This window comes from Nostoc cf. commune SO-36 (assembly GCF_023734775.1).
GTDB lineage: Bacteria > Cyanobacteriota > Cyanobacteriia > Cyanobacteriales > Nostocaceae > Nostoc > Nostoc commune_A.
The window spans coordinates 3,931,669-3,989,339 of record NZ_AP025732.1 but is presented as its reverse complement, the minus strand read 5'-3'; the positions used below and the strand labels follow the sequence as shown (position 1 = coordinate 3,989,339).

Here is a 57,671-nt window from a genome sequence, read left to right as displayed (position 1 = left end):
AGTTTATCATCAAGGCGATTTGGTGGGATTTTTTAAACCAGAATATGCAAGTGAAATTATTAAACTTTTAAAGGAAGAAGAAGTTTTAAAGAAAGCGCTAAAAATGGCTTGTACTGATTTAATTAAAAAAATCGGCGGCGATACCAGAAAAGTCAATTTTTTAATGGAAAAATCTGTAAAAACTAGTGAACTTCCCAAGCATGGAACTAGAGCGATCGCAGTTTTACTTCAAGATAGGCAAAAAGAGCTTGACTTGAGTAACCAGGAGTTTGCAAAATTCTGCGACACTTTTAAATTATCTCCCACTGAACTGAATAATATTTATGCCGGAGAAGCATTTGATGATAGTTTATTAGCACCCCTTTCACGTATATTAGGGATAGCAAAAGAGCAATTACTGAAAGTGCGAGATGGTTCTGAAGAATCAATTAATACATGAACAGCAAATCAAAATATTCAAATGATATAAAGTTGTGAAAACAGACATCATCTTTTATCGGCTGTTTCAAGAATTCCCTGATATCTTCTTTGAACTTATTGGTAATCCTCCAGAAGAAGCTAGCCTTTATCAATTTTCATCAGTTGAAATCAAACAAACAGCCTTCAGAATAGATGGTGTGTTTCTACCGACACAAGGAAGTGAGAACCCGATTTACTTTGTTGAAGTGCAATTTCAAGCTGATGGAGAAATTTATTCACGGCTAATTGCAGAAATATGTTTATACCTCCGTCAGAATCAACCATCAAATGACTGGGGTGCTGTGGTTTTATACCCCAACAGGAATGTAGATACAGGAGATATCAAACATTACCGTGAGTTTTTCACAAGTGGGCGCGTCAGGCGGATTTATTTGGATGAATTAGGTGAAGGTGCATCGCTTCCAATTGGCATTGCAACTGCTAAATTAGTAATTGCAACTGACGATATAGCGATCGCACAAGCAAGGGAGTTGATAGACAGAACCGAGTCAGAGATAAGCTCACCATCAAAACAGCAGCAGTTATTACAATTTATAGAGACTATTTTGGCTTACAAGTTTCCCACAATGACTAGGGAGGAGATGGAGCAAATGTTTGGCTTAAGCGAGTTAAAGCAAACCAAATTTTATCAGGAAGCCTTTCAGGAAGGCATTGAACAAGGTAGGGTTCAAGGCATTGAGCAAGGTAAACTCAGAGCAGTACCAGCAATGTTGGCAGCCGGGTTGACTGTAGAACAAGTAGCACAGGCGCTAGATTTGAGTGTCGAACAAGTCAGACAAGCCGCGCAGTAGGATTCTTCTGATCAAGGAGTAGAGGAATTGGTGGACTACAACATAGGAACTATGAGTTTCAAAGATACAAAAATTTATCAAGAAGCATTTGAAGAAGGGCGTTTGGAAGGTTTACGGCAATCAGTACCTCGTCTATTAAATTTAGCGTTAACTATTGAGCAAGTTGCCGAGGGATTAGGTTTAACTATAAACAAAGTTCAAAATGCGAAACTCTATCATGATGGCATCCAAATAGGGGAGCGTAGAGCCAAATTAAAATTAATACCCACCTTGTTGAAATTTGGGGTGACTGTGGAACAAGTGGCAGAGGCATTTGATTTCAGTGTCGAAGAAGTTAGACAAGTAACACAAAGCCAGCCTTGAGATATATGTGGTAAATTTTATCCGTGGCTCAAGCCAAATTTGGTTTGCGGCTTCCAAACTTAATCACGACGAATTTATAGTTAATTTTTGTTAATATTAGAGGCGGTGTTAGTACTTCGTCCTCAACCACCCACTCCCTACCTGAGAGAAACTTAATGCTGCGACTAGAACATATAAGTAAAATTTATCCCACAGGCGAAGTTCTCAAAGATATCAACTGGGAAGTTAAACCAGGCGATCGCATTGGCTTAGTCGGTGTCAACGGTGCTGGAAAATCCACCCAACTCAAAATCATCTCTGGGGAAATGGAACCCACCGCAGGCGAAATCATTCGTCCTAATAGCTTACATATAGCCTACCTTAACCAAGAGTTTGAAGTAGACCCCACCCGCACTGTTAGAGAAGAATTTTGGACTGTCTTCAAAGAAGCCAACGAAGTACAGCTGTCTCTGGCGCACATACCACAAGAGATGGAAACGGCTAGCCCAGAGGAACTGGATCGACTGATCGACAAGTTGGATCGCTTGCAGCGTAAATTTGAAGCCTTAGATGGCTACAATTTAGATGCACGCATCGGGAAAATTCTACCAGAGATGGGGTTTGGGCTAGAAGATGGCGATCGCCTCGTCAGTGCCTTCAGTGGTGGTTGGCAAATGCGGATGAGTTTAGGTAAAATTCTCCTGCAAAAACCCGACTTGTTGCTGCTGGATGAACCGACTAACCACCTAGATTTAGAAACCATTGAGTGGCTGGAAAACTACCTCAGAGGGCTGGTTACGCCGATGGTAATAGTCTCCCATGACCGGGAGTTCCTTGACCGCCTCTGCAACCAAATTGTGGAAACGGAACGTGGCGTTTCTGCTAGCTACCTTGGTAACTACTCGGCATATTTAGAACAAAAAGCCGAAAGTCAATCAGCACAACTTAGTGCTTACGAACGCCAGCAAAAAGAAATAGAGAAACAGCAAACCTTTGTTGATAGATTTCGTGCCAGTGCTACCCGCAGTACCCAGGCAAAAAGCCGGGAAAAGCAACTCGACAAAATTGAACGCATTGAAGCACCCATTGCTGGGGTAAGAACTCTACACTTCCGTTTTCCCCCCGCACCCCGCAGTGGACGCGAGGTAGTAGAAATTAAAGATTTAACCCATCTTTATGGTGAGAAAATCTTGTTTTTGGCAGCAAATCTCCTCATTGAAAGGGGCGATCGCATTGCTTTCCTTGGCCCCAACGGTGCTGGAAAATCTACCCTGCTGCGTGTAATTATGGGGATGGAACCACCCACTGAAGGTAGCGTTCAATTAGGGGATCACAACGTTATTCCCGGTTACTTTGAGCAAAATCAAGCTGAAGCTTTGGATTTGAAGAAAACTGTCATGGAAACTATCCATGATGAAGTTCCAGACTGGGATAATCAAGAAGTTCGCACGCTTTTAGGACGCTTCTTATTTACTGGTGATACTGTATTTAAAGCAGTTGGGGCATTAAGTGGAGGAGAAAAAGCTCGTCTGGCGTTGGCAAAAATGCTCTTACGTCCCGCGAACTTACTAATTTTGGATGAGCCGACAAACCACCTAGATATTCCAGCGAAAGAAATGCTGGAAGAAGCGCTCAAAAATTATGACGGTACGGCAATTGTAGTTTCCCACGATCGCTACTTTATTTCTGAAGTAGCTAACAAAATCGTCGAAATTCGTGATGGGGAATTCCGGGTTTACTTAGGAGACTATCATTACTATCTCCAGAAAATTGCCGAAGAAAAAGAACAAGCAAAATTAGCTGCGATCGCTGCTGAAAAAGCTGCTAAAAAAGCTGCAAAAGCTTCTACCAAAAAGAAATAAGAGATTGAATACCGACTTAGTAGTAGTGCTAAAATGCTACTACTAAGTAATCACTTATTATTGGCGCTCAACAAAATTACAAAAAAATTGCTAAAGTTTAAAAAATCATTCAAAAAACTGTTAAGTCTTTCATAAAATAAATTAATAAGCAAAAATTCACTTGCGGCGTGGATTAGCAGTGGTATCATTCGGGTATTACAAAAAGTAAAGGGCAATTTTACTATGACCAAAGCACCTGTTGCTCCTGTGGTGCTAGTCATTTTAGACGGATGGGGCTACTGCGAGGAAAAGCGAGGAAACGCTATTAATGCTGCTAAAACTCCCATTGTGGACAGTTTATGGACAGCTTACCCGCATACCCTCATCCGCACATCAGGAAAAGCCGTAGGGTTGCCAGAGGGTCAAATGGGCAACTCGGAAGTTGGTCATTTGAACATTGGCGCTGGGCGAGTAGTACCGCAAGAACTGGTACGCATCTCTGATGCGGTCGAAGACGGTTCTATTGCCTTAAACCCAGCACTCGTCAAAATTTGCCAGGAAGTTCGTTCTCGGAATAGCAAGCTGCATCTAGTCGGGCTTTGTTCTGAGGGAGGGGTACATTCGCATATTACTCATCTATTTGGGCTACTTGACTTAGCCAAAGACCAGCGAATTCCAGAAGTTTGTATTCACGCCATCACCGATGGTCGTGACACCGCCCCAACTGACGGTGTAAGAGCAATCACACTGCTGCAAGATTATATAGACCGTACAGGCATTGGGCGCATAGTCACCCTCAGCGGTCGCTACTACGCGATGGATCGCGATCATCGCTGGGATCGGGTAAAACGCGCCTACGACGTGATGACCCAAGATGGTACAGGTGATAATCGCACGGCTGTGGAAATCTTGCAAGAATCTTATGCCGAAGGGGTAAAAGATGAATTTATTAACCCCATCCGAATTGCACCCGGCGCAATAGAACCAGGGGATGGGGTGATATTTTTCAACTTCCGCCCCGATCGCTCCAGACAACTAACTCAAGCTTTGGTCAGTCCCACATTTAATGGTTTTGAAAGACAGCAAATCACACCACTGTCTTTTGTCACCTTTACACAGTATGATTCAGACTTAGCCGTGGCTGTAGCCTTTGAGCCGCAGAATCTCAGTAATATTCTGGGAGAAGTCATAGCCAATCATAGTCTGAATCAGTTCCGCACCGCCGAAACAGAAAAATACGCCCACGTCACCTATTTCTTTAATGGAGGACTGGAGGAACCTTTTGCTGGAGAAGATCGGGAACTGGTAAGCAGCCCGATGGTAGCGACTTACGATCACGCCCCAGCGATGTCAGCAGCAGCAGTTACAGATGTTGCGATCGCAGCGATTCAAAAGGGTATATATTCTCTAGTTGTGATTAACTATGCTAACCCAGACATGGTAGGGCATACTGGTCAAATCGACGCTACCATTACAGCAATTGAAACAGTTGATCGCTGTTTGGGACGCTTGTTAGAGAGCGTTATCAAAGCCGGTGGTACAACAATTATTACTGCTGATCACGGTAACGCTGAGTATATGCTAGATGAGGGGGGTAATCCCTGGACAGCTCATACTACTAACCCAGTCCCCTTGATCTTGGTAGAAGGCGAGAAAGTCAAAATTCCTGGATATGGTACAAATGTCGAACTGCGAAGCGATGGCAAGCTATCCGACATCGCCCCCACGATTCTAGAGATTTTACAGCTGCCTCAGCCACCAGAAATGACCGGGCGATCGCTGCTAAAAACAGCAGATTATGAGCTGCAACGCACTCGCACTCCCGTGCAATTAGGGCTGTAAAAAATTGCTGAGTCCTGAGTTAGGAGTTATTAATGAACTCCTGACTCCTGTTTTTTAAAACTTGTTATAAATGAGATTCCACCATGACAGTTGCTAATATCGTGCAAGGCATTTGGGCATTTTCCGCTACTGGTTTGATTATCTTGGTTTTACTGCATAGCCCCAAAGGTGATGGCATTGGAGCCATTGGTGGACAAGCCCAGCTATTTAGCAGCACCAAAAGTGCAGAAAATACCTTAAACCGAATTACTTGGGCATTGACAGTAATTTTTATGGGTTTAACAGTAGTTTTAAGTGCTGGTTGGCTGCCTAAATAAGGATAAGTCAATGGGGAAAAAAACCCAACACCCGATACTTAACACTCTAATAAATTTAATTTCACGGCGGTTAATTACAGCTCTTGCCTTCTTTCTTGGCACAGGGCTGTTAATCTTTTTTACTAATTTCCAGTCGATTCATGGGTTTACAATAATACCAAAATATGCATACTCAGATTTAATAATCTCTCTCCCTCCATCATCTTCCCCAAAACCACATCCCTTACCGCCCACACTCGCAGAGTGGCAAGATAGCACTAACAGTGGTGACTACTTTTCCCAAGTCACAATAACCCAAGTAGGTTATTTAGTTTGGTCGCAATTTCCCATTCGAGTTTATGTAGAACCGTCTAAAGCTATCAGCGAAAAACAAGCTCAAGCATGGGTTAATGATGTCTTGAAGGGTGTACAGGAGTGGAGTAGTTATTTACCTTTAAAAATAGTCGAACAGCCAGAAGTTGCTGATATTGCGATCGCACGAAAAGTTCCACCTCTACAAATTTCTCCAGGTAGTAATATAACCCGTGCGCGATCGGCACAAACTACTTACGAGTTATACACCAGCAACAAAGTTTTATCTCACCGCTTCACCATCTTGTTAAGCCCCAGTCAAACAGGTGAGTATCTCATTGCAGCAGCCCGCCACGAATTCGGTCATGCGCTGGGAATTTGGGGTCATAGTCCGCTACAAACTGATGCGCTATATTTTTCTCAAGTTCGTAACCCGTCGTCTATTTCTCCTAGAGATGTAAATACTCTAAAACGGGTTTATGAACAGCCGACTACTTTGGGATGGTCTTTGGTAGATAATTCAGCGACTTAATTTTATGATGTTTCTTAGTTAAAATATGAATATGTTTAGCGCAAAGAATAAAAACTTAAGATTAAGGCAACCAATTTTTATCTAAAATTTGCTCTAAGGTATAAAGACATAATTCGGGTAAATTGGTTAAATTTGTTTTAGCCCTAACATAATCTAAAGCATTGCTATAAATTATGCTTAAATTCTCTTCTAAATGATTGCGTAAATTGGCACTTAAGTCTTCATTTAGTTGGTTCCGAAAACTAATAATTTCCGCAGCCCAATGATTAGCATTTCTTGGCTTTTCTAAATCCCAATATTGAGAAAGTAATAAATGTCTAATAATCTGTTCCAATAAACTTCTTACTCGCCTTTTTTCCTTTTTAGCCAAATCTTCCAATTCTTCTATTAAGTTTTCATAGTCAACATCTGCTAATTGTCGATTTTTGAGACATTTAATAGTCTCCTCTAACCATTGCAGGTAATTGGATTCATATAATGTTTTTATGTCAATGATTGTAGTCATTTGTTGATTTGATAGCTTTAATTTACTGTTATTTATTCTTTAATGCTAACTAATATACGGCTTATGTGAGTTGGAGGCTGAAACAACGCAGTCTCGTTCATAAGGCTAAAATTTATTATTAAAGCCAAGGCTGAAACCTTTGATATTACTTGAGAATTTTTAACTCACATAAGGCGTAATATATTAATTTTTGCCGATAATTATTTACATTTTAGCTTAAGCAAGAAGTATCGTTAAAACCAAAAACTCCACAGATATACTCTATAGAGCTTTATCCTATCTTGTAGGGGATTAAGAGCAATTTCACGATGCCAGTCTTTTCTTTAGCTCTGCCTCTAGTTGTTCATCAGTACTGACCACTACCCGCCCTGGCTTGGCTCTTATAATACTGAGGAAATATTGAAATGCTTCTTCATCTTGGGGGTTGGCTTTTACGTATTCCCGCAGTTCTTTTTCTGACAAATTTAAATAGTCACTCATCCGATAATCTCCTCTCCATTGCTAAGAATCTCTACCTAAATTGTTTCACCGATTAAAACTACGATTCTGTTTGTTCTTTGATCAAATCTAACTAATTCTATATTCCGTAGTAAATTACTGGTGCGAACGCTTAAACGGAAAAAGGCTTTAAGTTGGTCTATGGTTGGTTCCATTTGCTATTGTCTAATTTTCCGTTAACGCTGCACTATCTGTTGTAATAACTGGCGTTCTCTACGCTCTCCGACTTAATGGTAGAGGTCGCTGTGCTAAAACTTCTTTATAAAGTTCTTCCAGTAGAGTAATATTTTTACTAAGGGTATAGCGGTCTAATACACGCACTCTAGCTTTTTGCCCAAGTAAAGTTGTTAACTCTGGATGGTCTTGCAACACTGGTAAGAGGGTTCTTAATTGCGATCGCGCTGTTTTGGTACTAATAACTATACCTGCGCCCTTTTCCAATACTTCTCCATCTGCACCCACGTCTGTTGCTAAACAAGCCAACCCACATGACATTCCTTCTAACAGAGATAGGGACAAACCCTCTACCAATGAAGGCAAAATAAATACATCTGCACCCCGCAAAATTTCGATTCGTCGGTCTTCATCAGCGATAAATCCCAACCAAATAATGCCGTATTCTGAACCATAAAATTGCTCTAAGGAAGACTTTAAAGGCCCATCGCCAACAATTAGCAACTTAGTACCAGGCCCCATTGCCGACTGCTTCCAAGCCCGGAGGAGGGCTTCGACATTTTTCTCTGGTGCTATGCGACCCTGATAGACAAACAAACGTTCAGCTTTAAATTCTGCTTTGATTTGAGAAAGTCCTGGAGAATACTTGACGGGATCAACACCGTTGGGAATTACAGCAATATTCTCTTCCCTCACGCCCATCCCTGCTAATAATTCTCGCTGAATTTGGGAAAATACAATCACGCGATCGTAGTTAACTAAAAAAGGTGCGTAGAGCTGATAGGCCAAAAGCTGTGTTCCCGATATCAGCTTTGCCCCCTTACCAGCAAACGGTGTGTGAAAAGTGGCAATTAACGGCAACCTCAGTTCCTCACAGATTTCTGGTAGAAAAAAGTCTAGAGGAGATAGTGTCAAGGAAGCATGGACTATATCTGGCTTGATTTCTCGCAGCGCCTCCGTTAAAAGTTTGGTCGCTTTAAAAGTGGGGATTGTGTAAACCTGGGACTTGTAAATGAAAGGGAGTGAAACCTCTCGAAGATTTGGCCAATTGTCAGGTTCAGAGTCTTCTTGGGCGAAGTGAAGAAAGCTAACTTGATGTCCCCTATCTAACAAGGCATTTGTAATTTCTCGACTGTAGGTGACATTGCCGCAAAAGGGTGATTTTTTTCCAATCCAGGCTATACGCATTCTTTATTTAGCTGTAAGAAAAGCGAGTTTGATCTATGTGTGTCCTTTGTGATTTTAATTTTATCTAGCTGTACTTGCTGGCCTTTTAATTATTAGATATTACCACCAAAATCTGGTTATAAAAGCCTATTTTAAGCTCATGAAACCAGTGGATTTATGGCTTTATTTCTTTTACTTATAAGTTGTTTGTTTCTGATATTTAAACAACTTATTCTGATTAATGTCAGATTGATATCCCGCAAGTATGTGATAAATTTTCACTGACCACAGTTTACCATGAACAGAAAAGCTTTAAGTAAATATTAATTACTTCAAAGTAATTAATAATAGCTGCTGTTAGATGATAACTACTTGTGTGAGTTATACCAGGTTAAGATACCTCCTAAAAAGACAATCACAGCTAATCCCAAAAAGACTGCCTGTAATCCCAGAAACGTTTCTGCGACACCAGCTAATGCCAAAGGTAAGGAAAGAGCAATATTAATTACATTGTTCTGCAATCCAAAAACTTTACCACGCATTTCTGGAGGAGTTTCTGTTTGGATTGCGGTTTGCATAGGAATTCCTACTAGTGCCCCAAAGATACCTAATAGCGCCACTAGTAACAAGACTAGCCATAGTTGAGTTGTAAATACTGATAGACCAATTAGGGATGCTGCCATGCCCATACAACCGTACAGACTTAGTTGGGTATAGGAGAAGCGTTGACCAAATTGACCGAGGATGGTTGCTCCAGCAGCGATGCCAACACCGCCGGCTGCTAGTAAAAAGCCGAACTGTGAGGCTTTCATGTTGGGAATTATTTCTGCCATGCGAACGGCTAAAACAGTTAATGCTGCAAAGACAGAAAACAAGATAATCAGCTGAAGTAAAGCATTGCGGACGCGATGATTTGCTTTGAGGTAGGCAAAACCATCCCGCAAGTCAGAGAATACGTGAGGGAATTCTGTACCGGGGTCGTGGTGTTTTTCGTTAGTTGCCAACAGGAACAAAATTAGTCCAGCGATCGCATAACTACCACCGACTAAAAATTCTTTGCCCAAACTACCACTACCACCAATTTGCAGCCAAAGTCCATCTGCGATCGCTAACAACGGTTCCCCAACGGCAAACCCAACAATCACCGATGCCATCATCGTTGTTGTGTAAAGCGAATTAGCCGAGAGTAAATGCTGTTCTTCTACCACTAAGGGAATTGCCGCCTGTTCTGCCGGTGCAAAAAACTGTGTCAGCGTGGAAACTAAAAAAGTCACACCCAGAATGATCAAAAAACCAACTGGCAGCACTCCTATGGGTTTCCAGTCATGAGTCAACCACATCAGAAAGGGAATTGACAAAACCAGGATGCCGCGCCAAATATTCGTTGCCACCAGCACAGCCTTTTTCGACCAGCGATCGACAAACACGCCAGCAACGGAACCAAACAATACGGCTGGAATAGTAAAAGCCATCATCAAGACTGATACCCAACCACTAATACTCTGATTACCTGCTTGAAACTGAGTATTAATCAAAGCAATCATCAGCACTAAATAAACTTTATCTGCTAGTTGGGAAAAAACTTGACCGCCCCAAAGAGCCAGGAAATTAGGGTTTTTTAATACAGGCAAAAACCCTTGCTGTTGTACATTTCCGGAAACAGTTTCTTCACCTGAACCAGAACCATCAAATTTCATTGGTTCTTTTTCTGGGATAGTGGCTACTGACAAGTTCTGCCCATTGCGAGTGCCGTTGCTATCTACCTCAGCAGTAGTTAATTTATCCTCAGATTGTCTTTCTGATTGGCTGGGAACATCAGTTTTTGGGATTTCCTCTGTCCAACTTTGCTGGTTTTTAGAAACGTCTTTTGGAGACATTTCTTGGCCATTTATTTGACTAGGTGTAGACTTGGGAACGGCAGTTAAATGATTCCTGCCTGTAGGATCTGATATCCTATTCTGTTTTTTGGCGAGGCTTGGTGACAAAGGCAGGATTTTTTTATCCAAATCAGACGGTTGCATCATGGTTGGCAGCAAAATAAGAGTCGATTAAGGTAGCAGAGCGAATAGGGCGACCTAATTGATACTGAGCATACTGGCGCAAAATCTGCTCAACAGATAACCAGTTATGATCTCTAGCACCATCAATTTGCATTATCTCTGGTTGTGACAGATGTTGAAGCAAAGCCAGTTCCATAGCACTCAGGCGACTAGAAATCACAGGTATTTCTTGCCGATGCACAACAACTGTTTGGGTATTAGGGATGGGGGATGGGGCATTAGGGAGGCAGTGCGGTCTTGGGGTCTCCCCAAGTGGAGCAACTGCCGTCATCGGGTATTGGTCTTTCCTCATCTCTCTGATCTCCCTCTCCCCCTCTCTTCGTAACCGTTCCCTAGCTTCTAAGGAAATTGTTCCACCCGCAGCGATACTAAATCCTACCTGCCAGTTGGGGTCTGTAAAGTCTGGTTTCAGGGGACGCTGAGATAGACAACAGATTTGCACTTGCGGTGTTAGCCCTGCTAAAGCTAAAAGATGAAACACCCCATGAGCGAGATGAGCCAAAACACCAGATGGATTTGTACTAGATACCGCCTCCAACCGATGGAGATGTTCATTGAACAAATCATAAAGTTCTTCTTGGGGTTGTTCACTCAAAGCTTCACACAGCACTATTTCTGCTAAATATTGGCTAGCAGCCAATTTTCCCAAATCTTTAGCTAAACCAGGATAAGTTTTTAACGTCTGTGCTTGAGTAATTTTATCAAGCGATCGCCCTTTGGCAATCAATAGTTCATTGACAACAAACATCCCACTCCTACCGCCCAGACTGGAGTTGTGTTTACGTGCCCCTGGAGCCACTGCTCGAATCAGACCAAATTCCCGTGTCAAAATCGTCACTATTTTATCCGATTCTCCCAGCGCCTGGGTTTTAAGATTAATACCAGTTGCTTTGTAGGTTCTACTCATTAGTCATTAGTCACTAGCCATTAGTAGTTATTAGTCATTAATCATTGGTCAAAGGTCATTAGCTTCGGACAAATGACTATTCACCGATACCTTTTTGCTAACATTCATTAACAAATACACTCTTTAAGGGAGGGCGTATCAACCAATGCACGAAGGAAAATCCCTCGCGCACCATTTAGATCCCGGCTCATCACGCGCCCATCAGATGGAGACTTGACAAATTTAGCACCACCAAGTTTGTGGATTATTTCGCCAGTCCAACTGACTGTTTTTGATGTATACGCTTCGTTGACATCTATTACTAATTTGTTAGTTTCAAAAGCTTTGTGCTTAATAAATTGCTTAAATCGGTAGTGAGAAAGTGTTAACATCTGGCGTACTGACTTTGATCTAATTCGACGATGAGCCTTTTTAGACATCTGGGATGTTTCAAAAGTTGGCAGCAATATTATGTCAAAGTTATCAACCAAAAACCGAGCGGTTTTCTTGTGCAGTTCATCCACAAGGTTTTTAATCTTGCCTCGTAGGTTGCTTGCAGCAATCTTCATTCTTCTTCTTTGCTTGCACTTGGCTTTAGTGAACTTAGAAATTAACTTATCCAAGCGAAAGCATAACTTTTGAATTTGGAGATTAGCGGATGCTCCGACTTCACCAAAACTAGATTCAGAGAAGAATGTGATAAATGTCCTGATGCCGGGGTCAAGTGCCACAACACGCCCTTGGTTATCGAGTTTTTGTCGTGGCACGTTAAGAGGAACTGTCAGATAGTAATCACGGTAAGCGAATACTAAACGACAGTCACCAAAGCTTTGTGGTAAGGCTTCTTTAAAGGTCGCCTCACCTAATATAGTGTGATAAATCCCAACGTCTTTTACCGCAGACTTGGGAATATAGCAAGATTGCACAGAGTCTTTCCTCGTTCTAAATCTAACTATGCTTTTACCACCACCATTTTTATACTTTCTCTTGGCATTACTAACAGCTTTACAGGCATCCTTAATAGCGATTGATTTAATCTGATATGGAACTGACTTACTCCATTCTGGTAAGCCATTCAAAATATCAGTCTTAATCGCTTTCCAATTAGCCTTTATTGATGAATCTTGCAGTAGTTTGACGGTCGTATTGTAAACAAACCTAGACACACCAAACCATTGCTTAAGAGTCTGCCGTTGTAGTGCCGTGAGAAAGATCCGGATCTTCCTTGATTTTTTTACTGTACTTCCTGAGTCCGTGCATCCTACAAGAGAAGACGTGGAGGATGGAGAGAAGATCCGAGGTAAGTTCTGATTCTGGCGAAACTCGCCACCGGGGAGTATCCCCGTGGCAGATTTCGCGGCAGTGTACAGTGTTGTCGAGAACCACGATTTGTCCACCGTTTTGCTCGACCATATATTGAATAAGCTCAAATCCAAACCGCGCGAGTCGGTCACGACAGGCAACAACAAGCGTGAGCTTATCTCCTTGCATAAGTCTGTCCAATAAGGCTTGCAGTCCTTTGCGCTTAAAGTTGATTCCACTGCCGATATCTTTGATAGCGAAGCGTTAGCGACGTAAGGAGCGTCTGATTTCGGCATCTGGGTAGAGGGATTGCATATAAGCAATTTGTCTTCCAAGGTCATCTCGCTGCTTGGTTGAACTAACCCGGCAGTAGCAAATAATGGATGCGTGTGCTGCACCGCGACGGTAGGACTCGACATCAAAGAGTCTTTGCCCTGCTTCGTTTTTGATGCTTTCGATTTTGCCATTGTCTGCGTACTTCCTTAGCGTGTTCGGATGCAATCCAAGTTTTTTGACTGCTTCTCGTAGTGGTACATAAGCCATTCCACTATGTTAGCATTTGTGAGCGATTGTTAGCAAAAACTAGCTAATCAATTACCCTTTCCCAGGTTATCGCGCTGGCGGAGCAAATCCATACCGCGAGATGTGCCTAATCTAGTAGCACCCGCTACGATTAAGTCTAGAGCTTGATTCATAGTATGGATACCACCTGAAGCTTTAATTCCCACTCTGTCTTTTGCAAGTTCCTTTAAAAGTCGTACATCTGTGACTGTGGCTCCACCATTCCAGCCTGTACTGGTTTTTAAGAATGTCGCTCCTGCCTCCATAGATATTTCAGCAGCTATTTTTTTCTCCGCATCTGTCAACAGGTTGATTTCCAAAATTACCTTGACTGTTTGCCCAGTCTCTTCACAAATTTCGGCAATCTCCCGGTGGACTTCTTCAGTTTTGCCAGCTTTTAACCAGCCCAAGTTCATCATCACATCTAACTCAGTGGCCCCACTATCCGCCGCTTCTTGGGCTTCATATAGTTTCACTGCTGAAGTCGTTGCACCAGAAGGAAAACCAATCACCGTACAGACTTTGGGGTTTTTACCGTGGAGGAGTTCTACTGCTTGCTTAACATTAGCGGGGAACAGACAAACCGCCGCAAAATTGAATCTATATGCTTCTTCACACCATTGCTCAACCTGCTCTGGAGTAGCCGTTGGGGTTAACAGGGAGTGATCGATAAATGGCGCGATATCAATGTTTGGATAGTCTGCTGCCATCGTGTCTTCTGCCAGTTATTGATTATTAAACTTTATAAAAAATTAAAACATTTCTTATATATATATTAAACCACATTTATTACGAGTTTATCCTGAAAAGAACTTGCTCAATTATCTTGAATATCGGCTTTACAGATGTCTCGCTACTACTGTAGGTATTTAAGTTAACCTTAAGTAGTACTAACCCTAGAAATATCAACAGTGTTTTTCACACTAGTTGTTAAGAAGTTAAGAATAGTTTGAGCTAATGCCTTGGATGCCAAATATGGAACACCGTTACCAATAGTTTTAAACATATTTGTAAGTGACATATTCTCTGGAAGTACAAAATTTGCAGGCAAAGATTGGATAGCTAAAGCTTCTGCTACAGAAATCCGCCTAATTTTGTAAGGATGTAAATGTACTTCATTATTTCCATAGCAAGCTGTTGGAGAGTAACGCCATCTATGCAGACGTTTAAAAGACTTTTTGGAATTATCTCCTTCTTGAACAGCAGCAAATTTGGTGATAGCTGCCCTTGGTTGAAAATGGTGTTCAGCATTGGAATGCTTCAGAACATTATTTTTTCTAAACCAGTATTCAACTGTCAGTTCTTCAGGTATGCCATCAGGACAAGGTATTAGAGAATTTTCTTTGAATGGTTCACACCCGCACCAGGGGTAAGCAAAAACTTTTTCTTGAGGATATACAATATAATTATTCCAAGGAAAAAGTTCTTCAGAGATTAATTTCTTATCAAATGCTATTTTAATTTCCTGAAGAAAATTATTTTTAAAACCAATTAAGATAATTCTTTGTCTATCCTGGGGTACACCATATTCGATAGCATTAATTAACCGCTCAGTTAATATATAGCCTGCTTCTACTAATTGTTGCTTGAGCGATTCAAAAAATGAACGGTGCTTTGTCGTTTTCCACAACCCCTTAACATTTTCAAATAAAAAGAAATCTGGAAGATTGCGACAAATTAATTCAACATAAGAAGCAGAAAGTTTACCATTATCTCCTAAACGTCCCCTATTTTTCCCACCAATAGAAAAATCAGGACAGGGAGGCCCGCCGATGAAACCAATTATATGATGAGATTTGCGGCAGTCTTTGACTAATTCTTGAAGACGTTGTGCTTCTGTTCCGACGATCAGTTTTGTAACATCTGCGGCTTCACCGTGATTATATCCATATTCAGGCGATCGCATTTTCAGAATTTCTCGTGAATAGCGATATGCGGCGATGAATGGGGGAAAAATTTCATTGACATAAACAATATTAAAACCGCTAGTTTCAAAACCTAAATCTAGGAAGCCTGAGCCAGCAAAAAAAGAGAAAATACAAGGGCGATCGCTCATGAAATGACTAGTATTATAAAGAACTATTATTAATATCAGATATTACTAAAGTTTGTTATGTCATTCCTCCTAGGAAGAATTAATGTTAACTATCCCAATTTGCTCTTAGGGTTGGTAAAGCCTAATATACTTAGGCCTTCTACGTAGGTAAAATCAAAAATGAACAGTTTGAAGACAGCTTAAATAGTAAAAAAAAATTCATAATTACTCTAAGTATTTTATATCAAAGTTCACTCAATCTTTAAGGAAAATCCCTGACAGAAAGGGAGTCTGGGGTCACAATTAAATATAGGGGTTGCCAAGCTCCAAATAATGTTTAAGACAGATATTTGTCATTAAATAAAAAACCGGGTTACTCGGACTAATTTTTATGCGGATTTTAATTTACTCCTACAACTACTATCCAGAGCCAATTGGTATTGCCCCACTGATGACAGAATTAGCAGAGGGACTTGTGAGACGTGGGCATCAGGTGCGCGTAGTCACTGCTATGCCCAACTACCCTGAGCGTCAAATTTACCAGGAATATCGTGGCAAGGCGTATATCACTGAATACAAAAATGGCGTTCAAATTCAACGCAGTTACGTTTGGATTCGTCCACAACCCAACCTATTGGATCGGGTGTTGCTAGATGCTAGTTTCGTTGTCACTAGTTTTGTGCCTGCCCTCATCGGTTGGCGTCCAGATGTGATTCTTTCAACATCGCCATCCTTGCCAAGCTGTGTACCAGTTGCTCTTTTAGGATGGTTACGTGCTTGTCCTGTGATCTTAAATCTACAAGATATATTACCAGAAGCGGCCGTCCATGTCGGTCTACTGAAAAATAAATTGCTTATAAAGTTATTTACAGTCTTGGAAAAATTTGCTTACCACACTGCCAGTAAAATTAGCGTCATCGCCGATGGGTTTGTGGACAATTTGCGATCTAAGGGCGTAGAAGCTGACAAAATTGTGCAAATTCCCAACTGGGTTGATGTAAATTTTATCCGCCCTTTGCCTAAAGAAAATAACCCTTTCCGCGAAGCACATAATCTGAATGGCAAATTTGTAGTGCTGTATTCTGGTAACATTGCCCTAACCCAAGGCTTAGAAAGCGTTGTCAAAGCTGCTTCTGTGTTGCGTCATATCCCAGAGATTGTTTTTGTCATCGTTGGAGAGGCAAAAGGTTTACAGCGATTGCAACAGGAATGCCTAGACTGTGGTGCAGATAATGTTTTGCTCTTGCCGTTTCAACCCCGCAAATCTTTGCCACAAATGTTAGCAGCTGCGGATGTGGGCTTAGTTGTGCAAAAGAAAAATATTGTATCCTTCAATATGCCGTCAAAAATTCAAGTGCTACTTGCCAGTGGAAGGGCTTTAGTTGCTTCTGTTCCCGATAATGGTACAGCAGCACGAGCTATCAGGCAAAGTGGCGGCGGAGTTATCGTTCCTCCAGAAGATCCTCAAGCTTTAGCGACGGCAATTTTAGATTTGTACCAAAACCCCGAAAAAGTCAAAACTCTGGGTTACAAAAGTCGCCAATATGCTGTTGAGCATTATGCTTTTGAGCAAGCTTTAAATCAGTATGAGTCCTTGTGTTACTCATTGATGCCAGATCGCAGATCAATTCAGTCCATAATAGTTACGAAACAAGAAGTTTAATCTTTGCCGTAGATTTATATTTCATACCTGCATTTGCAATAAAACCCCTTATATAGAAGTTGGCCTTCTGCCTTTAAGGGACTTGCAAAAAATAAATTATCCCAAATTATTTGGAGATTTGTAGGGGTGCAAGGTCTTGCACCCCCAGTAACTTGCGGGACGCTCCGCGTTCGCGTAAGCGTCCCGCAGGGATGCAATGCCTTTTTTACTGGAAGCCCTTAATTCTAGGTAGCAGGAGATTTTCAGAGTTTGGGAGGGTTTTGCGTAAGTCCTATATGGGACTAGTATTTGATTTTTTAAATTACTTGTAGAGATAGGGAACAGAGAACAGATCGGGTGATTAACTTCGATAAAATCACTATGGTGCTAGTTAACCTTTCCTAAATCTAATGAAAAGCGATATCTCCGATGGGCTACGCCAACGCCCTTTTTCCCAACCCTCCCTTCAACGTCCTGAACTACTCGCGCCAGCAGGTAATTGGGACTGTGCTAAAGCTGCTGTGGAAAATGGGGCAGATGCGATTTACTTCGGTTTGGATCGCTTCAACGCCAGAATGCGGGCACAAAACTTTACTGAGGCAGACTTACCCCAATTGATGACATTTCTGCATCGGCGCGGCGTAAAGGGTTATGTCACTGTCAACACACTAATATTTCCCAAAGAACTAGCAGAAGCACAGCAATATCTCCGCACAATTATTGCCGCAGGTGTGGATGCGGTGATTGTTCAAGATGTGGGGATATGCCGTCTCATCCGTCACCTGTCGCCCGATTTTCCCATCCATGCTTCCACCCAAATGACCATCACCAGTGCGGCTGGAGTGGAATTTGCTAAGTCTCTCGGCTGTCAATTGGTGGTGCTGGCGCGTGAATGTTCTCTTCAGGAAATCAATAAAATACAGCAGCAGATTGCCCTACAGGAAACTTCGCTACCCTTGGAAGTCTTTGTTCACGGTGCTTTGTGCGTGGCATATTCTGGCCAGTGTTTGACTAGTGAGGCTTTAGGTGGGCGTTCTGCTAATCGAGGTGAATGTGCCCAAGCTTGCCGGATGCCCTACGATTTAATTGCTGATGGCGAAGTTGTGAATTTAAAAGATCGCAAATATTTACTTAGTCCTCAAGACTTAGCAGGGTTAGATGTTTTGCCAGATTTGGTGAAATCAGGAGTAACTTGTCTCAAGATTGAAGGTCGTTTGAAAGCTCCAGAGTATGTTGCTAATGTCACCCGTGTTTATCGGCAAGCCTTGGATGTGGTGATGACAGAATTGGAAAGACCTAACCCCCTAACCCCTTTCCCTACAAGGGAAGGGGGAATAAAAACTCCCCTCTCCGCTATGCCTAACGGCAGGCTTACGCCAACGGAGAGGGGCTGGGGGAGAGGTCAATCAAATCAAGAACATTACAACCTAGAAATGGCATTTTCTCGCGGACTCTACACGGGTTGGTTTGGCGGGATTAATAATCAGGAACTAGTTCACGCCCGTTTTGGTAAAAAACGTGGGGTTTATTTAGGTGAAGTCAGCCGCATTCACAACGAAGAGGTAACAGTCAAATTGGAAGCGCCTGTCAAACCAGGGGATGGAATTGTATTTGACTACGGTCATCCAGAGGCGAAGGAAGAAGGCGGGCGAGTTTATGGAGTGGTTTGCAAAGGTAAGGAAAGTGTGCTGACCTTTGGTAGAAATGACCTAAACTTGCGCCGAGTGCATATAGGCGATCGCATTTGGAAAACCAGCGATCCAGAACTCGATAAGCAATTGCGGCAGAGTTTTGCAGGTGAGAACCCACAATTTCAGCGTCCAATTGACTTGGAGGTTTATGGAGAAGTTGGTCAGGCGTTGATTGCGATCGCTCGCGATCAACTCGGCAATATTATACAAGTAGAATCTGTAATTTCACTTCAAGAAGCACACACAAAACCCCTCAATACAGGCCGTTTACAAGAACAATTTGGTCGTTTGGGTAACACCCCCTTCTCTTTAGGAACGCTAACCAACCATCTTAGCGGTGCTATCATGCTACCCGTAAGTGAATTAAACCGGATGCGCCGGGAAATGGTAGCACAGTTAGAAGAATTGCGGAGTCAACCCAAACGCTGGGAATTGCGTTCTGATGTTTCTTTCCAAGATTTACTCCCCTCTTCATCTCCCTTGTCTCCGTTATCCCCTTCACTTATCGTCTTAGTTCGTAACCTCAAGCAACTCCAGACCGCGCTCAAAGCTGGTGTTGAAACGCTGTACTGTGAATTTGAAGATCCCCGTGCCTACCGAGACGCGGTGCAAATGGTGCGCCAACTAAGACAACAATCCCCACTCCCCACAATTTGGGTTGCACCACCCCGAATTACTAAGCCGGGGGAAAACTGGATTTTGCAGCAAGTACGTGCTTGTGGGGCAGATGGCTATCTGGTGCGGAACTATGATCAACTACAATTTTTTGCCACAGACCGTTGTATTGGAGATTTCTCACTCAATGTTGCTAATCCTTTAACAGCAGACTACTTTCAGGAAAACTTTGGTTTAGAAAGGCTGACGGCATCCTATGACCTGAATATTACCCAACTGCAAGACCTGCTCACCAGTTGCCCTCCCCAGTGGTTTGAGGTGACAATCCATCAGCATATACCGATGTTTCACATGGAGCATTGTGTTTTTTGTGCTTTTCTATCGACGGGTACAGACTACACTAACTGTGGACGACCTTGTGATAAGCAGGAAGTTAAATTAAAAGACCGTGTAGGCACTGAACACATCCTCAAAGCAGATATAGGTTGCCGTAATACTGTATTTAACGGCACTGCTCAAACCGGAGCCGAGTACGTACAACGTCTGATAGAACTGGGATTACGTCAGTTTCGTATTGAGTTTGTGAATGAGACACCAGAGCAAGTGAGTAAAACAATACATCGCTACCGTCAACTACTACAAGGTGAAATTACAGGTTCCCAACTCTGGCGAGAGTTGAAGTTGCAAAATCAGCTAGGCGTAACTCGTGGCCCTATGGGAGTGTCTGCATTGCGATCATAATTGATTTTCTGAACGCCCAGCTTGAAAAATCTGTTCGGCGGTCAAGTTTAATTCTGGGAATGTGGGCGATATGATGCGATCGCTACCTCGAAACAGGTTAACTTGATACTCACCATCCACTAAATAGTAAACGGAAACAGTCGGTTGTTTCGGATTACCTATGTACCTTCTACCGCCCAAAGCTAAATAATCAGTAATCCAGTATTCAGGAACACCAAAAGTTTCGTAGTCAACCAGCTTGGATGCATAATCATCCCTCCAATTAGTGCTGACGACTTCAATAACTAGGGGAACTGACGCAGCTTGAGTAACCGTTGAGGACTTTTTCCACATCGGTTCTGCTGAAAGATTCTTTTGATTTATCACTATCACATCAGGCGAATAACCTGATTCTTTGTCAGGAACTTTGACTAGTGCTTGCTTAGGTATGAAGTATGGAAGACTCAGCCGTTCAAATTCCACGTTTAGTTTTTTAGCTAAAAAACCATTAATCTCTTCATGATCTCCTACTGGCTGCATTTCAACAATTACCCCATCGTATAGTTCATAACATCCGCCATCTGGCTTCCAATTGAGGAATTCTTCAAAAGCGATCGTTTTTGGTAAGGCTTGAAACATCACACTTACTCCTGATGATGATTTAGAGTTTAGCAAAATTACTTGGTATTGCTCACTTGACCCTTAGATCCCCGACTTCTTTAAGAAGTTGAGGATCTAAATCGACATAAAACCTCGCTAGATAAAGCTAAAACGAGTAATCAGGAAGATTTTACAAAATTTTGTATCTATTTTGGTAACAACGTCAATTCAGGTGAATGAAGGTTATAAACTCAACCTTGGAATCAGAAAGAGATTCCTTAAACCAGTGAGCATTGAACAGTTATCAGGCATATGGTAGGGGATTTAAACCCACTACCAAAGCATTTCACTTTCTTTGTCGGGGACTTCAACCCAAAGAATAAAATTGATAACTAAGTAACTGTTAAATAATTCACCCATAAATATCTAAAACGAAGTAACTAATAGGTTATCAAGGCTTCAGCATGAACAAAAACGCTAAGTTTCAGCGCAATTTTTGCTGCTCATTTTCTCGTGTTTCTCGTTACACTTTAATTGGATTACTGGGTGTAGTTTTGTTATCTGATGCGGTGGGTGCAAAGGTTGGTGGTTTAGATAACTATTCACCAAAGCGATCGCCAGAAATTTTATTAGATAAATATCGAGACAATTTCCCATCTTTAGAAGCTGGCGATAAGCAAGTATTATTGAGAAGTTATCAGAATCAGCAGAAAATATATCTTGCACAGCAACCAGCACCTACCCCATCAATTCCCTTGAATCCAGAGCAACAAAATTTATACCAACAGGGTGTAAAGCTAGTTAAAGAAGCGAAGGAATTAAAGAAAAAGGGGACTAGAGAAGGATATGAGCAGGCGATAAAGAAATATCAACAAGCGTTGAAAATTGTCCAAGAATTAGGATTGCGTACAGAAGAAGCTGAAATAAATTTAGCAATTGGTGTAATTTATTCTATTTCCTCAGAAAATTTAGAAGCACTCAAGTATTTCAACCAACTTCTAAATATTTCCCGTGAGTTCAAACTTCCTGTACTTGAAGCATCTGCATTAACACTTATTGCTCAAGCTTACACTAGGACTGGTAAAGCGCGAGAAGCTCTGACTCTTTTGAACCAAGCGGAGTCAATTTTTCGGGCAGAAAAAAAATTTGATGCTGTAGCTTTAGTGTTGATATCTATAGCTAGCACACACACTGGATTAGGTGAGATACCCCAGACTCTTGAACCGCTAAATCAAGCGTTACAAATTTACCGTGATACATTAAAGGATTTGCCACAACAAGCCACAGTTTTGAATCAGATTGGCTTCAGCTATTCGCAAATGGGCGAACCTAAAACCGCTTTAAAATACTATGAGCAAGCTCTAGAGATTCAGCAGAAAAGGCAAGATTTATTGCCAGCACAAGCAGAAACATTGAGAAATATTGGCTCTCTGCATCATCAATTAGGTAAAAATGAAGAGGCTCTTGATTATTTAAATAAAGCCAGAAATATTCAACAGACACAAGGTTTATTAATTGAGGAAGGTTTAACCATTCAAAAAATTGCTGATATTTACACATCACGAGGAGATTATCAAGGAGCAATAGAACATCATAAACAAACAATAATTCTCTTTAAAAAAGGAGGTAATACAGCCTTAGAGTCCCTGGGTATTCAACGTATTATCAGCATATATAAGAATTATATTGGTGATAATCACAAAGCATTAGAATTTGTAAAGGAAGCACTCGAACTTGATAAGAATGTTACTGGAGACATAGAAAGATATGCCGTAACTCTTAATGAAAAATCTGATATCCATACATTACAAGGAGACTATCAGCAGGCTTTAGAAATTTATAATGAAGCATTAGATATTGCACGTTCAACAAACAATAAAAATCTAGAAGCTCGTACTCTTAGCAATATGGCATCTCTTTACGAGCTATTAGGTGACTATAACTTAAGTATTAAAAGTTACAAGCAGGCACTACAGATATATAGACAAATACCAGATAAGCCATTTGAGCTTATCCTTCTTCCTTTAATTGGTAACTTGTATATGACAAAGGAAGACTATCCCGAAGCTATCAAATATCACAATCAAGTCTTGTCATTGTCACGAGAACAAAATAATTATAAATTTGAAATCACAGGACTTATGGGTTTAGCAAGAATTTACGAGTTAAAAAAGGATTTTCCCAATGCCTTAAAAAATGCTGAAAGTATATTATCTTTGTCAGAAAAACGTGGAGATAAATATTCCAAAGCAGCCGCTCTCAGCTTGATTGGTATTATTAATCGCTCAAAAGGTGATTATAAACAAGCATTAATTAATCATCAAAAGACTTTATCACAGTACCGCCAATTGGGAGTTCGTAGATTAGAAGCTCAAACTCTCAACAATATTAGTGTCACTTACGCCTTATCAAAACAGTATCCGCAGGCGATAGATACGCTGAATGAAGAGTTAAAGCTGCGACAAGAGTTAAAAGATAGCACAGGCGAAGCAGACGCACTTTACCTAATCGCCATCAACCAACGCAATCTCGGAAAACTCGAAGCCGCACTTTCTAACATCCAAACTACAATCAACATTGTTGAAAGCATACGCGGTAATGTCCAAAGCGATGAACTGCGTACCTCATACTTCGCTACAGTGCAGAATTACTACAAATTTTACATCGACTTGTTGATGCAACTGCACAAAGAAGACCCCACCAAAGTATGCGAATTCAATATCCAAAAACTCAAAATCAAAGATAGATGCGATGCTGTTGCACTCCACATCAGCGAACGCGCCCGCGCTAGAAGTTTGGTAGAACTTTTAAAAGCAGGTAACGTCAATCTCCGTAAAGATGTTGAGCCACAACTATTAGCAGAAGAACGTCGTTTGCAGAATAAACTAAAATTGCAGGAAACGCGTTTATCAGACTTATTAAGTCAAAAAGGCTCATCTACTGAACTCATCAACAAAACCAACCAAGAAATCACCAATATTATCCAAGAATCACAAAAACTCACCGCTAAAATCCGTGCCACAAACCCAGAATATGCAGAATTAACAGACCCTAAAGACATCCTGCAATTACCAGAAATTCAACAGCAATTAGATAAAGATACTATCCTATTGCAATATTCTTTAGGTGAAAAACGCAGCTATTTATGGGTAGTTACTCCTAATTCTCCTCTAGAAAGTTACGAACTTCCTGGACAAGAAGAAATAGCCAAAGCTGCAAATAAATTTAACATTTTTGTCAAGGAGCCACTAATTGATAACCCAACCCCAGTAGATATCGCCGATGCTATTGCAGAGACAGAAAAAACCGCAGACGCACTCAGTCAACTTATCCTTAATGATGTAGCAGGGAAGTTAGGAAACAAACGTTTAGTCATCGTTGCAGATGGAATTTTACATCAAGTATCATTCGCAGCCTTAAATGAACCCAGAAAATCACCAACCAGCAACAAATATCAACCCTTGGTTGTGAACCATGAAATTGTCAATCTTCCTTCAATATCTAGCCTCGCAACTCATAGAAAAAAACTCAAAATACGCGACAAAGCACCCAAAACCCTAGCTGTCCTCGCAAATCCTGTATTTAGTGCTGATGATACACCGTTGAAGAATGATAAACCCTCATCTGTGGAAAACAACCTCGACCGTTCAGCTTTAGAAACATCTTTGAGAAACACCAATGAGGTTTTAGAACCACTACCAAATACGCAAGCCGAGGGAGAAGCAATTCTCGAACTGGTGAATTCTCCTAATAACAAGCTTTCCGCTTTTGGGTTAGATGCTAACTACAACTTTGCAACCAGCAAACAGTTACGTCAATATCGCTATCTGCTATTTGCAACTCACGGGATTTTCAACACAGTAAACCCAGCTTTATCAGGTATCGTGCTGTCTCTGGTAGATAAACAAGGTAAACCCCAAACCAGAAGCTTTCTGCGACTCAACGATATTTTCAATCTCGACTTACCCGCAGAGTTAATTGTGCTGAGTGCCTGTGAAAGTGGACTAGGCGATGATGTCCAAGGTGAAGGGCTGGTGGGCTTGACAAGAGGCTTTATGTATGCAGGTGCAGCTAGAGTCACCGTGTCTCTGTGGAAGGTGAACGATAAATCTACCAAGGAGTTAATGATTGCATTCTACAAACAAATATTGGAACAAAAGAAATCTCCCGCCGCCGCCCTTAATTTCGCCCAACGCCAAATGTGGCAAAGGAAAGATTTGCAAAATCCAGCTTGGAAACATCCTCGTTATTGGGCGGCTTTCACTTTGCAAGGGGAGTGGCGGTGAATATTTAATTGACCTCTCCTTAACCCTCTCCTCAAAAAAGAGGGAACTGGAAAAAGAGGCAATTTAAAGCTTGTCTCCTTGCAGGAGAGAGAGCAAATATCAAATTTTCACTTTAAATTCAGGAGTCAAATCAATGCGTAAACTATCTATTTACAAACAACTGCTTGCTTTCTTTATCGCCGGAATTGTGGGTTTTACCGCTTTAGGTGGTTGGATATCAGTCCAAGCACAAACAGAATCACAGATATCGCCAAATACAGAACAACTGAATTTGGTAGGGGATGGTAAACCCTTTAAACCGGCTGATCTCGAACAGTCGGAAAAACCTTATGATCGCGATCGCGGTATCCCCAGAGGTATAGATAACCGTATTCCTATGCGGAGTAGATATTATCCTTGGTCAACTATCGGACGAGTCGAAGGCATAACAGCCGATGGTGAAAGCTATTATTGCACAGGAACACTGGTTGCCAGTAATATAGTTTTGACAAATGCCCACTGCGTAATTGACTCTGAGACTCATCAACTCAGTAAAGAACTTCGGTTTATACCCAATGTCATTAATGGCAAATCCCAGAGTCCGGGAGATATGAGCAAAGTAGAGAATATTGCAAAAAGTGTGCTTTATGGCACAGACTTCAAGGATGGCGGCTTCGATAACGTCAAGAATCAGAGTAATGATTGGGCGTTGATGATAATTAATCAACCCTTGGGTCGTAAATATGGTCATTTAGGATGGAAATCTTTACCTGCTTCTACTTTGATTAAACAGAAGCGAGGAAAACTATTCTTTGTTGGTTACTCTAGTGACTATCCAGACCCCAGCAAAAAAGGCTATGAATCCTTGACTGCCGGTAAAGGATTCACTGCGAGTTACGAAGATGGTTGTAGCATTGTTGGTGAGGAGTCAAACCATTTTTATCATAATTGTGCCACCGCAGGCGGTTCTTCGGGTGGCCCCATTATCGATTGGATTGATGGTCTGCCGTATATTGTTGCCCTGAATAATGGTGAGGCTAAAAACTCTATCACAGGGCAAGATATTATCAACTTTGCAGTGAAAATGGATTTCTTGGATAACTTGACTGGTAGAAAGTAAACCAGCGATCGCTGTAATTTAATGTAGAGATGTTGCAATACAACGTCTCTACACACCATAAAATTTTATGAATAATATTTCGACAAGCAATAATTGGGACACTTCGCTTTACGAAGATAAACACGCTTTTGTCTGGCAGTATGGCGAAGACTTACTAAAATTCCTCAACCCTCAGCCAGGAGAATCTATTTTGGATCTTGGTTGTGGTACTGGACAACTCACAGAAAAAATTGCCCAAGCTGGGGCTGAAGTAATGGGAGTTGATTATGCACCTGCGATGATTGAGAAGGCAAGAGAAAACTATCCCCATATCCGCTTTGATGTTGCTGATGCTAGGAACTTTCAAGTAGATAAACCATTAGATGCTGTATTTTCCAACGCTGTATTGCATTGGGTGAAAGAAGCAGATAGCGCGATCGCTTCCATACATCAATCCCTAAAACCCGGAGGCCATTTTGTGGCAGAATTTGGTGGCAAGGGAAATGTAAAGGCGATCGCTACAGCTTTAGAACACGCCTTAGAAGCAATTAATATCTCCGTACAAGCCCTAAATCCTTGGTATTTCCCTAGTATTGGTGAATATGCCAGCCTATTAGAACAAGAAGGCTTTGATGTCATCTATAGCTGTCTATTTGCTCGTCCAACTCCTTTAGCAGGGGGAGAAGCAGGTATGGCAAACTGGATTCAGATGTTCGCCAGTGCTTTTTTAGCAGGACTTTCTGGTAAGCAACAAATACAAGTAATTCGCGTCGTGGAGGAATATCTTAAGCCGACGCTGTATCAACAAGGAGCTTGGACAGCAGATTATCGAAGAATTCGCATCATTGCCATTAAACTTTAAATTGTGCGAATTTTGACTTGTGCCTTAATTACGAATTACGTTAGCGTAGCGTTAGCGAGTCATCGAGCGTCATTACGAATTACGAATTAGTATCAGCTATGCATATACCTAAATTGTGCGATGCCTGCGGCGGGCGTATATCGTTTTCATTACTACTAACCATTATCCTCTCAGCTTTATTAGTCCCTCCCTCACTAGCGCAAACTTCCTCAATACCGTCACCTTCTAGTGCGCCTCTGGAACTAGACTTATTAACCAAGCCAAAAGACTATGTAATTACAGCTAACACCATTAACCCAGTACAATTAACCGTTCCTAGTTTATGGTGGGCACAACAAAACTCTGAGAGAAAGCTATTGGATAATTGGATAGCATATCCAGCTTCTAACAAAGAACCTGCACGAGTAGACTTGATCGTAAATCAGCAACTTTGGAGCTTACTAGAGTATGTAGAGCGCTACGACTTCGTAAATCGCTTGGGTAGCGCCGCACGGAACTTTGGTTACAACGTCCGGGTATTTAACTATCAAAAAGAACCTTTAGCAACCTACACTTGCAACTTTAATACAAGTCCAGCTTTATGCAGTATCCAAACGAGTATTAAGAACAAGATAGGGTTACAGCGTTCTTCCTAGGGGCTGGGGAGATGGGAAAATTTCAATGCCCAACTAAACTTTCATTTTGGCGAATAAAGACTCGTATTGTTTTATCGTTGATGGCGGTAAAGGGAGCAAAAATTCACTTTTATCGAAAACTGCGCGATTGCTCTCTAACAGACTCCATAATGGTTCTTGGATATCGGAAGCGGCAATATTTGTAGAAATTGGCGAATTACTTTTGGTCAGCGCCGAAATTTGTTTAGCTGTGCTTGGTTGCCAACAAAAATCAATCCATTGATCTGATAAAGTACCCGCAGTAATCCCTGCGGGACGTACCCACATATCTGCCCAGATTGCTGTTCCTGACTGGGGGATAACTGCGGCAAGTTGCGGATAACGTCCTAAAACTTGCAGCACATCGCTTGACCAACCAACCGCTAGCCAAGTGTCTCCCATAATTAGAGGTTCCAGGTAGTGATTGGAACTGTAAAACTTCACCTGTTGGTTTAATGTCTGTAATTCTTTTGCCAAGTCTGCTATTTGGTCAAGATTCTCTGTATTGTAAGATTTTCCTAGCTTTTTTAGAACCAAACCAATAACTTCTCGTGGTTGATTAAGCAGGGAAATGCGCTGTTGTACTCCATCTCGCCACAAATCACTCCAGTCTTTGGGTGTCCATCCCAATTTTTCTAATTTGTCACGGTTATAAACAATCATTGTGCTACCCCACCTGTAAGGCGCACCCCATACTTTCCCTTGAGTATCCAAATTACCTTGTTCGTTGCGCGTTACCAGTTGTTTCCACCTTTCATCTAAAGCAGACCACTGCTTTAATTGGTTTCCCTGTACTTCTTGGAGTGGTTGAATTAATTTTTGCTCAATGGCTGCTTTTAGCCAGTAATCTCCCAATGTAACTAGGTCTGCATCAGCCATTTTTTGACCTTGCCTAAAAGGTATAAAGCGGCTCCATCCCTTCTCATCACTGGCTTTTGGTTTCTGCTGCCAATTTTGTAATTGCTGAAATAAATCTTGTATCCGCTCAACAGGTGCAAACTTTAACTGCACCTGTTGCTGCAAACTTTTGTGAAACTGATTAACTACCTGACCAGGTATAGAACCTTTTAATAACTGTACTTTTAGTTGTCTCTGGTTGTTTCCACCACAGCCAAAAAGCAGTTGTGAAAGTGCCAGTGTGCTTGTACCTAGTAAAAAAGACCGTCGATCCATTGATTTTGGATTTGAGATTTTTGATTATACCTAATATTAAGCAGAGATTCACCAGAGGTTGACTAGCTAAAAAAGTGGAGTTGGTAAATTATCGTTATTTTCTCTTGATAATACCGATAATTTGAAGATTTGGCTCAAATTAGCAATTTTTTGGTCAAATTGCTACCTAAAGATTAATTTATCTCCATAAATTTCCTTAGTGTTACTTATGCCTAAATTTTTCTTATATTGAGAAGTAATGATTTAAATGTCACATTTGCACCAAAAATTATCAATACTTAAATAATCCATAAGTATAGTTAAGGTTGAGAGTAAATTGAATAACATATAGAAAATGTACGGTTGAGGGTATTAAATGGAGCCATTACAGAAGCAAATCCTGACTTTAAGCGAAAAACTGGATGCCCTCTGCCAAGTGATTGAGCAGCTTGATAGTAAAGTCACTCAAGCTTTCTCAGAGTGTTCTTTAGCAAATACACAAGCAAAGGATAATTATCAGGAAAATGGCGCGGCTGGTGGCTACCAGTTCAGACGTAACAATTTAAATCCAGAAATGGAACACAAGGACGTCTTGATAGATGGCATTTATCTAGATATGCATCGTCAAAATGGAGATAACATAACACCAGAAATTCAAATACAACGACTGACAGCACAATTAACAGCAGCATACAATCGCATTGCGGCTTTAGAAGAACAATTACTTAGAGAGAGAATTCATTAAATTTAACCGAGTTTAACAAATAAAAATGCCTAGAGGTAGGTAAGGCAGTCGTAGTAATTTTGATTGGTTGTAGAGACGCGAAATTTCTCGTCTCTACAGGCTTTTGGTGACAAACCAACTAGTTAAATTTAATGAAATGATATTAATCGTCAGGGTCGTGCTTTGTAATTTTTGCTTTGTAAATGCCTCATTCACAAAGCACAATCCTTAAGGGAGATTTTCTCGCAGCAATGCTCGAAAGCCTGCTTGTTGAAAATGCTCATCAGCAGTCAGTGCTTCGGTTATTCCACTATATTGCATCACAATAAAAGACACACAATCGACAAATCCCCATTCTTTCTCTGTTCGTTCCCGATATAGCTCGAAAGCACGCTCGTAGAGTTCTTGTGAGAGGGGAACAATTTCTACTTTGGAGTCTGCTACTAAAGAATTTAATAATATGATTGCTGCCTGACGATAAGGTTGTTGGGATAAGGCATTGCCAATTTCCAACATTACCGCCTGTGTTGTCACCAAACGAGTTTCTGATGCTTGTAATATTTTAGCTAGATATAAGGCTCGGTCATGCAAGCGATCGCTCGGTGCAGACAAGGCAATGGCAAATGATGTATCAAGAAAGACTTCAGAATCCATGAAAAATTCACTTGCTGTACAAATATTTATCTATATTGGCAGACCAGTCAGGTGGGCCATCTAGGTTTAGCGATCGCGCCGTTTGCAGAAATGATACCGTTTCATATTCACTTGGCGGTAAAATTTCAATACTGATTCGCACGCGGGTATTAATTGGCAGTGCGATCGGTTCAGCCGGATAGAACACTTTGCCATTAAACACAGCTGTAATTTTTTCTACCATTTTCTGTTAAAAAGTACTTTTAGTCTATCCTAAGCTGGCTGTGGTGATACGAGTAGCGTAGACGACGCAAAGACTCTGACTCAATAAATGCATTCCCATCCGCATGATAATCAGGAAAGCCCCATTAAGCAAGGTTTTTAGGACTATAAGTCATAACTATTTTACTAAACAATTGGTACAAATACATGGATAGGGGCGTACAAATGTACGCCCCTATCGTTCAACTTATTAAGATGAAAGTACAGCATTTCATAAACTCGTTACGAACATGGCAAACTACACTTAGTTAGATAAATCATTAGTATTGCCAAATGGTGTTGGCTGTAACTCAAAATTAAAGAGGTAACTTAGATTATTCAAAATTACCAAGCCCCATCATGTAATAGGCGACAAAAGCAGTATCAAAAGGTTTAAGGTAATTGACATTTGTGGGATAGTTTGGATAAATGTCAAAATTTCCATCTGTGTTTATTGATGGGCGACTCTGATTTTTGGCTATGTAAAGACTAATGATTTTAGACATAGAATTAACTCCAGCAATAATAGGTGCAGAATTTATCAATTTTGTAAGTTTTATAGAGTTATGGCTCATTAACTTTGCATACCAATATGCTAGAAAATATTTATGATAGAAGCAAATGTTTTTAATTTTCAAATCCATAAGAAAAAGTGATTGTAATTAATATCTAGAGGCAAATCTCAGCAACACATTGCCTTTTCGTGGCTTGTGAACTCTTTTAGGTGCGTCACAGGTTGCATAAATTCACTACAAACAAGCCGATAGTGTCAAAATGTTATGTGTATAGTTTCTTTACAAAGTCATTTATGCCGAAAGCAATTTGGAATGGATCTGTTTTAGCTGAGAGTGATAATACTGTAGTTGTAGAAGGCAACCATTATTTCCCTGTTGACACCATTAACAAACAGTACTTCACAGAAAGTAACACCCACAGCACTTGTCCTTGGAAAGGTGTCGCTAGTTACTACAGTATTGAAGTTGATGGGCAAATCAATAAAGATGCTGCTTGGTATTATCCCAACGCTAAGGAGAAGGCTAAAAATATTGAAGGCTATGTGGCATTCTGGAAGGGTGTAAAAGTCGAGGCTTAAATAAAGCTAAAGCTTCCTCGAAGTGTTTTAGTTTTAGGTAATTGATATTACGTCCAACTAATTGCCCATAAAATAATTAGCCCGCTTATGCGGGCTAATTATTTAAACTATTTTTGTCTTTGACGACAATAGACAAGAATTTTGGAGTCTCAAGAGGCAGGAGGAACCCACGCTTTACGATTTCACAAAATCTTACTTTTTTCTTGACTACATCTTTATCAAAGTCAAATTTTACAGTTGGTTTATCATTTTATGGGTCTGGGGTATCACACGCACATATTTGAGAAACCCCTTCATCAAAGCTTGCCACATCAAAACTTGATCGCTCGAAGGTGCAAGCATAGGTATTGAGGTAAACTGTTCTGATACTGGCAAAGGCGTAACAGGTTGTAAAAATACTGAGATATCTGGACTAACCTCTGCCACCAACGAAGCTGAACGTTCTAACTCGGCGGGATCTGTGTTTTGAGACACAATTATCTTGACAAAAACATTTAAATATGAGTCATGACATAACTGGAGACATTTACTATGTTCTTGCCAATGACTTTCGCCGCTAACACTGGGCAATTTGAAATCCATGCCCACAGAGTCTAAGTAAGGGAGAATCATCGCTAGTTGTTCTGAGCGATGTCCACCAGTCTCTAAGTATATAGGTAGACCAGTTATGGTTCGCACTTGGGGTAGAAACTGCATTAAAAATGGGGCATGAAGAAGTGGTTCGCCTCCTGTTAAGCTAATGCTATCGTGTAGACAAGGTAGATTTTGCTGTTCCACCCATTCTAGTAATATAGGTAATGAGACAGGGTTAGAGTGAATTTCAAAATCGCGCAATCCAGGCGATCGCTCTATCCGACAAGTAGCGGGTGCATTCCACGTATGGGCACTATCACAAAAGTTACAGCGCAAATCACACAAAGCAAAACGAATAAATATCTGGCGTGTTCCTACATTCAGCCCTTCTCCTTGAATGGCAGAAAAGACCTCAATCAGGCGTGCGGTAGGTGTAACCGTATTTTTAGCAATCATTTGATGAGAGCAACGCGATCGCGCTGCGTCGGCACAACAGAAAGGATGTTTTTTGGCTTCTTATTCTATTGTGAATCGTCGCTAGCGATCTCCAATCTCAGCCCCGGTAAATAATGATTAGTCCTTATTACTACTGATTCCAATATTTAGGTTAAGTAATTTTCTAGGACAAAATAATCTTTAGCATATTACATTATACATGGCAACGAAAGTGCAGAGCTTCATGACTAGCCAACCGACAGAGGTCGATTTTCCAGTTAATTCCCTAAACGACACGGCTATAGTGCAGGTGCCAACGCGCTTGAGTGTGCTGGAGGCTTTAGGCTTTAAGGAAGCCTGCCAAGGCTTAATCCAGCCCAATTCAAATCTCAGGCAAATCATCATTGATTTTCACCAAACTACTTTTATGGATAGTAGTGGTTTAGGTGCTTTAGTCAGTAATTTTAAATATGCTCAGACAAATGAGATTACATTAACACTGCGGAATGTAACACCTCAAGTAATGGCAGTTCTAAAACTCACCGGATTGGATCAGGTTTTTCCCTTAGAGTCTGTGGAGGATGGGTCGTTAATAGAACAAGAAGAATTAGTAGATAATCGGAAGACAACTTCTCGTAAAGTCGAGCATTTACCTACTACTCACCCTTCTGTGGCATCTTGGATGAAACGGTTATTGGACATTGTGGGATCAATAGTCGGTTTATTAATTACAGGAATTTTATTTATTCCGGTTGCGATCGCTATTCAAATTAATGATCCCGGCCCCATTTTCTTTAGCCAAATCCGTTGTGGTTGGATGGGGAAACGGTTTAAGATTTGGAAATTCCGCTCTATGTGTGTGGATGCGGAAGCGAAGAAATCCCAAGTTAAAAACCAAGTGCAAGGCGCATTTTTCAAAAATGAGAATGACCCCAGAATTACCAAGATCGGGCGCTTTTTACGGCGTACTAGTCTTGATGAGTTACCTCAATTTTGGAATGTCCTCAAAGGAGAGATGAGTTTAGTCGGAACTCGACCACCCACACCCGATGAAGTAGAACGCTACGAAGTACCAGAATGGCAACGTTTAGATGTCAAACCCGGTATGACTGGCGAATGGCAAGTAAACGGACGTTCTACAGTCCGTAGTTTTGAAGATGTAATTCGCCTGGATTTGCAGTATCAAAAAAATTGGAGTTTGGTGTACGATTTAAAGCTAATTTTCAAAACTATAGCTATTCTGTTTAATAGAAACAGTGGTGCTGTTTAGCTAACTACCGTTATTCACATATTTTTTGGTAACTTCCAACTCGCACCATATTCTTAAATACACCCAAGCCTATTTTAGGCTTGGGTAAATTTTAGTTTTACTTACAGAATCACCCAAGTTTCGATTTTGGATTAACCACATTGATTAATCATCTTTCTGGAAACAAAGATGTTTATTTTTGATCCCCAGTTAAAATTGGCAGCTTCAAACCAAGTTTTAATTTTGGATTTTGAATCACTCAATCCAAAATCCAAAATTTGGTAATCCTCTGTATGAGATTATCCCATAGCCTTCTGAACACCAACTACTTCAACCTGCTGCGCTTCTGGCAATAAACGCTTCATACCTTGCTTGACAAACCCCTGCAAAAAACCAATCTGCTGATTTTGCTGAAATACCTTTTGCAAAGTTTGCCGCAAATTCTCCAAATTCAAACCATTCCCAGAATCTATTGCTATTTCCTGTTGTTGGAAATACTCAATTAGACTTAACCCTGCGACTCTAGTTAGATAAGCTGCACTTACTCCCTGCACTACGCCACCAGCAACAAAGGTAAGGGCATTACTTTTCAGAACAGTACTTATCGCCTTTGTAGAAAGTTCAACTAAACCGAGTTTCAGCATCAAACTTCCCATTGTTCCAGCTATGGTTTGTGCCTGTTCTAGGGAAAATTTCTGCTGATAGATATTACCCAAATCCATTACCATTTGAGCATTAATTGCCGCAGTCGCCAGAATATCAAGTGCTGGGACTGGGTTAGCAAAGGCAGCAGCAGCAGCTATCCATTGATATTGTTCAATAATTGGGGTGGCGCCATCGCGTCTGGTTACATTCAGCCAGTTTTTTGCCTCAGCTTTCAACAAGCCGGCTTTCCTCATCGTAGTTACCCAAACTAGCCGTTGTCCTTGCTGTAGCAATTCACCCAACTGCTGCGTCAACTGCTGTATATCTGCTGCCGGTTGTTCCATCCACTCTTGCATAGAACCATCAGCTTCATGCTTTCGGACTTTGATGGCAATGGGAGAAGCCGCAGTTGCAACTACATTTCCCTGCATCCGATGTTTCAATGACAGCAAGATGCTGGCGCTTTCATCGGCTAAATACTGGTCTTGTTTGTTGAAAACCAGGATTGTGGGCTGATTTGCTGCTTTTAGCTGCTGTAAGGTTTGAAATTCTGAATCTGTTAAATCACCGTTTGTTAGGAACAGAACAAAATCAGATTCTGCTACTTTTGCCAAAATGGCTGTATCCGAATTTTCATTCATTTCTCTAAACAAAGGTGCTGTTTCTTCTAGAGACACCGAATTTCGTGTCTCTAAATTTTGTTTTAGCACTTCAATTAAAGTGCTTTTACCTACAGATTTACCACCAGTCACAGCCACTTTAATTTCTTGTCTGTCTAATTCCAACAATAATTGGGCAACTTCTTCTCTAAGTGTCTGTAACGCCGGATGGTTTTCTGATTCTTGTGCCAGTTGGTTAATTACAGTTTCAGTTTTAGCGATCGCACTTTCTACAGTCGCCCGATCCACAACCATACCATCTAGCTGCTCTAAACTGTTTTTTGGGCGATTTTTTTGAAATAACCACAAACCACCGCCTACAGCTAAGGCACTCAACAAACCAAACTCACTCACCTGCACTATCGAATCGTGCCAACTTTGTAACATCCACAGAGAAAAGGACAGTCCCAATCCTCCCACTAAAATTGGTCGCTGCAACTTCACAACCATGATTCTTCGCGCCCTTTTGATGGCTATTTCTTCCAGAATAGATCAAAAACCTGCTTCTCCGAGTTGAACAGGCGATCTAACACAACTTTCTTTAGCTACCGATGCCTGTAAAATTAACTCCCAAGCTTCTCGATATTGTGCAGAACGAGGTTTCCTCTGTCGTTTTTCAGCCTCAACAAGGTGTACTTCGCTTCCATAATCTATGAACACATCTACGGGAAAGACATAGAACAGGTCAAGTTTTTCTATATATACTAAGGCAAAATCAAAGTCTGATATTTTATATGCTTCTCGAAGCATCAGCCGCCGATTGGTTTTAGTACGGCGATTATCTACAACATAATTGCCCGAAGGCTCATCCAACCAAGCATATTTGACTTGGATTTTAATTAGAGTTCCCTCTACATCAAATGCTAGATCGTAAGGTAGTCGATCACCAAAAGGTTTTAAAACTCCCCAACCACGCTTTAAGGCATGAAGAACAGCAGCTTGCTCTGCTATGTCTCCCTTAAGCTTTGTGTCCATTTGTAAAACTGAGTAGCTGACAATCAGCATAAAACAAAACCCTGTAATCTTTTAAGAAAACAAGGTTTTGCTTTATCTTTGATTTGGTGGCGGGAAGTGGATTTGAACCACTGACCTTCGGGTTATGCTTACCAACTACAACTTTCGTTGCCTAGATTAGCTAGTTTGTGGTCTGGACTGTCCCTTCACCCTCGTCATTATCGTTAGGGTGTCTGCCTTCCAGTCTCTACACCTTCTCCATTTCTGGAGCTTGGTTCGGGATTACCGCGCTATTGGCTTCCCCGAGTTTGACAGATAAACGCACATAAGTTTCTTTATGTACCGCCCATAGCAAGATTAACTAATAAGCGTATAGTTAAATTTGCCCGTTGAGCCCGACGAGCTACCAGGCTGCTCTATCCCGCGTCGCTCTTGACCTCTTTATCATAACCTATAGTCAAGAGTTTGGCAACTACAAAAATGATAATTCTCCAATTACTTCTAAACGCTTGTATTTTCCTAAGGTGACAAACTTTTCTGAGAGGCTTTCGGCGGCGCTGGGACTAATCCAACCCATTTGCTGGAGTAAGTGAATCGCCACGGCATATTTTGCTCGTTTTGCCCCATCCATGACTTTGATTGCCAATCCCAAGCCTTCACCGAGTCTACCAATGCACTGCACTCCTTCAGCACCAGTTTTACTAACCAATTCTCCTGGAGTCAAGCGCATCAGTTCCGTATCAAATTCTCCATCTCCTGCTACCATAGCGGGGTGATGAGTCATAGCCCGGACAATGCGCTCCATATCTAAGTTGGTACTAGAGGCTAACAGTGCATATAAAGATGCCATGTGACCGAGTTGCATCAGATAAGTTGGTGCGCCACAGTCATCATGAGCGCTGATAAATTCTGCTGCTGGCATTCGCAGCAATTCTGCTACTTTGCCTAAAATTAACTGCTGTATTGGGTGCTTGCGATCCAAGTAGTTATTTAAGGGCCAATGGCGTTGCTGACAAACAGCTAACATCCCTGCATGTTTTCCAGAGCAGTTGTATTCTAAAGGATTCTGCTTACCTTCAGGAATTGGGCACTGGAGTATAGTCGGGTCAAGATCGGCCCGCCAAAGGATGTTAAATACCTGTCGGACTTGATCTATTCTTCCTTTATGGGAACTTGTGATAATTGCTAAGTCGCGATCGCTAAGTTGATAGCGTTCCAGTGTACCTGTTGTGGTGACAGCAAGTGCCTGAAATGGTTTGAGGGCTGAACGGATAAATGCAGCAGTTTCAGAATTTCCGGCAACGGTTAGAACCCGTCCTCGTTCGTCGCAGACAACAGCTTGGACTATATGCCTGGATTCAATAATACCTTCTCGCAGCAACCGGACTTCCAGTGCTGCGGCTTGAGTTCGTTTTCCCATTGTCATGGGTTTATATTTATCACCTTTTTTAATTAATTAGTCATTGGTCATTAATCATTAGTCCTTAGCTAATGACTAATGACCAATGACCAATGATTCTTTAAAACAAATGCCAGACTATAGTACCAGTAACGTACATTCCCGCCAAGCCAGCGAAGGTAAATTGTAACCGCCGCAGAATTGGTTTGATTTCGTATGAGACAATTAAGCGATCGCGGTTGAGAACTTCTTGTGGCTTTGTCCAAGTTTGGCCGTCGTACCAGCCTGACTCTTCATAAAATACTGTGGGACTGCAAAGGCGATCGCACACGTAGAACCAGCCTAAGTACAATCTTACCAGTATCAGCACTAAGCCGACACTGGCTCCTGCTCCACCACAGAGCATAAAATGTGCAATATACTTGTGAGGGGGAAAACTTGCCGCAGCAATAGGCCCTGCAATGAGCCAAGATAAACCCCAAATCCAAGCAAGTTTCGTGATATACTTACGCCAATCTAAAGTGGCATCACGGAACAGCCAGGAAGATTTTAACTCTTCGTACTCATTGAGTGGTTGTTGGTCTGTAGGAACTGGGCAGTTTGAAACCGAAGACCTAATCATGTTGGCTTACCCTCACCCTCATCAGATTCTGGAAGGGAAATACGCTCTGCATGAATCCAGAACGCTTCTAAATTATAAAACTCTCGTTCTTTGGGCATCATGATGTGAACGATCACATCACCGTAGTCTTGTAGTACCCAACTTCCCTCGATTTTTCCTTCTGTCCTTAAGGGACGGCGTTGCAGTTCAGTTTCGACTTTTCCTTCAATTGCTTGAGCGATCGCCCTGACCTGTACCTTAGAATAGCCTGTCATCATCACAAAGTAATCAGCCAGGTAAGATACCTCTGCCACTTTGAGCAATAAAATCTCACCTGCTTTGCGATCTGATGCCGCTTCTGCTATCGTTGCAGCTAATTTTCCACTGGCCTCATCGGTTTGAGCATGGCTTTCTACCACACTTTTCGTCAGTGGGACAGATTGTAATGGGAAATTTCCTTGGAAATAATCAGTCATTAAACCTCAGGTGCTTTCTTCCTTTTGAAACAATTGTTTACATTTACTTACAAATAACAAACAATTGATCTGACAAATGTGTCAATAGGTTTTTTTGAATACTAACAAAAAAACGGGTGTCTATGGGGCTGGTTTGATAATTGACTATTTAGTTTTCGACACCAGCAATTAGCAGCACACGGTTAACGGCACACAGCTACAAGAAGGAATGTATATTTCCTTGTGTATACATTGTCCACTATATAGAGGAGGATAATGAGCGATCGCTACAGTATGGTAATTCAATGGTCAGATGAGGATAATTGCTACTTAGTACACTTGCCGAAATTCCCTTGGCAGCAATTCCACACTCATGGTGAGAGTTATGAAGAAGCCGCTAAACACGGACAGGAAGTTATTGAGTCTTTGATTGAATGGTATGGAGAGCAAGGAAAACTTTTGCCAGAGCCAATTACTTTTCCTCAGAAACCATTAAAAGTGGTTTAAATATTTTTAAGATACTCTGCACAAGTAGGGCGATCGCTCTTTTGTATAAAAGAAGTGATACATCAAGGATATTGCTGGGAATACTGAGATTAAGTCTATTTTGCAACAACTATGGTTAATTCATTTACTCAGCGACCAGACCCACATTTATTTAAGGGAGGAAACGCTTCAGATTACGAGGTAGTTGAAGGTAAGGCAGGTACTTGGTGTACCCGCCATACCGTGAGTGGAGAGACAATTCAATCCGTTAGACCAGCTATTGATATGTTTAGCATTGCTAATCTGGGAATAAATATACTCAATCTTGGTGTAGGCATTTACAATTCTGTCCAACTTCACAAGGTCAAAAAGAAGTTAGACCGGAATCAAGATCAGATTCAATCATGTGTTGAGAAGTTAGATAAAAATCATGAACAAGTTAAAGGAGTCTCAGATAAATTAGACAGAAATCAGGAACAGATTCAGACTTGTTTTAACAGTATTCAAAATGCCCTTACTGTTCAACACCGCACTCTTGAGTTATTAGTTTGTAATCAGTCTAACTTAGCACAGCAAATGAATATTCTCCGTGAGGAGATGCGTACAGGTTTTCAAAACATTCTAGAAGAAGTTAAAGATTTAGAAGCTCGTAGGCGTAGAGAAGAGTTTGAGACTAGAACCTTTAAACTACTCAAAGCCTATGAACGATTTACCTATATACTGCCTGAATTACTAGAAGCAGATCAACTTATTGAAAGAGCCGAGGATTTAGAAGCTTGGCTGCGAACTCAGCTTAATCGTATTGACATAGGGAAACCGGAAAGATTACCACTAATGGTAGCTCTTGCCTTTAGTGTCAGAGCAAAAGCTGATGCCTTTGAAGCAAAAGGAGGAGATTACACAAATTTTGCTACTAAAGATATTGGTCTACTAATAAATCAACTGCGTGATGAGGCTCGCGCATTCTGCGAGGGACGCAGTTTATATACTCTTGGAGTAGAAATGCCCGAAATACTCTACCAGTATGCCTTTTTGAATCGAAGTCTTTGCAAAGGGTATGAATTTCAGAAAAAAGTTAAGCAAGTTGATTCTGAATTTCTTTTTTCAGCAGAGGAGTTGAATTGGGATGATGGAATGGAGGAATTAAGAGAATTATTTAAACCAAATATTGAACATACTGAATTTTTGGGTGGAAACGAAGATATTAAGCTAAATACTATGGCAGACTACGATTGGTACATAAGTTTTGCAAATCAAGATAGATTAACTTTCAACGTTCACTCTCGTCCTTCAATAAAACTTTATAATATTCTATGTAAGATAGGTCATCCAGAACCTAAGACTGGAGGAATTGGAAAAACTACACTCAATACTCTTATGTCTTTTGCTCTACCTGAAAGAGTTAATAAGATTTCACATCTTATACAAGCAGAGTTTAAGCTAGATACTTCCCCTAAACTTCTTGTGGCGTCAAACTGATTTTTAGTCTTAGGGGTAATCAATTTTTTCACCCCAATCCCTCAACATCAGCACTTTCCCCTTCCGACTCAACAGGCTCAAACTTCACCTTTTTGTACAAATCTTGTAGAGAAATCTCAAAGGGTACGGTTACAAGTGCGATCGCTTCATCTTCTTCATCATATTCACGAAGCGTCCATTGCTTTTTCCCGGTTTTAGAAAATTGATCTACATGAATTCGTGTTTGGTCAATTAATAGATATTCTTGGAAAGTAGAAATACTTCGGTAAGCCTGAAACTTGTCTTCGCTATCGTAGTTTTTAGTAGATTTAGACAAAACCTCAACAATAAGTTGGGGATTTGTAATAATATCTGTACGGTTGTTGAAAAATTCTGGTTCACCGGCTATTACTGTCACATCTGGATACGTGTAGATACGTTTTTGGTGTATCCACAGACGCATATCGCTATTAAACACTTCGTATTCTTGTTGTCTGAACGCGAAGTTTAACACAGCATAGAAATTACCAGCTATACGATTGTGATTTATTGTTCCACCCGCCATAGGAATTATTTGCCCATCAATGTATTCACTTTTGTAGTCAGCAGCTTCTTCTAGCTCTAAATATTCCTCTGGGGTATAGTATCGCTGTTTTGTGATTTGCATAATTTTATCAAGTAGCAATGTTTAACGATACGGAGTGTCTAGTGACCCATATTTACTGAACAGTTTAACGTGGTTAGATAGAGATGTTATGTGCTTTGTAAAAAGTCAGCGTAGGCGCAGTCCACCGTAGGCATCGCTATCTCAATTCACAAAGATTACTAGCTTCTTTTCCTATTGATAACCGGCTGCTTGTAATAGAAACAGCTTGGCATAACGTCCTCCTATCTTTAATAATTCTTCGTGAGTTCCTTGTTCTATAACTTCCCCGTTTTCTATAACTAGAATTTTGTCAGCCATTCGTACCGTTGAGAAGCGATGGGAAATCAAAAGTACCATCTGATTTTGAGTAACAGTGCGAAAATGATTGAAAATCTCAAACTCGGCTTGGGCATCTATTGCTGATGTTGGTTCATCTAACACCAAGATATCTGCTTGCGATCGCATAAAAGCACGAGAGAGAGCAATTTTCTGCCACTGTCCCCCAGAAAGTTCCTGTCCTCCCTTAAACCAACGACCAAGTTGAGTCTGGAAGCTTTGGGGTAATTGGTCAATAAAGGATTGCGCCATGCCTTTTTCAGCAGCAGTTCGCCAACGGGTTTTATTTTCGAGATGTTCTACATCACCCACACCAATATTCTCACCCACAGTAAATTGGTAGCGGACAAAGTTCTGAAAAATCACACCAATCCGACGCCGCAATACATCAACATCCCATTCTTGCAAGTCCAAGCCATCTAAGAAAATTCGCCCAGAGTCAGGGGTGTAGAGTCGGGTAAGTAGTTTGATTAAGGTAGTTTTACCGGAACCGTTTTCACCGACAATTGCCAGTTTTTCTCTGGGTTTCAAATGCAGCGAAATGTTTGCCAACGCTGGCTTGGAACTTCCTGGATAAGTAAATGACACGTTCTCGAAACGAATACCATCTTGAGGATTTAAACCAATGGTTGCCTTACCCCAAGACTTTGGTACTTCTTTTTCCAGAAAATCATAAAGATTTGATAGATATAGGTTGTCTTCATACATCCCTCCAATAGAAGTGAGGGCATTAGAAAAAGTAGATTGTCCTTGGCGAAACACGGTAAGATACATTGTCATATCTCCCAAGGAAATCTTACCTCGCACTGTTTCCAGCACAATCCAAGCATAAGCTAGGTAAAAAGCACCTGTACTAACTAAACCCAGAAGATAGCCCCACACTCCTCGCCGGAGAGTCAAATCGCGGTCTTCGCCATAGAGTTGTTCAAACAGGTTGCGATAACGTCCTAGCAACATGTCTCCCAACTGGTAGAGTTTGACTTCTGTGACAAAATCTTCTCTTGCTAGCAGATTTTCTAAGTAATGCTGTTGACGAGTTTCTGCCGCACGCCAACTAAACAAGCGAAAGCCTTCCCCAGCAAACTTGGTTTCGGCTATAAATACAGGTATGGCAGCCAAAACTAGCATTAGCACTGCCCAAACTGAGAAATTTACTAACAAAATACCGTAGGTGAACAGGGAAAGGGCATTTTGCACTAACCCAAAGGTACGGTTTACTAAGGAAAGGGGACGAACAGATGCTTCTCGTCGCGCATTGGTCAATTTGTCATAAAATTCCGAGTCTTCAAACTGTCTGAGATCCAGTGTCAGCGCCTTTTCTAAGATGAGTACATTCACTCGCTGACCCAGTAGCGCCCGCAATAACGATTGACAAATGATGATTCCGCGTTGACCACCTGCTAGTAGAATTACAGCGATCGCTTCTAATCCTACATAAGATAGGGAAGGATAAATATTGACAAAACCATTACTTTCTGAGTTAACTTGAGAGGCAAATACCACTGCATCCACAATTAACTTACTGATGTAGGATATCGCCGCCGGTAAAAGACCAGCAACTATTGTTAAACTCGCCAGAAGAATAGTAAGCGATCGGCTAGTAGTCCATACTAAGCTTACAGCCCGTCCACTGTAGCGGAAAACCGTTAGTGATTGGCGTAGGATATTTCTTTTTTTTTAATCTTCATCTTTCTTGCCGCGAGATACCCCAGCTTGGGCGGATCTTCCTGACTTTTTTAAATCTTTATTAATTTTACCAATAAGGACATTCCTTTAATTGCGTCCGCCATCTGGATTAAACCTAAATTAATACCATTAGCAAGCAAGGCACTTAACAAAATAACTTTATCGGATACTTGTTCTCCTGAATGGAATGGCACTAAGAAAAGTTCTAAGCTATGCCGAATAAGCACTACAGCTTTTAAAGCTATTGAAAAGTGAAAGGATGGGTCAGGCGATTGCCAAATATAACAGTACTATCATCTGATTGAGCAAAGTTCAGCGCCCTTTGCGTAACCATTCTAAAATCTCATCAATTGATTGACTGGGGGCAAAGACTTTCAGGGTGTTGTAGGTTAGTACAGAGTCGCTAATAAAACAAATCGCCCCCTCAAATTTACTAATGGCGTTAAGAAACACATCGCTGTATGTCACCCCACCTGTAGTATTCGTTGAGCCTGAGTGAAATACTAAAACCACGCACTTGTCAGTATCTAGCAATTCCCAATAGGATTGGAAGTCCGCCATTGTTTTCGGCGTACCATCTTCGCATTTAGGACAGCCAGCTTTGACGATTTTAGTGTAAATTTTGCTAGCTGGGTTATCTGGATCTATGAATTTATTGGTGTCGATACAGATTAAGTGAATGCTTTGGCTGAGTTGAGCGTCATTATCAATCGCAGCTTGCAAACATTGGAGTAAGTTAGGCTGGTTAACACCGACTTCTTCATCATTCTTTCCTTGATGCCAAGCTTGATAGAAATCGGGATAAGCCATATTTTGAGAACATTTCCAGATCAAATTGTAGTTGTTATCAAATTGCAAATAATCCTTTAAACCTTTTACAACCAAAGACCGATCCTTATTGTCTTGTACAATTTTCCCTAAGCTTTCTGCTGCCTGACTATGGGTTTTGTCATCCACAGTTGTTGATTGCAGCAGTTCCACCAAGGCAGCGATCGCAAATTCATTGCCTGTGCCGATTTTCACTAAGCTTTCTGCTGCCAGCCTACGGGTGAAGTCATCGACAGTTGTTGATTGCAGCAGTTCCACCAAGGCAGCGATCACAAATTCATCGCCTGTGCCGATGGTTCCTAATTTTTCTACTACCGCCCAAAGCCGATATTTATTATCAGTTGATTGTAGCAGTGCCACCAAGGCGGTTGGGTCGCTTGTTTCTAACCATCCTGCTGCCATCATACGCAACTGCTGATCCAGAGCTGCTGAGCTGACTGTTTCCATGATCCTGGGATACACTTTTTTGAATGTCTCCATTCTCCCTGGTATTTTTGCTGCTGCCCAACGCTTGTCACTCACATCAGTCGATTGTGGCAGTTCCACCAAGGCAGCTGGGTGGATTGTCTTTAAGCTTTCTGCTGCCAGCCTACGGGTGAAGTCATCCACAGTTGTTGATTGCAGCACTGCCACCAAGGGAGCGATCGCAAATTCATTACCTGTGCCAATAGTCCCTAAGCTTTCTGCTGCCACCCTACGGATGAAGTCATCCTCAGTTGTTGATTGCAGCGCTGCCACCAAGGCAGCGATCGCAAATTCATTACCTGTGCCGATTGTTCTTAAGCTTTTTGCTGCCTGGTGACGGGTGTACACATACACATGATTTAATAGTTGCACCAAAGCAGCGATCGCTTTTTCATTACCTGTGCCGATAGTCCCTAAGCTTTCTGCTGCCTGGTGACGGGTGTCATTATCAAGATTTGGAAATTGTAGCAGTTGTACCAAGGCTGCGATCGCTTTTGTGCGTTCTGTTTGTTGCAGTGCTAACTGAGCTGTATCTTCAATTGGCTTAATAAATTTCACCCACTTCTGTTTTTCTGGTGGATAACCAAAGCCCCACTTGACAATTTGCGTTGCGATTTCATCTGCCTGAGAACAATCTTTAAACTCCGCAATTACCGCCGCAGCTAAAAAATAGGATTGATACTCATAAAAGCCTTTGTCTACATTTTCTCTCTCCCATTTGCCACATCCATCTTGAAAGTTTACCAAAGCATTAATAAACTCTTGCTTTTGTTGTTTTAAGTTCTCTTCTCGTCGCCCTAAGGGACTTGCAAGAAAATAAAGTACCAGCTAAACAGGGACAATAGTAATATCCCATTTGGGTAATGTTTCAGAACGCTGCCATTGGGGTTGGTATTGTTCTAACTCTTGCGAGAGAACCTTGATTCCTTTGTGATATGTGGTTTGAACCAGATGTACAATGGGAGCAATTCCTTTCCAAGTCATATTGGCGGCCCATTGTGCTGCGGCGGCAACAGAATCTAAAATCGCACCATTCCAATAGTTCTCCAAGGCAGCCCAACACCGCTCTATTGGATTGTACTTGCTATGGTAAGGGGGATAATAAATCAGTCGAATTTTTAAATTAATTGCACAAGACAACTCAACCATGCGTTTGATAAATTGTGTGCGGTTACTGCGAGTAGCGGCACCGCCATCAAGATCAATCACCCACTCATCAAGTTCCAGGTAATTGTGTTGATTCTCATGCCACCAAGCGGTTAAACAATCGACGATAAAATCACTGGTTTCCGCCGACTGACCCAAGTAAATCGATAGCTGGTCATTATGTGTATTGAGAATGCCAAAGGGAACTAAGACTGATGACCACTGTGTATCGTGGTCATCAGCAGCTTTCGCCTCCATTGTCCGAGCTTTACCGCCTCTAGAAAGGTTGCCAATCTTCACCTTAGCTTTAGTATCTATAGACACTCGCAACGATTTGGGGTTTTCATCTGATGCCTGATTCTCCCGGAACACATTCTCGAAAATGGCATCAGTTTGCGGAATCTTTTTCAAGGGTTTCGTTTTTTGTGTTTTTTTAGGCGATACCCTAAGCGATTGAGAATTTCTCCACAAGTTTGACGAGATGGCAATTCGCTCTCGTTATAGCCATGAACACTTACTAATGCTTCTCTTACTGCTCTGGCACTAATGCGGGCATACAGAAAGGTCGATTGAAATTTAGGGTCGGCTTGAGCTTGAGCATCCACCAATGAACGAATATCTGCTTCTAAGTTGGGCAATACCTCAATACTATTGTGTCGTCCCCTTGCCTGATAATTCTCTACACAGACTATCCCCGTCCGCCTTTCATGCAAGCCGAGTTGCACACTCTGGCGATTCCATCCCATAACGGTTTCTGCAATGCGTGCTGAACTATCGAAGTAATCTTCGGTAACTTTTGCCATGAAATCTCGTTTGCGATTGCTAGTCAGTTTCTGTGCTGCATCTTTAAAGGTCGATTTGATGGTGTCGGTGAGCATGAATTGAGGGATTCCCATTCTAGATATTTAAACTAGGCGCGGACAGTTCACCGCTTCTTCTCTTCTAGAATGGCTGGTATTTTATTTTCTTGCAAGTCCCTAACCACAGTAATATTGTTTGCCTCCATTGCGGTGTAAAGATGTGATAAATTCCTTGAATGGGATTTTTGGGGTTGTGTTGGAGAAAGAATTGCCAATCATTAATGGCTGTGGCAGCAAAGTATTCTTGAAATGAAGCATGAAAGAAAGAGTAAACATCAAAATTAGGATTCTCTTTAGCTCTCCCCACATTGTTTAGCCAACCTAACTTTATGGCTAATCCCAATGGGGTATTTTCATCATCTTTATAGCCTAATTTTTGCTTAATTGCTTGAGGAATTTCATCCAGTCGAATGCGAAACCGAGATGCTGGTTGATTGATTGCCCACTGGGATAATTCTCCCAATGCTTGATTCAGAGATTCTTGTTGTTTTTCCTTGATTGAAAATTTGTATTTATAGAAATAATCTACAAAACTCTTATACAGTTCTGCTGTCGTGTCTGGTAGTCCCCCATTTTCTTGCCACTTATCCCAAGTCAAACATAATAGGGTCAGTCGTAGAGGATTTTTCACCAAATCCTGAATCCGCTCTTTACCTGGTTCTTTGAGTGCAGTGCATACAGCACTTCCGGCAGCTTTGAGGATGTACCTCCAAGCTGAAAGATATACTAAAAGAGGGGAAAGGAGAAAAACTGTATTGCATAGCGGGAAGTGCTGTAACCTTTGCCCTCGTTCTCTATTTCCTTCTGGTATTATAGGAGAGAACCAACGATTAATAAACATCTCTACCTGCTCTGGATAAGAAAAATTCAAGGTGCGATAGATATCAAAATTAAAAAGCTCATTAGGGCTGTGATCCCACAAATTAACTCGACAAGTAAGCACAATTCGCGCTTGAGAAATATACCCTCCATTACGAATTTGCCGCGCAATTTCTGTTAAGGGATTGCCTGAAGATACAGACATTTCATCTAATCCATCCAGCAGCAAGCATACCCGACCTTGTATAAACTGAGCCGCAAAATCCTTTTCCATCTGCTGAGTGGCTTCCATCTTCCCTTGTCTGTTAACCGCAGCAGTTAACCAAACTTTAAATAAATAAGTTTCCAGTTGCTGCTCTTGCAAATCTGCTAAAGATACCCAAATGACAATTGACTGGTCAATCTCACGAGATATGCAATCAGCAATCTGCTGTAAAAGTGTTGTCTTTCCTGCACCTGGTTCACCAATAATTGCGATACGTTTACCTTGACTTTTAGGGGTTTCCTTCTGTTTTATAACCTCTTCAAGAAAAACATGATTCTCAAATGTTTTAGTAATTTCTGTCTCTTTGAAAAGGTCTGAACCTTTCTCAGGAGAAACATCATCCTGACGTTTAGATCGTTCTTCGCGCTCGACTAATCCCAAGGGTACATAAACATCTTCAACTCGCAGCGTTATCCCTTGAGATAATGTCAAGGCATTAGTGGTGAGTTGCTGCCGTTGTTCCACCAAAATTTCACAGCAAACTTTGTGCCAGTCTATCTTTCGCGGCGGTAGATAAAATACTTTTTCACTTACTTCTACACTGCCATTCCAGAATCGCTTATAAACTGGTTCCGGTTTACCAGCAGCCTTTAACTTTTCTTCAACTGCTTGAGTCAATGCCATCATCTCAGGTAATAAACAATCTGCTGGTAGTTTATTTAACTCCTCCATCACCGCTTGGGAAAAAACACCACTACCAGCGTGATTCTCTGCTACCTCATACTCTGCCGATGCAAATAATACAAATTGTGCATGATTTCCTGATTGGGAACTGCTTGAACCGGATTGACTACTCTTCTTTATCCAATTAATTGTAGGCAGATGTACATCCTGGTTATACAGACGGCTTGCACAAGTATCGAGCAAGTAGACTTGTTGGCTGAAACCAAACCTAATCGGAGAGTTTTTCAGTGCTTCTAGCAGCGAAAAAAAATCTAGGCTTTTGCAGTTCGTATAATCAGTATCACTAAACCACAGTAGACGTTTTGTATCCTCTGATTTAGTTATAGAACCATGCCCTCCCCAGAATACATACAGTAATTGACCAGATACATCTTCCTTGAGCAAACGGTCAATAGCGTTAGTGATATTTTCTCGATTTGCAGGCTGAGAAGTTAACTTTGTCTTTTCTTTGAAGTTTTCTAGTAAATTTTGATTATTATCTGAGGGAGAGATAAACAAATAGATATTTTCCTTTTTTACCTTCTTTGCCAACAACCATTCAGCAAACTTAATTGCATCACTAGCTGGCCCATCCAGATTCGAATCATCACCTTGTTGATACTTTTCAATTCCTACAACTAGAGCATAAGTTTCATCAGAACTAATCTTGGGTTCTTCTGTCATGGTAAATGATTTAAGAGGTTATTGGAAAAGTGGTTTGCAATTATTTTAGGCACTTATTAATACCCCCTAACCCGATTAAAAAGGGCAGGGTGGTTTCATACGAGTAGAGAAAAACTAAAACTGGGTTTCAAAGCCTCTCTCCGTTTCGGGGAGAGGTTTGGAGAGGGGTAAAAAGCTATGTCATAAAACGAGAAATCAAGACTTATGTATTTTTCTTTTTTCGGATGAAACCACCCTGCTAATCCGATTAAAAAGGGGGCAACCAGAATCAACATCGCAGGATTTAGGGTAATTAAAACGTTTGGTTACAGACCGACAATTAAGACTTTTAAAACATTCTCTCAAGATACTCTAAAATTTTATCCCATGTCTTTGGAGTGTTCCAATAAGCCCCGTGAGCCTCTGGAAATGGTTGCCCATTATCTACTTTAGAATCTTTTATTTTGTTGGGAAATAGCCCTTCGCCGATATAACTCAAAATATCCCGCAAATCATAAATATTCAACCATTCAGGAAAGTATTCTGGTAAAGGATCACCATAAGATAAACTTTGCAGCGAATTAATTTCATATAAAAAAGGAGCTTGTGAGCCGACTGTAATTAATAATTTAACCTCTGGTAGTTGCTGTTCAATTAATAAATCTACACAAGCAATTCCTCCTAAACTATGAGCAAGTAGAACTACAGGAGGTTCAACATTTTTTATTTGCTCTCGAATAAATTCTCGAATCTTTTCACCCTTTGCTTGATAAAACAGAATATCTCCAGAAAAGGGATAAGAAGCATCAGTTATAGCCCCTCGTTTACGCTGTACATAATATTTATTAAACGCAAATTTTCCTATGGCGATATAAGAATTTTTCCCAAATCCCCAATTACCCCGCGTGATTGGGTATCTTGAGTCAACTCACGAGTAATTGAGTCCACAGTCTCGTCTCGCAACTTTTTATTATGATGAATGGGGGGATCACATATATCACATATTTGTATAGATGCAGTTACAATTGCTCTAGCGATCGCTGCATAATCTGCATCTAAAGGTCTGGATGCTGTGTCTAGTAATCTGCTAAAAGGCTGAGAAGTTCTAATTGCATTGCAAGCTTCTTCAAATACCTGACTAATACCAGCCTTTTGTAGTTGAGTTTCCAGTTGGGAAGATGTAGTCAACCCCTCTATTCTCTTACTGATTTCCTGTGGAGGAGTCATCATCTTACCTCGAATATTAGCTTGCCCACGAGGTTGTCTGAATGATAAAAGATTAATTTCATATAGTGGATCTTTGTAGAGATTTTTCCACAACAGAATTTCTTCATCCTCCTGAGACTTAGCATTTACTCTAGTTGAATCATAATTAGGAATCGACAAACCACCAGCATTTAATTTTGTGCCATGAACCTCACCCCACAGACAGGGAACTAATCTAACCTCTGGTTTTAGCTCATGTAATTTCTGTTCAATATTCCTAAATGTACCTGCATAGGAATCTCTGCGCCCACCCGTTCCATGTACAAAGATGATTGTTGTCATATTGTCTATATTTAGCTTTAAAAGTTTTTTAGGAATTACGCATTCAAATTATTCGTTTTCTGTAAATACTCCACATTTGTAATTGATCGCTTCTATTTATGTAATTCAACAATTCATTATTGGCATTAGCTTGCTTGTAGGTTTGTAAATTTTCTATAAACGAGCAAATATTATTAAAAATAAATTTATTTTCATCGTATCGTATCACAGATTGCGAGTTGATATATGAATTTAAATTTGATGTAAGTAAGTCGGCGTTAAAAAATCAAACTATGTAACGAAGTTTAAAGTCAGCGAAGAGCCGATACAATCAATCTGACAAATGTAAGTGGATTTACATTGGAGACAAAAATCTTCAAGAGCTAACTGCCCTGGTTATTTATACATCAGATAAGCCGAATGATTCGGGAGTTGGAAAGATTAGGTTGGTTAATCTCTGATAAATTTTACAATCTCAAACGTAATGAGCCAGTGGGTTGAACTTAGCGGTCGCGGCAATTGTTCTGTGGAATACGGTGTATTTGGAAAATGCAGTCAACAGTTATTAGTTAAGAATTTGATTGTCAATTGCGAGTCAGAGTCCCCACTTCTAACAAGTGGTGTGTAACAGAAAGGGGTCAAATCCCCGCACTGAAACCGTGATAACTGATAACTGTTGACTGTTCACTTATTTAATTGGCTTAAATCTCAAGGTGTGGTTCCAGAGGAATACTTGCAACATTTGTCATTTATCCCCACAATCTCCTACCTGCTTTGCCACTTAATTTTTGATGAGCATCTTCCAACAAAGCTGGAATATGCAACTTTTCTGGACACCGAGGCAAACAGTCACCGCATTCTGTACAACGGTTGCCTTTCATGCCTGGGAACCAATGACCCGCATTTTCAAACATTCCGTAACGATATTGTCCATAGTCTGTCATATCGTATGCCACTGCAAGATTTCGTAACCGCAACACCTCTGGAATATTGATATTTTCTGGACAGGGCAAACAAGCATAACATTGGCTACACTTATCAGTTTCTAAAGCAACTTTTTGGTGATTTTCTAACCGTTTAAAAGCAGAATGTTCGGCTGATGTTAACTCTCCATCATCGTCAGCGATTCGCAAAGGTTCCCTTAATTCATCTGGGTTTGCTGCCCCTATACTCAAAGTAGTAATACGGTTGTCAGAAAGTAAAAATCGATAGTTTAAACCTAATGGTAAATACGGATGGCAGAGGTCTTTTAGAGTTTGGGGTGGTGTATGGAGCCGTCCTCCCTTATCAGCAGGGGAAATAATGAAAATGCCCATATCTTTTTCGGCAGCTAGTTGAATCGCTGGTGCGTGCCGTTGAAAAAAATAGTAATAATGCAGATTGACAAATTCAAAAAAATCTGTATTTATTGCTGCCTGAATTAGCTCTAATGACCCGTGGCTGGAAAAACCAACGTGTCGGACTCGACCATCAGCAACAGCTTCTTCTACGGCTTGCATACAGCCATTTTTGGCTTGTACCCACTCCAAATGTTGCCAAGTGTTCAAACCATGAATACCTAAGCAATCTAAATAATCTAGCTGTAATCGTTCTAGGGATTCGTCGATGCACCGACGCATGGTATTAGCATCTGCTGTGGCTGAGATTTTGGTGGTGACATAAAGCCTCGTTCGGGGTACTGACAACCCAGCTTTTAACGCCCTACCAAGATACTCCTCGCTTTTACCGTAACCTCTGGCAGTTTCTAAATGATTAATTCCTAGCGCTAAGGCTTGTTCGATGATCTGGTGAGCATTTTCAAAATCAGCCAGGTAGCGCATTGTTCCCAGAGAAAAAACTGAGAGGTACAGATTCGTTTTTCCAAAGCGTCGGTATTGCATCTTTAACAAAGAGTTAGGAGTTATTCAATTTTAGATTTTGAATTTTGGATTTTAGATTCAAGGAAAAATCTAAAATCTAAAATCTAAAATCTAAAATTGCCTAGCTGTCGTCATTACCAAAGCGCTTGATCAAATCTTCAGGACGGAGATTGGAAATAAATTCACGGAAGGCTTGCTGTTCGGCTTCATCTGCATCGCGATCAACAGGGATAGAAGCATCGGCAATCACTTCTTCCATTACCCAGATGGGAGTATTTGTACGGAGAGCAATAGCGATCGCATCGCTAGGACGCGCGTCAATTTCTTTTTTGACTTCGCCTTGCTGGACAATTAAAGCTGCATAAAATGTATCCTTTTGCAGGGAATGAATAATTACCTTTTCTAGAGTCATGTTCCAAGTCTCCAGAATATTCACAATCAGGTCGTGAGTTAAGGGTCTGGGAGGCTTCTGATTCTCCAGCGCACCCATAATTGCCCTAGCCTGTTCCTGACCAATGTAAATTGGCAAAGCCCGTCGATCTGAAGAATCTTTCAAAAGTACGATTGGACTGCGGGTTATGGCATCTAATGCTATGCCAGCGACTTTCATTTCAATCATTGCCTAAGCCTCTACAATGCTTCGAGAGCCTTGGATGCCGTGTAACAAATAATACCCTTTTTTCGGCGGTTTGGCGACAGGAATAAACATAAGCATTCGTTCTCTATAATTGCTTCTATTAAACTCCGAACTTGTGGTGAAAACCAGAGTAAGTCAAACTAGTCTTCTTAGACAATAACCTTCTTACCCAAGTATGCCCTGTGAAGGATGCTAATGTGTTAATATTCCTATACGAAAAAAAGTCAGAAAATATACTTGGATGATCAAGATTTTTGTGACAATTACCAATTGACTTCAGCCAAAATTAGGCAATAAATAGAGATAGTTTGACAAAAAAGCCGTGTTTACAGGATTAATCCAAGCATTAGGAACGATGGAACCCTTGGGGGGCGATTCTCGGCAAATTACTTGTGTAAGCCAGTCAGGTGAAGTAATTATGCAAGATTTGGCTTATGGTGACAGTGTTGCAGTAGATGGCGTTTGCCTGACAGTGGAACAAGTTTTAAAAGACGGGTTTATTGCCACGGCTTCACCGGAAACTCTACGCCGCACAACTCTTGGCGGTGAGCAAACGCAACAGAGATATGTCAATTTAGAAGCGTCGCTGAAGGTAGGCAGCAAAGTTGGTGGCCATTTTGTGATGGGTCATGTAGACGGCATCGGTAGATTGCTAGTGGCAGAACAAACGGCTAGTTCTTGGGAAATGACCTTTATTGCATCCGAGGCGATCGCACGGTACATTGTCCCTAAAGGTAGCATAGCTGTCAATGGCATCAGCCTCACAGTAGCCGCTTATGAGCCAGAACTCTCTCAATTCAAGGTGGCGGTAATTCCCCTCACATACAACGAGACAAATCTTCGCTATCTGGTTTCTGGAAGTTTGGTAAATCTAGAAGGAGATATTCTCGGCAAATACGTGGAAAAATTTCTTTATTCTGGCAATCCCCACACCAAAACCTATGATGACAATAGTTCAGATGGGATTACACCCGCATTCTTAGCAGAACACGGGTATCTCTGACATTTTGGATTTTAGATTAATTTAAAATCTAAAATCTAAAATCCAAAATTTCCAATCTAGCTTCCTGGTTTTTGGCTTACCTGAGTAGTTTGTAAGCCGAGTACTAACTGACTCAGACCGCTTTGTAAATGTACGCCTGGGTCAGTAGCAACCCACCCGTTTGGTGACAGATAACGGACTTCAAAGTGCAGGTGGGGGCCTGTGGAGTTGCCGGTACTGCCAACTCGACCGATGACAGTTCCAGGTTCTACCCACTGACCAGGTTGAACAAAGATTTCTGACATGTGACCGTAGAGGGTTTGTTGAGCCGACTTGTGATTCAGGGTAACGGTTAAACCATAACCCCCCAACCAGTTAGCAGTTTCCACTTGACCCGCAGCTGCTGCCAAAACTGGCGTACCCGTAGGTGCACCTATGTCTGTACCAGCATGGAAGCGTTGATTACCTGTGATTGGATGAACTCGCCAACCAAATACAGAAGTGATGGTAGCAGGTATAGACAGGGGATACATCATTCCCGTACCACTATAGGCGACTCTCCCCGCGTAGGGGATTTGCGGTAGTACTGATGCTAGCGAGAAGTCGTAAGCTACGTTGCTGGGACGGGGTGCAATGTTGCCATCTGCCATTGGTGGCGGTAAAGTCCCGCCACTCGGTGCGATGGGAGTTGCACTCACTCTTGTGGGGCTGAACTCGCCGGGACTTGGGATAAACCGATTCGGGCGAAATGCGCTCTTGGTGGAACCATTAGAACCACTTTGAGCAGCACGCCATCTGCTGGTGTTGCCAGTAGTTGCAACCTGGCGCACGGGTGAAACTACTGGTAATTGTGCATTTTGACTTCTTCTGAGCCAATTAGGTGCTGGTTTACCATTAGAATCAGCTACACTCCTTTGGGGTACTTTGGCGCAAACGCCGCCTAATACACTTTGTCCTGAAGGTAAAATGGCTCGACAACCACTGGAACGCTCTGTGAGAATTACAGAATTTGGTGCTTGATAAGTAGCTGTGGCACCGTTGTCATAACTATTAGGATCAATGTAGGCGTTATTATAATCCTTGGTTTTCCCTGCTGTTGCACTAACAGGGCTATTAGAGTTATTTGATGGTTGAGCAACTTCTGGAAGTTTTTCAGGTGCATAGCGGACAGGGGTATTGGGTTTTTCCTGTCTCACCCTTATAGGAGTAACCTGGGAGGCTTCTGCCTTGGGCTTTTGTCTGATAATTACAACAGGTTCAGCAGTTTCGATTTTGGGCGCAGACTGTCTAACTGGCTCTTTTGATTGAGCAACTTCTGGCTTACGCAATCTTTGTTTGAGTCTGGTTCGCCGTTGGGAAAATTCCGGTTGCGCTGACGCTGCTTCGGGCGCAACAGCCTGTCTTTTAACTGGATTTGTAACTGCTGAAGGTTTGGAACTTTCAACTGTGGGAACGATATTGTCTATTTGTGTTTCCGTTTGGGCAAACACAAAGCCGCCGCTAAGAAGGCTGAGGCTACTCAGCCAACAGAGGCTCTGAGCTGGTAGCGTTGAAGCAAAACGTTTTTTTGTTAGACCTTCCTGCCATAAGTAATGCAAACGATGATGGGCAGAATTATTGCGCTGCGTCATTTGTTCTCTCAGTTGTGTGTAATTAGCCTAAAGAGATGATGCTAGTGGTTTGTCTTGCCCAAAGAGCGAAATTTTGAACAAACCTCAAATTTAAACGGAAGATTTATGGTATCCCAAACTGATTGTACCGGGTTCAATATAAATTTCCGGTGTAATTAGTTCCTTTGTATCATCTGTTTCTAAATCAACTCGTAAATTTCCTTGAGATGTCACCCCAACTACTGTACCTGAAATATTATTGACGTTGACCCGATCGCCCATATTTATAAGCAAATCTAAATAACGAGACAAGAGTACCTTTACTCCTTCTTGATAAAGGCACTCCATACCGGATTCTATTCCCAGCAAGACTTTAGATGTGAGCATTTCCAGACAAGTAATCGGTCGGAAATCTTGAGAAGCTTGCCACGATTCCAGATTGATTCCAGTTTCTGGTACTGGGTTTGTCCAGTTAATACCAACACCAATTACTGCTTGGGTGATTTGTCCTTTGTTTACTTTGGTTTCTGTCAAAATGCCGCCTAGTTTGCGACCATTTAAAACTAAATCATTGGGCCATTTTATCCCAACATCAACACCGCATTGGCGCAATTGAGACGCAATTCCCCAAGCGGTAGCAAAAGTTAGCTGGTAGCTGTCAGTAGCCTCTATTTTTTGGTCTAAAGAAATCGCTACGGAAACATATAATCCGCCAACCGGAGAAACCCACTCACGGCCCCATTGTCCTCGTCCAGCAAATTGTACAGTTGCGATTACTACTGTTCCTGAAATAGCACCTTGGTTGAGTAAGTTCCAGAGGGTTTGATTTGTTGAAGAGACGCTTTCAAAAAGTGGAGGGAAAATGGTAAATATGTATACTTACGCCCTTCCTTCAAGGCTGCTTCCAAGTTTTGCAAATTAAATCCCACAGCAGTTAACCCAAATTCCGTTGTTCAAGTTAGCATTGATTGGCTGATGAGTGATTTCTGTTTAGGTTTGGTTGAAGATGCACACTTGGCACTGGCACAATTGGGAAGGACTCCCTTATCTAACTTGTAATATTCTGGAACATTGGCATCACGGCTTCTTTACCCAGCAGTTTTGGCCGCGATCGCCACAAGTTATCACAGAAGTATTGCAACCAGAGGCATCAGTCTATCGCTTAAAGCAGGTTCATGGCAATACTGTTCTCACCCCTCAAGAAGTTGAGAGCTTCTTAAGCTCTGCTGAGGAGGATTTAGCGTCGGCGGATGGTTTAATGAGTGAGCAGCCTCTACAAGCCGTTTGGGTAGCTAGTGCAGATTGTACACCCGTGCTGATTGGGGATGTGAAAACTGGACGGGTGGCAGCATTACACGCAGGCTGGCGAGGGACTGCCAAGAAGATTGTCCCCTTAGCGATCGCTCGATTACAATCTCAAGGCAGTAAGCTTGATGATTTACGTATTGCGATGGGGCCAGCGATCGCTGGTGAAGTTTACCAAGTCTCTATCGAAGTGGCTGCCGAAATTGGGGCTAGTATTATACCAGATGAAGACGAAGAAAAAATTTTAACTGCATTACATGAATTACCAAATTCACCCTTATTGGAAGACCCCAATCCAGGAAAGGTAAGGTTAGATGTCCGGCGAGTGAATACCTTACAACTGGAAAATATGGGAATTAGTGCAGAACAAATTGCGATCGCACCTTATTGTACTTTCCAAACTCCAGAGCATTTCTTTTCTTACCGCCGGGAGAAAGAGAAAAAAGTTCAATGGTCTGGGATTGTTAGCGGTAAAAGGTAAATCTGATTTTAAACTTTAGTATGAATATGAGCAAATAATTACTAATTCGTAATTCCTAAATCTTAGGAACTACGAATTACGAATTATATCTCAATTCGCTTCAAAGGTTCAAATTTAATCACTTGTTTTTGACGAAGGGAACTAATTGCTAAGACTAAAATACTTAGAGTGATTCCTAAAACTGCATAACTCGGTAGAGCGAAGATAGTTATTTTCATAATGTATGGCAATTCTCCTGCTTTCACGTTCCATCGCTTTGCTAGAGAGTGGATGAGCCAACCATGAATAACTGCTGTTTGCACTGCAAGACAGCAAACCCCTGCTAACCAAATAGACATTCTTCTC

The 57,671-nt window shown here is 41.3% G+C and carries 52 protein-coding genes and 2 pseudogenes (1 of these 54 running past the window's edge); 20 read left to right on the top strand and 34 right to left on the bottom strand.

Annotated features, from left to right (window positions below; all coding sequences use genetic code 11):
- The first annotated feature begins 22 nt into the window (after window positions 1–22).
- From ANSO36C_RS17925 to ANSO36C_RS17895, 7 genes are all read left to right on the top strand, one after another.
- Window positions 23–439, top strand: a complete 417-nt coding sequence (locus ANSO36C_RS17925) for a hypothetical protein (protein ID WP_251955656.1) — start codon at window positions 23–25, stop codon at window positions 437–439.
- Between the two features lie 34 nt (window positions 440–473).
- Window positions 474–1,271 (top strand): Rpn family recombination-promoting nuclease/putative transposase, encoded by a 798-nt coding sequence (locus ANSO36C_RS17920; protein ID WP_251955655.1) that lies wholly within the window; start codon window positions 474–476, stop codon window positions 1,269–1,271.
- A gap of 51 nt (window positions 1,272–1,322) precedes the next feature.
- Complete coding sequence (locus tag ANSO36C_RS17915) at window positions 1,323–1,634, top strand: hypothetical protein (protein ID WP_251955654.1); 312 nt, start codon at window positions 1,323–1,325, stop codon at window positions 1,632–1,634.
- Between the two features lie 155 nt (window positions 1,635–1,789).
- Window positions 1,790–3,475, top strand: coding sequence for an ABC-F family ATP-binding cassette domain-containing protein (locus tag ANSO36C_RS17910; protein ID WP_251955653.1), 1,686 nt, complete (start codon window positions 1,790–1,792; stop codon window positions 3,473–3,475).
- Window positions 3,476–3,697: 222 nt separating this feature from the next.
- Window positions 3,698–5,296: a 2,3-bisphosphoglycerate-independent phosphoglycerate mutase gene (gene gpmI, locus ANSO36C_RS17905; RefSeq protein ID WP_251955652.1), complete on the top strand. Its 1,599-nt coding sequence runs from the start codon at window positions 3,698–3,700 to the stop codon at window positions 5,294–5,296.
- 83 nt (window positions 5,297–5,379) lie between these two features.
- Window positions 5,380–5,613, top strand: coding sequence for a preprotein translocase subunit SecG (gene secG, locus ANSO36C_RS17900; RefSeq protein ID WP_251955651.1), 234 nt, complete (start codon window positions 5,380–5,382; stop codon window positions 5,611–5,613).
- Window positions 5,614–5,623: 10 nt separating this feature from the next.
- On the top strand, window positions 5,624–6,436 hold the full coding sequence (locus ANSO36C_RS17895; protein WP_251955650.1) for a peptidase: 813 nt from the start codon (window positions 5,624–5,626) through the stop codon (window positions 6,434–6,436).
- Window positions 6,437–6,497: 61 nt separating this feature from the next.
- On the opposite strand, the gene ANSO36C_RS17890 is transcribed toward ANSO36C_RS17895, so the two are convergent.
- The 11 genes from ANSO36C_RS17890 to ANSO36C_RS17845 all read right to left on the bottom strand — a co-directional run bounded on the left by ANSO36C_RS17890 (window position 6,498) and on the right by ANSO36C_RS17845 (window position 15,645).
- Entirely contained in the window at window positions 6,498–6,941 is a 444-nt protein-coding gene (locus ANSO36C_RS17890) for a DUF29 domain-containing protein (protein WP_251955649.1), read from the bottom strand.
- A 303-nt stretch (window positions 6,942–7,244) separates the two neighbouring features.
- A complete protein-coding gene (locus ANSO36C_RS17885) occupies window positions 7,245–7,421 on the bottom strand; it encodes a DUF6887 family protein (protein WP_251955648.1) in 177 nt (58 codons plus the stop codon).
- A gap of 35 nt (window positions 7,422–7,456) precedes the next feature.
- Window positions 7,457–7,594, bottom strand: a complete 138-nt coding sequence (locus ANSO36C_RS34930) for a DUF6888 family protein (RefSeq protein WP_410174616.1) — start codon at window positions 7,592–7,594, stop codon at window positions 7,457–7,459.
- 58 nt (window positions 7,595–7,652) lie between these two features.
- Window positions 7,653–8,801, bottom strand: coding sequence for a glycosyltransferase family 4 protein (locus tag ANSO36C_RS17880; protein WP_251955647.1), 1,149 nt, complete (start codon window positions 8,799–8,801; stop codon window positions 7,653–7,655).
- A gap of 347 nt (window positions 8,802–9,148) precedes the next feature.
- On the bottom strand, window positions 9,149–10,801 hold the full coding sequence (locus ANSO36C_RS17875) for an MFS transporter (protein WP_251960363.1): 1,653 nt from the start codon (window positions 10,799–10,801) through the stop codon (window positions 9,149–9,151).
- Entirely contained in the window at window positions 10,788–11,747 is a 960-nt protein-coding gene (gene recO, locus ANSO36C_RS17870; protein ID WP_251955646.1) for a DNA repair protein RecO, read from the bottom strand. The genes ANSO36C_RS17875 and recO overlap by 14 nt, the downstream gene beginning before the upstream one ends.
- A 107-nt stretch (window positions 11,748–11,854) precedes the next feature.
- A complete protein-coding gene (locus ANSO36C_RS17865) occupies window positions 11,855–12,940 on the bottom strand; it encodes an RNA-guided endonuclease InsQ/TnpB family protein (protein ID WP_251960362.1) in 1,086 nt (361 codons plus the stop codon).
- Window positions 12,906–13,229, bottom strand: coding sequence for a hypothetical protein (locus tag ANSO36C_RS17860; RefSeq protein ID WP_323374465.1), 324 nt, complete (start codon window positions 13,227–13,229; stop codon window positions 12,906–12,908). Before ANSO36C_RS17860 ends, ANSO36C_RS17865 begins: the two co-directional genes overlap by 35 nt.
- Before the next feature lie 63 nt (window positions 13,230–13,292).
- The gene (locus tag ANSO36C_RS17855; protein ID WP_251955644.1) at window positions 13,293–13,571 is read right to left on the bottom strand and encodes a MerR family DNA-binding transcriptional regulator; all 279 of its coding nucleotides are present in this window, start codon (window positions 13,569–13,571) and stop codon (window positions 13,293–13,295) included.
- A gap of 47 nt (window positions 13,572–13,618) precedes the next feature.
- Window positions 13,619–14,299: a deoxyribose-phosphate aldolase gene (gene deoC, locus ANSO36C_RS17850; RefSeq protein WP_251955643.1), complete on the bottom strand. Its 681-nt coding sequence runs from the start codon at window positions 14,297–14,299 to the stop codon at window positions 13,619–13,621.
- Between the two features lie 170 nt (window positions 14,300–14,469).
- Window positions 14,470–15,645, bottom strand: coding sequence for a DNA cytosine methyltransferase (locus tag ANSO36C_RS17845; protein WP_251955642.1), 1,176 nt, complete (start codon window positions 15,643–15,645; stop codon window positions 14,470–14,472).
- A 370-nt stretch (window positions 15,646–16,015) separates the two neighbouring features.
- Here ANSO36C_RS17845 and ANSO36C_RS17840 point away from each other — a divergent pair, with 370 nt between their 5' ends.
- On the top strand, window positions 16,016–17,287 hold the full coding sequence (locus ANSO36C_RS17840; RefSeq protein ID WP_251955641.1) for a glycosyltransferase family 4 protein: 1,272 nt from the start codon (window positions 16,016–16,018) through the stop codon (window positions 17,285–17,287).
- Window positions 17,288–17,676: 389 nt separating this feature from the next.
- Window positions 17,677–20,313, top strand: coding sequence for a U32 family peptidase (locus ANSO36C_RS17835; protein WP_251955640.1), 2,637 nt, complete (start codon window positions 17,677–17,679; stop codon window positions 20,311–20,313).
- On the opposite strand, the gene ANSO36C_RS17830 is transcribed toward ANSO36C_RS17835, so the two are convergent.
- Window positions 20,308–20,931, bottom strand: coding sequence for a Uma2 family endonuclease (locus ANSO36C_RS17830; protein ID WP_251960361.1), 624 nt, complete (start codon window positions 20,929–20,931; stop codon window positions 20,308–20,310). The genes ANSO36C_RS17835 and ANSO36C_RS17830 overlap by 6 nt on opposite strands.
- 425 nt (window positions 20,932–21,356) lie before the next feature.
- On the opposite strand from ANSO36C_RS17830, the gene ANSO36C_RS17825 reads away from it, so the two are divergent.
- The 4 genes from ANSO36C_RS17825 to ANSO36C_RS17810 all read left to right on the top strand — a co-directional run bounded on the left by ANSO36C_RS17825 (window position 21,357) and on the right by ANSO36C_RS17810 (window position 27,753).
- Window positions 21,357–25,178 carry a CHAT domain-containing protein gene (locus ANSO36C_RS17825; RefSeq protein WP_251955639.1) on the top strand — a complete coding sequence of 1,274 codons (3,822 nt, stop codon included), beginning with the start codon at window positions 21,357–21,359 and terminating at the stop codon, window positions 25,176–25,178.
- Window positions 25,179–25,311: 133 nt separating this feature from the next.
- The gene (locus tag ANSO36C_RS17820) at window positions 25,312–26,277 is read left to right on the top strand and encodes a trypsin-like serine peptidase (protein ID WP_251955638.1); all 966 of its coding nucleotides are present in this window, start codon (window positions 25,312–25,314) and stop codon (window positions 26,275–26,277) included.
- Window positions 26,278–26,344: 67 nt separating this feature from the next.
- A complete protein-coding gene (locus tag ANSO36C_RS17815; RefSeq protein WP_251955637.1) occupies window positions 26,345–27,118 on the top strand; it encodes a class I SAM-dependent methyltransferase in 774 nt (257 codons plus the stop codon).
- 98 nt (window positions 27,119–27,216) lie between these two features.
- Window positions 27,217–27,753, top strand: a complete 537-nt coding sequence (locus ANSO36C_RS17810; RefSeq protein ID WP_251955636.1) for a hypothetical protein — start codon at window positions 27,217–27,219, stop codon at window positions 27,751–27,753.
- Window positions 27,754–27,786: 33 nt separating this feature from the next.
- Here ANSO36C_RS17810 and ANSO36C_RS17805 read toward each other — a convergent pair whose 3' ends face one another.
- Window positions 27,787–28,944 carry an extracellular solute-binding protein gene (locus ANSO36C_RS17805; RefSeq protein WP_251955635.1) on the bottom strand — a complete coding sequence of 386 codons (1,158 nt, stop codon included), beginning with the start codon at window positions 28,942–28,944 and terminating at the stop codon, window positions 27,787–27,789.
- Between the two features lie 355 nt (window positions 28,945–29,299).
- Here ANSO36C_RS17805 and ANSO36C_RS17800 point away from each other — a divergent pair, with 355 nt between their 5' ends.
- Window positions 29,300–29,668 carry a hypothetical protein gene (locus ANSO36C_RS17800; protein WP_251955633.1) on the top strand — a complete coding sequence of 123 codons (369 nt, stop codon included), beginning with the start codon at window positions 29,300–29,302 and terminating at the stop codon, window positions 29,666–29,668.
- A gap of 207 nt (window positions 29,669–29,875) precedes the next feature.
- On the opposite strand, the gene ANSO36C_RS17795 is transcribed toward ANSO36C_RS17800, so the two are convergent.
- From ANSO36C_RS17795 to ANSO36C_RS17785, 3 genes are all read right to left on the bottom strand, one after another.
- Window positions 29,876–30,301 carry a type II toxin-antitoxin system VapC family toxin gene (locus tag ANSO36C_RS17795; RefSeq protein ID WP_190941569.1) on the bottom strand — a complete coding sequence of 142 codons (426 nt, stop codon included), beginning with the start codon at window positions 30,299–30,301 and terminating at the stop codon, window positions 29,876–29,878.
- Between the two features lie 7 nt (window positions 30,302–30,308).
- Window positions 30,309–30,524 (bottom strand): hypothetical protein, encoded by a 216-nt coding sequence (locus ANSO36C_RS17790; RefSeq protein ID WP_190941568.1) that lies wholly within the window; start codon window positions 30,522–30,524, stop codon window positions 30,309–30,311.
- A 352-nt stretch (window positions 30,525–30,876) separates the two neighbouring features.
- Window positions 30,877–31,047, bottom strand: coding sequence for a hypothetical protein (locus tag ANSO36C_RS17785; RefSeq protein ID WP_251955632.1), 171 nt, complete (start codon window positions 31,045–31,047; stop codon window positions 30,877–30,879).
- A gap of 302 nt (window positions 31,048–31,349) precedes the next feature.
- On the opposite strand from ANSO36C_RS17785, the gene ANSO36C_RS17780 reads away from it, so the two are divergent.
- A complete protein-coding gene (locus ANSO36C_RS17780) occupies window positions 31,350–31,634 on the top strand; it encodes a DUF427 domain-containing protein (protein ID WP_251955631.1) in 285 nt (94 codons plus the stop codon).
- 231 nt (window positions 31,635–31,865) lie between these two features.
- On the opposite strand, the gene ANSO36C_RS17775 is transcribed toward ANSO36C_RS17780, so the two are convergent.
- Window positions 31,866–32,663 (bottom strand): 7-carboxy-7-deazaguanine synthase QueE, encoded by a 798-nt coding sequence (locus ANSO36C_RS17775; protein ID WP_251955629.1) that lies wholly within the window; start codon window positions 32,661–32,663, stop codon window positions 31,866–31,868.
- Window positions 32,664–32,862: 199 nt separating this feature from the next.
- Between ANSO36C_RS17775 and ANSO36C_RS17770 the strand changes: the two genes are divergently transcribed.
- On the top strand, window positions 32,863–33,912 hold the full coding sequence (locus tag ANSO36C_RS17770; protein WP_251955628.1) for an anti-sigma factor antagonist: 1,050 nt from the start codon (window positions 32,863–32,865) through the stop codon (window positions 33,910–33,912).
- Between the two features lie 278 nt (window positions 33,913–34,190).
- On the opposite strand, the gene ANSO36C_RS17765 is transcribed toward ANSO36C_RS17770, so the two are convergent.
- The 5 genes from ANSO36C_RS17765 to rsfS all read right to left on the bottom strand — a co-directional run bounded on the left by ANSO36C_RS17765 (window position 34,191) and on the right by rsfS (window position 38,625).
- Complete coding sequence (locus tag ANSO36C_RS17765) at window positions 34,191–35,645, bottom strand: YcjF family protein (protein ID WP_251955626.1); 1,455 nt, start codon at window positions 35,643–35,645, stop codon at window positions 34,191–34,193.
- Window positions 35,646–35,687: 42 nt separating this feature from the next.
- Window positions 35,688–36,170: a group I intron-associated PD-(D/E)XK endonuclease gene (locus tag ANSO36C_RS17760; RefSeq protein ID WP_251955624.1), complete on the bottom strand. Its 483-nt coding sequence runs from the start codon at window positions 36,168–36,170 to the stop codon at window positions 35,688–35,690.
- 451 nt (window positions 36,171–36,621) lie between these two features.
- Window positions 36,622–37,575 carry an asparaginase gene (locus ANSO36C_RS17755; protein ID WP_251955622.1) on the bottom strand — a complete coding sequence of 318 codons (954 nt, stop codon included), beginning with the start codon at window positions 37,573–37,575 and terminating at the stop codon, window positions 36,622–36,624.
- Between the two features lie 94 nt (window positions 37,576–37,669).
- The gene (locus ANSO36C_RS17750; protein ID WP_251955621.1) at window positions 37,670–38,170 is read right to left on the bottom strand and encodes a CGLD27 family protein; all 501 of its coding nucleotides are present in this window, start codon (window positions 38,168–38,170) and stop codon (window positions 37,670–37,672) included.
- Window positions 38,167–38,625: a ribosome silencing factor gene (gene rsfS, locus ANSO36C_RS17745; RefSeq protein ID WP_251955619.1), complete on the bottom strand. Its 459-nt coding sequence runs from the start codon at window positions 38,623–38,625 to the stop codon at window positions 38,167–38,169. Before rsfS ends, ANSO36C_RS17750 begins: the two co-directional genes overlap by 4 nt.
- 255 nt (window positions 38,626–38,880) lie before the next feature.
- Here rsfS and ANSO36C_RS17740 point away from each other — a divergent pair, with 255 nt between their 5' ends.
- Both ANSO36C_RS17740 and ANSO36C_RS17735 read left to right on the top strand, forming a co-directional pair.
- The gene (locus ANSO36C_RS17740; protein ID WP_251955618.1) at window positions 38,881–39,111 is read left to right on the top strand and encodes a type II toxin-antitoxin system HicB family antitoxin; all 231 of its coding nucleotides are present in this window, start codon (window positions 38,881–38,883) and stop codon (window positions 39,109–39,111) included.
- 264 nt (window positions 39,112–39,375) lie between these two features.
- On the top strand, window positions 39,376–40,569 hold the full coding sequence (locus tag ANSO36C_RS17735; protein WP_251955617.1) for a hypothetical protein: 1,194 nt from the start codon (window positions 39,376–39,378) through the stop codon (window positions 40,567–40,569).
- Between the two features lie 28 nt (window positions 40,570–40,597).
- Here the strand turns inward: ANSO36C_RS17735 and ANSO36C_RS17730 are convergent, their stop codons facing one another.
- From ANSO36C_RS17730 to ANSO36C_RS17690, 9 genes and pseudogenes are all read right to left on the bottom strand, one after another.
- On the bottom strand, window positions 40,598–41,215 hold the full coding sequence (locus tag ANSO36C_RS17730; protein WP_251955616.1) for a Uma2 family endonuclease: 618 nt from the start codon (window positions 41,213–41,215) through the stop codon (window positions 40,598–40,600).
- A 171-nt stretch (window positions 41,216–41,386) separates the two neighbouring features.
- Window positions 41,387–43,195 carry an ABC transporter ATP-binding protein gene (locus ANSO36C_RS17725; protein ID WP_251960360.1) on the bottom strand — a complete coding sequence of 603 codons (1,809 nt, stop codon included), beginning with the start codon at window positions 43,193–43,195 and terminating at the stop codon, window positions 41,387–41,389.
- 333 nt (window positions 43,196–43,528) lie between these two features.
- Window positions 43,529–45,256 (bottom strand): HEAT repeat domain-containing protein, encoded by a 1,728-nt coding sequence (locus tag ANSO36C_RS17720; RefSeq protein ID WP_251955614.1) that lies wholly within the window; start codon window positions 45,254–45,256, stop codon window positions 43,529–43,531.
- Window positions 45,257–45,337: 81 nt separating this feature from the next.
- Window positions 45,338–46,401 (bottom strand): annotated as a pseudogene (locus ANSO36C_RS17715) (ISAzo13 family transposase).
- 196 nt (window positions 46,402–46,597) lie between these two features.
- Window positions 46,598–48,946: an NACHT domain-containing protein gene (locus tag ANSO36C_RS17710; RefSeq protein ID WP_251955612.1), complete on the bottom strand. Its 2,349-nt coding sequence runs from the start codon at window positions 48,944–48,946 to the stop codon at window positions 46,598–46,600.
- A gap of 328 nt (window positions 48,947–49,274) precedes the next feature.
- Complete coding sequence (locus ANSO36C_RS17705) at window positions 49,275–49,451, bottom strand: hypothetical protein (RefSeq protein WP_251955611.1); 177 nt, start codon at window positions 49,449–49,451, stop codon at window positions 49,275–49,277.
- Between the two features lie 335 nt (window positions 49,452–49,786).
- Window positions 49,787–50,473, bottom strand: coding sequence for a hypothetical protein (locus ANSO36C_RS17700; RefSeq protein WP_251955609.1), 687 nt, complete (start codon window positions 50,471–50,473; stop codon window positions 49,787–49,789).
- A gap of 728 nt (window positions 50,474–51,201) precedes the next feature.
- On the bottom strand, window positions 51,202–52,332 hold the full coding sequence (locus ANSO36C_RS17695) for an aldo/keto reductase (protein ID WP_251955608.1): 1,131 nt from the start codon (window positions 52,330–52,332) through the stop codon (window positions 51,202–51,204).
- 100 nt (window positions 52,333–52,432) lie between these two features.
- On the bottom strand, window positions 52,433–52,930 hold the full coding sequence (locus ANSO36C_RS17690) for a bifunctional nuclease family protein (protein WP_190730096.1): 498 nt from the start codon (window positions 52,928–52,930) through the stop codon (window positions 52,433–52,435).
- 340 nt (window positions 52,931–53,270) lie between these two features.
- Between ANSO36C_RS17690 and ANSO36C_RS17685 the strand changes: the two genes are divergently transcribed.
- Window positions 53,271–53,951: a riboflavin synthase gene (locus ANSO36C_RS17685; protein WP_251955607.1), complete on the top strand. Its 681-nt coding sequence runs from the start codon at window positions 53,271–53,273 to the stop codon at window positions 53,949–53,951.
- A 56-nt stretch (window positions 53,952–54,007) separates the two neighbouring features.
- Here the strand turns inward: ANSO36C_RS17685 and ANSO36C_RS17680 are convergent, their stop codons facing one another.
- Together ANSO36C_RS17680 and ANSO36C_RS17675 are read right to left on the bottom strand one after the other, a co-directional pair.
- Window positions 54,008–55,561, bottom strand: coding sequence for a M23 family metallopeptidase (locus ANSO36C_RS17680; RefSeq protein ID WP_251955606.1), 1,554 nt, complete (start codon window positions 55,559–55,561; stop codon window positions 54,008–54,010).
- 90 nt (window positions 55,562–55,651) lie between these two features.
- A pseudogene (locus tag ANSO36C_RS17675) lies at window positions 55,652–56,469 on the bottom strand (biotin--[acetyl-CoA-carboxylase] ligase).
- 77 nt (window positions 56,470–56,546) lie between these two features.
- Here ANSO36C_RS17675 and pgeF point away from each other — a divergent pair.
- Window positions 56,547–57,326, top strand: coding sequence for a peptidoglycan editing factor PgeF (gene pgeF / locus ANSO36C_RS17670; protein ID WP_251955603.1), 780 nt, complete (start codon window positions 56,547–56,549; stop codon window positions 57,324–57,326).
- Between the two features lie 83 nt (window positions 57,327–57,409).
- On the opposite strand, the gene ANSO36C_RS17665 is transcribed toward pgeF, so the two are convergent.
- Window positions 57,410–57,671, bottom strand: partial view of a glycosyltransferase family 87 protein gene (locus ANSO36C_RS17665; protein ID WP_251955602.1) — the 3' end only. 1,217 nt of this gene lie beyond the right edge of the window; the window shows 262 of its 1,479 coding nt (coding positions 1,218–1,479); its start codon lies beyond the right edge, outside the window — the gene reads right to left on this strand; the stop codon is at window positions 57,410–57,412.

Excerpts from the sequence above, each read along its gene's own strand:
- ANSO36C_RS17915 (WP_251955654.1), top strand. The coding sequence starts at position 1,323 with ATGAGTTTCAAAGATACAAAAATTTATCAAGAAGCATTTGAAGAAGGG.
- ANSO36C_RS17910 (WP_251955653.1), top strand. The coding sequence starts at position 1,790 with ATGCTGCGACTAGAACATATAAGTAAAATTTATCCCACAGGCGAAGTT.
- gpmI (WP_251955652.1), top strand. The coding sequence starts at position 3,698 with ATGACCAAAGCACCTGTTGCTCCTGTGGTGCTAGTCATTTTAGACGGA.
- secG (WP_251955651.1), top strand. The coding sequence starts at position 5,380 with ATGACAGTTGCTAATATCGTGCAAGGCATTTGGGCATTTTCCGCTACT.
- ANSO36C_RS17895 (WP_251955650.1), top strand. The coding sequence starts at position 5,624 with ATGGGGAAAAAAACCCAACACCCGATACTTAACACTCTAATAAATTTA.
- ANSO36C_RS17890 (WP_251955649.1), bottom strand. The coding sequence starts at position 6,941 with ATGACTACAATCATTGACATAAAAACATTATATGAATCCAATTACCTG.
- ANSO36C_RS17885 (WP_251955648.1), bottom strand. The coding sequence starts at position 7,421 with ATGAGTGACTATTTAAATTTGTCAGAAAAAGAACTGCGGGAATACGTA.
- ANSO36C_RS34930 (WP_410174616.1), bottom strand. The coding sequence starts at position 7,594 with ATGGAACCAACCATAGACCAACTTAAAGCCTTTTTCCGTTTAAGCGTT.
- ANSO36C_RS17880 (WP_251955647.1), bottom strand. The coding sequence starts at position 8,801 with ATGCGTATAGCCTGGATTGGAAAAAAATCACCCTTTTGCGGCAATGTC.
- ANSO36C_RS17875 (WP_251960363.1), bottom strand. The coding sequence starts at position 10,801 with ATGCAACCGTCTGATTTGGATAAAAAAATCCTGCCTTTGTCACCAAGC.
- recO (WP_251955646.1), bottom strand. The coding sequence starts at position 11,747 with ATGAGTAGAACCTACAAAGCAACTGGTATTAATCTTAAAACCCAGGCG.
- ANSO36C_RS17855 (WP_251955644.1), bottom strand. The coding sequence starts at position 13,571 with ATGGCTTATGTACCACTACGAGAAGCAGTCAAAAAACTTGGATTGCAT.
- deoC (WP_251955643.1), bottom strand. The coding sequence starts at position 14,299 with ATGGCAGCAGACTATCCAAACATTGATATCGCGCCATTTATCGATCAC.
- ANSO36C_RS17845 (WP_251955642.1), bottom strand. The coding sequence starts at position 15,645 with ATGAGCGATCGCCCTTGTATTTTCTCTTTTTTTGCTGGCTCAGGCTTC.
- ANSO36C_RS17840 (WP_251955641.1), top strand. The coding sequence starts at position 16,016 with ATGCGGATTTTAATTTACTCCTACAACTACTATCCAGAGCCAATTGGT.
- ANSO36C_RS17835 (WP_251955640.1), top strand. The coding sequence starts at position 17,677 with ATGAAAAGCGATATCTCCGATGGGCTACGCCAACGCCCTTTTTCCCAA.
- ANSO36C_RS17830 (WP_251960361.1), bottom strand. The coding sequence starts at position 20,931 with ATGTTTCAAGCCTTACCAAAAACGATCGCTTTTGAAGAATTCCTCAAT.
- ANSO36C_RS17825 (WP_251955639.1), top strand. The coding sequence starts at position 21,357 with ATGAACAAAAACGCTAAGTTTCAGCGCAATTTTTGCTGCTCATTTTCT.
- ANSO36C_RS17820 (WP_251955638.1), top strand. The coding sequence starts at position 25,312 with ATGCGTAAACTATCTATTTACAAACAACTGCTTGCTTTCTTTATCGCC.
- ANSO36C_RS17815 (WP_251955637.1), top strand. The coding sequence starts at position 26,345 with ATGAATAATATTTCGACAAGCAATAATTGGGACACTTCGCTTTACGAA.
- ANSO36C_RS17810 (WP_251955636.1), top strand. The coding sequence starts at position 27,217 with ATGCATATACCTAAATTGTGCGATGCCTGCGGCGGGCGTATATCGTTT.
- ANSO36C_RS17805 (WP_251955635.1), bottom strand. The coding sequence starts at position 28,944 with ATGGATCGACGGTCTTTTTTACTAGGTACAAGCACACTGGCACTTTCA.
- ANSO36C_RS17800 (WP_251955633.1), top strand. The coding sequence starts at position 29,300 with ATGGAGCCATTACAGAAGCAAATCCTGACTTTAAGCGAAAAACTGGAT.
- ANSO36C_RS17795 (WP_190941569.1), bottom strand. The coding sequence starts at position 30,301 with ATGGATTCTGAAGTCTTTCTTGATACATCATTTGCCATTGCCTTGTCT.
- ANSO36C_RS17790 (WP_190941568.1), bottom strand. The coding sequence starts at position 30,524 with ATGGTAGAAAAAATTACAGCTGTGTTTAATGGCAAAGTGTTCTATCCG.
- ANSO36C_RS17785 (WP_251955632.1), bottom strand. The coding sequence starts at position 31,047 with ATGTCTAAAATCATTAGTCTTTACATAGCCAAAAATCAGAGTCGCCCA.
- ANSO36C_RS17780 (WP_251955631.1), top strand. The coding sequence starts at position 31,350 with ATGCCGAAAGCAATTTGGAATGGATCTGTTTTAGCTGAGAGTGATAAT.
- ANSO36C_RS17775 (WP_251955629.1), bottom strand. The coding sequence starts at position 32,663 with ATGATTGCTAAAAATACGGTTACACCTACCGCACGCCTGATTGAGGTC.
- ANSO36C_RS17770 (WP_251955628.1), top strand. The coding sequence starts at position 32,863 with ATGGCAACGAAAGTGCAGAGCTTCATGACTAGCCAACCGACAGAGGTC.
- ANSO36C_RS17765 (WP_251955626.1), bottom strand. The coding sequence starts at position 35,645 with ATGGTTGTGAAGTTGCAGCGACCAATTTTAGTGGGAGGATTGGGACTG.
- ANSO36C_RS17760 (WP_251955624.1), bottom strand. The coding sequence starts at position 36,170 with ATGGACACAAAGCTTAAGGGAGACATAGCAGAGCAAGCTGCTGTTCTT.
- ANSO36C_RS17755 (WP_251955622.1), bottom strand. The coding sequence starts at position 37,575 with ATGACAATGGGAAAACGAACTCAAGCCGCAGCACTGGAAGTCCGGTTG.
- ANSO36C_RS17750 (WP_251955621.1), bottom strand. The coding sequence starts at position 38,170 with ATGATTAGGTCTTCGGTTTCAAACTGCCCAGTTCCTACAGACCAACAA.
- rsfS (WP_251955619.1), bottom strand. The coding sequence starts at position 38,625 with ATGACTGATTATTTCCAAGGAAATTTCCCATTACAATCTGTCCCACTG.
- ANSO36C_RS17740 (WP_251955618.1), top strand. The coding sequence starts at position 38,881 with ATGAGCGATCGCTACAGTATGGTAATTCAATGGTCAGATGAGGATAAT.
- ANSO36C_RS17735 (WP_251955617.1), top strand. The coding sequence starts at position 39,376 with ATGTTTAGCATTGCTAATCTGGGAATAAATATACTCAATCTTGGTGTA.
- ANSO36C_RS17730 (WP_251955616.1), bottom strand. The coding sequence starts at position 41,215 with ATGCAAATCACAAAACAGCGATACTATACCCCAGAGGAATATTTAGAG.
- ANSO36C_RS17710 (WP_251955612.1), bottom strand. The coding sequence starts at position 48,946 with ATGACAGAAGAACCCAAGATTAGTTCTGATGAAACTTATGCTCTAGTT.
- ANSO36C_RS17700 (WP_251955609.1), bottom strand. The coding sequence starts at position 50,473 with ATGACAACAATCATCTTTGTACATGGAACGGGTGGGCGCAGAGATTCC.
- ANSO36C_RS17695 (WP_251955608.1), bottom strand. The coding sequence starts at position 52,332 with ATGCAATACCGACGCTTTGGAAAAACGAATCTGTACCTCTCAGTTTTT.
- ANSO36C_RS17690 (WP_190730096.1), bottom strand. The coding sequence starts at position 52,930 with ATGATTGAAATGAAAGTCGCTGGCATAGCATTAGATGCCATAACCCGC.
- ANSO36C_RS17680 (WP_251955606.1), bottom strand. The coding sequence starts at position 55,561 with ATGACGCAGCGCAATAATTCTGCCCATCATCGTTTGCATTACTTATGG.
- pgeF (WP_251955603.1), top strand. The coding sequence starts at position 56,547 with ATGCACACTTGGCACTGGCACAATTGGGAAGGACTCCCTTATCTAACT.